This window comes from Cyanobium sp. Morenito 9A2, from assembly GCF_024345575.1.
In the GTDB taxonomy this organism is placed as follows: domain Bacteria; phylum Cyanobacteriota; class Cyanobacteriia; order PCC-6307; family Cyanobiaceae; genus ATX-6F1.
Window position 1 is genome coordinate 1 of the sequence record NZ_JAGQBJ010000011.1, and the last position, 53193, is coordinate 53193.

At 67.2% G+C, this 53193-nt stretch carries 63 protein-coding genes and 3 tRNA genes; 48 read left to right on the forward strand and 18 right to left on the reverse strand.

The window, feature by feature from the left end; translation table 11 throughout:
* Positions 1-232 precede the first annotated feature (232 nt).
* Genes KBY88_RS12400 through KBY88_RS12410 form a run of 3 tightly spaced genes read left to right on the forward strand, consistent with a single transcriptional unit; the run spans position 233 to position 2212 of the window.
* Positions 233-1063 (forward strand): HEAT repeat domain-containing protein, encoded by an 831-nt coding sequence (locus KBY88_RS12400; RefSeq protein WP_254940255.1) that lies wholly within the window; start codon positions 233-235, stop codon positions 1061-1063.
* Positions 1064-1076: 13 nt separating this feature from the next.
* Complete coding sequence (gene cpcF / locus KBY88_RS12405; RefSeq protein WP_254940256.1) at positions 1077-1709, forward strand: C-phycocyanin alpha-cysteine-84 phycocyanobilin lyase subunit CpcF; 633 nt, start codon at positions 1077-1079, stop codon at positions 1707-1709.
* A complete protein-coding gene (locus tag KBY88_RS12410) occupies positions 1706-2212 on the forward strand; it encodes a low molecular weight protein-tyrosine-phosphatase (RefSeq protein ID WP_254940257.1) in 507 nt (168 codons plus the stop codon). Before cpcF ends, KBY88_RS12410 begins: the two co-directional genes overlap by 4 nt.
* Positions 2213-2240: 28 nt before the next feature.
* Here the strand turns inward: KBY88_RS12410 and KBY88_RS12415 are convergent, their stop codons facing one another.
* Together KBY88_RS12415 and KBY88_RS12420 are read right to left on the reverse strand one after the other, a co-directional pair.
* Positions 2241-3803 carry a bifunctional pantoate--beta-alanine ligase/(d)CMP kinase gene (locus KBY88_RS12415; RefSeq protein ID WP_396103093.1) on the reverse strand — a complete coding sequence of 521 codons (1563 nt, stop codon included), beginning with the start codon at positions 3801-3803 and terminating at the stop codon, positions 2241-2243.
* 69 nt (positions 3804-3872) lie between these two features.
* Positions 3873-4430 (reverse strand): septal ring lytic transglycosylase RlpA family protein, encoded by a 558-nt coding sequence (locus KBY88_RS12420; protein WP_254940258.1) that lies wholly within the window; start codon positions 4428-4430, stop codon positions 3873-3875.
* Positions 4431-4814: 384 nt separating this feature from the next.
* On the opposite strand from KBY88_RS12420, the gene purM reads away from it, so the two are divergent.
* On the forward strand, positions 4815-5849 hold the full coding sequence (purM, locus tag KBY88_RS12425) for a phosphoribosylformylglycinamidine cyclo-ligase (RefSeq protein WP_254940344.1): 1035 nt from the start codon (positions 4815-4817) through the stop codon (positions 5847-5849).
* Positions 5850-6022: 173 nt separating this feature from the next.
* On the forward strand, positions 6023-6685 hold the full coding sequence (locus tag KBY88_RS12430; RefSeq protein ID WP_254940259.1) for a DUF8655 family protein: 663 nt from the start codon (positions 6023-6025) through the stop codon (positions 6683-6685).
* 23 nt (positions 6686-6708) lie between these two features.
* Here KBY88_RS12430 and KBY88_RS12435 read toward each other — a convergent pair whose 3' ends face one another.
* Entirely contained in the window at positions 6709-7710 is a 1002-nt protein-coding gene (locus KBY88_RS12435) for an aldo/keto reductase (RefSeq protein WP_254940260.1), read from the reverse strand.
* Here KBY88_RS12435 and KBY88_RS16415 point away from each other — a divergent pair.
* On the forward strand, positions 7658-7822 hold the full coding sequence (locus KBY88_RS16415) for a DUF8639 family protein (protein WP_514130641.1): 165 nt from the start codon (positions 7658-7660) through the stop codon (positions 7820-7822). The two genes, KBY88_RS12435 and KBY88_RS16415, sit on opposite strands and share 53 nt — an antisense overlap.
* A 7-nt stretch (positions 7823-7829) precedes the next feature.
* The gene (locus KBY88_RS12440) at positions 7830-8429 is read left to right on the forward strand and encodes a hypothetical protein (protein WP_254940261.1); all 600 of its coding nucleotides are present in this window, start codon (positions 7830-7832) and stop codon (positions 8427-8429) included.
* Between the two features lie 26 nt (positions 8430-8455).
* On the opposite strand, the gene KBY88_RS12445 is transcribed toward KBY88_RS12440, so the two are convergent.
* A tRNA-Cys gene (locus tag KBY88_RS12445) sits at positions 8456-8526 on the reverse strand.
* Between the two features lie 43 nt (positions 8527-8569).
* Here KBY88_RS12445 and KBY88_RS12450 point away from each other — a divergent pair.
* Both KBY88_RS12450 and KBY88_RS12455 read left to right on the forward strand, forming a co-directional pair.
* Positions 8570-9826 carry a lipid-A-disaccharide synthase-related protein gene (locus tag KBY88_RS12450; RefSeq protein ID WP_254940262.1) on the forward strand — a complete coding sequence of 419 codons (1257 nt, stop codon included), beginning with the start codon at positions 8570-8572 and terminating at the stop codon, positions 9824-9826.
* Positions 9827-9835: 9 nt separating this feature from the next.
* Positions 9836-10093 carry a DUF8658 family protein gene (locus tag KBY88_RS12455; RefSeq protein ID WP_254940263.1) on the forward strand — a complete coding sequence of 86 codons (258 nt, stop codon included), beginning with the start codon at positions 9836-9838 and terminating at the stop codon, positions 10091-10093.
* A gap of 18 nt (positions 10094-10111) precedes the next feature.
* Here KBY88_RS12455 and KBY88_RS12460 read toward each other — a convergent pair whose 3' ends face one another.
* Positions 10112-10750, reverse strand: a complete 639-nt coding sequence (locus KBY88_RS12460; RefSeq protein ID WP_254940264.1) for a ribonuclease D — start codon at positions 10748-10750, stop codon at positions 10112-10114.
* A gap of 120 nt (positions 10751-10870) precedes the next feature.
* On the opposite strand from KBY88_RS12460, the gene KBY88_RS12465 reads away from it, so the two are divergent.
* Both KBY88_RS12465 and KBY88_RS12470 read left to right on the forward strand, forming a co-directional pair.
* Positions 10871-11413 carry a cofactor assembly of complex C subunit B gene (locus tag KBY88_RS12465; RefSeq protein WP_254940345.1) on the forward strand — a complete coding sequence of 181 codons (543 nt, stop codon included), beginning with the start codon at positions 10871-10873 and terminating at the stop codon, positions 11411-11413.
* Between the two features lie 11 nt (positions 11414-11424).
* Positions 11425-12228 carry a dehydrogenase gene (locus KBY88_RS12470; protein WP_254940265.1) on the forward strand — a complete coding sequence of 268 codons (804 nt, stop codon included), beginning with the start codon at positions 11425-11427 and terminating at the stop codon, positions 12226-12228.
* Here KBY88_RS12470 and hemF read toward each other — a convergent pair.
* Positions 12155-13201, reverse strand: coding sequence for an oxygen-dependent coproporphyrinogen oxidase (gene hemF / locus KBY88_RS12475; protein WP_254940266.1), 1047 nt, complete (start codon positions 13199-13201; stop codon positions 12155-12157). The genes KBY88_RS12470 and hemF overlap by 74 nt on opposite strands.
* 184 nt (positions 13202-13385) lie before the next feature.
* Between hemF and KBY88_RS12480 the strand changes: the two genes are divergently transcribed.
* From KBY88_RS12480 to KBY88_RS12515, 8 genes are all read left to right on the forward strand, one after another.
* On the forward strand, positions 13386-14459 hold the full coding sequence (locus tag KBY88_RS12480; protein WP_254940267.1) for an Mrp/NBP35 family ATP-binding protein: 1074 nt from the start codon (positions 13386-13388) through the stop codon (positions 14457-14459).
* A complete protein-coding gene (gene rodA, locus KBY88_RS12485) occupies positions 14456-15736 on the forward strand; it encodes a rod shape-determining protein RodA (RefSeq protein WP_396103098.1) in 1281 nt (426 codons plus the stop codon). The genes KBY88_RS12480 and rodA overlap by 4 nt, the downstream gene beginning before the upstream one ends.
* On the forward strand, positions 15733-17109 hold the full coding sequence (locus KBY88_RS12490; protein ID WP_254940268.1) for a sensor histidine kinase: 1377 nt from the start codon (positions 15733-15735) through the stop codon (positions 17107-17109). Before rodA ends, KBY88_RS12490 begins: the two co-directional genes overlap by 4 nt.
* Before the next feature lie 112 nt (positions 17110-17221).
* Entirely contained in the window at positions 17222-17653 is a 432-nt protein-coding gene (locus KBY88_RS12495) for a photosystem I reaction center subunit II PsaD (RefSeq protein ID WP_254940269.1), read from the forward strand.
* 69 nt (positions 17654-17722) lie between these two features.
* The gene (locus KBY88_RS12500) at positions 17723-19288 is read left to right on the forward strand and encodes an anthranilate synthase component I family protein (RefSeq protein WP_254940270.1); all 1566 of its coding nucleotides are present in this window, start codon (positions 17723-17725) and stop codon (positions 19286-19288) included.
* Positions 19285-20442: a glutamate--cysteine ligase gene (gshA, locus tag KBY88_RS12505; RefSeq protein WP_254940271.1), complete on the forward strand. Its 1158-nt coding sequence runs from the start codon at positions 19285-19287 to the stop codon at positions 20440-20442. The genes KBY88_RS12500 and gshA overlap by 4 nt, the downstream gene beginning before the upstream one ends.
* Positions 20443-20473: 31 nt before the next feature.
* Positions 20474-23455 (forward strand): phosphoenolpyruvate carboxylase, encoded by a 2982-nt coding sequence (gene ppc / locus KBY88_RS12510; RefSeq protein ID WP_254940272.1) that lies wholly within the window; start codon positions 20474-20476, stop codon positions 23453-23455.
* Between the two features lie 6 nt (positions 23456-23461).
* Positions 23462-23938, forward strand: coding sequence for an N-acetyltransferase (locus tag KBY88_RS12515; RefSeq protein WP_254940273.1), 477 nt, complete (start codon positions 23462-23464; stop codon positions 23936-23938).
* Positions 23939-23943: 5 nt separating this feature from the next.
* On the opposite strand, the gene KBY88_RS12520 is transcribed toward KBY88_RS12515, so the two are convergent.
* Positions 23944-24017 (reverse strand) — tRNA-Arg (locus KBY88_RS12520).
* 84 nt (positions 24018-24101) lie between these two features.
* On the opposite strand from KBY88_RS12520, the gene recF reads away from it, so the two are divergent.
* Positions 24102-25220, forward strand: coding sequence for a DNA replication/repair protein RecF (gene recF / locus KBY88_RS12525; protein ID WP_254940274.1), 1119 nt, complete (start codon positions 24102-24104; stop codon positions 25218-25220).
* 99 nt (positions 25221-25319) lie between these two features.
* Entirely contained in the window at positions 25320-25796 is a 477-nt protein-coding gene (gene speD / locus KBY88_RS12530) for an adenosylmethionine decarboxylase (RefSeq protein WP_254940347.1), read from the forward strand.
* Positions 25797-25851: 55 nt separating this feature from the next.
* Here speD and larE read toward each other — a convergent pair whose 3' ends face one another.
* Positions 25852-26751, reverse strand: coding sequence for an ATP-dependent sacrificial sulfur transferase LarE (gene larE, locus KBY88_RS12535; RefSeq protein WP_396103103.1), 900 nt, complete (start codon positions 26749-26751; stop codon positions 25852-25854).
* A 46-nt stretch (positions 26752-26797) separates the two neighbouring features.
* Between larE and KBY88_RS12540 the strand changes: the two genes are divergently transcribed.
* The gene (locus tag KBY88_RS12540) at positions 26798-27964 is read left to right on the forward strand and encodes a cob(I)yrinic acid a,c-diamide adenosyltransferase (protein WP_254940275.1); all 1167 of its coding nucleotides are present in this window, start codon (positions 26798-26800) and stop codon (positions 27962-27964) included.
* 37 nt (positions 27965-28001) lie between these two features.
* On the opposite strand, the gene moeB is transcribed toward KBY88_RS12540, so the two are convergent.
* Positions 28002-29174 carry a molybdopterin-synthase adenylyltransferase MoeB gene (gene moeB / locus KBY88_RS12545; protein WP_254940276.1) on the reverse strand — a complete coding sequence of 391 codons (1173 nt, stop codon included), beginning with the start codon at positions 29172-29174 and terminating at the stop codon, positions 28002-28004.
* Between the two features lie 48 nt (positions 29175-29222).
* Positions 29223-29786 (reverse strand): M67 family metallopeptidase, encoded by a 564-nt coding sequence (locus tag KBY88_RS12550; protein ID WP_254940277.1) that lies wholly within the window; start codon positions 29784-29786, stop codon positions 29223-29225.
* A gap of 55 nt (positions 29787-29841) precedes the next feature.
* On the opposite strand from KBY88_RS12550, the gene KBY88_RS12555 reads away from it, so the two are divergent.
* Positions 29842-30222 (forward strand): CAAD domain-containing protein, encoded by a 381-nt coding sequence (locus tag KBY88_RS12555; protein ID WP_254940278.1) that lies wholly within the window; start codon positions 29842-29844, stop codon positions 30220-30222.
* Positions 30223-30231: 9 nt separating this feature from the next.
* Here the strand turns inward: KBY88_RS12555 and KBY88_RS12560 are convergent, their stop codons facing one another.
* Complete coding sequence (locus KBY88_RS12560; protein ID WP_254940279.1) at positions 30232-31137, reverse strand: fructosamine kinase family protein; 906 nt, start codon at positions 31135-31137, stop codon at positions 30232-30234.
* Between the two features lie 61 nt (positions 31138-31198).
* On the opposite strand from KBY88_RS12560, the gene crtD reads away from it, so the two are divergent.
* Entirely contained in the window at positions 31199-32737 is a 1539-nt protein-coding gene (gene crtD / locus KBY88_RS12565) for a C-3',4' desaturase CrtD (RefSeq protein WP_254940280.1), read from the forward strand.
* 22 nt (positions 32738-32759) lie between these two features.
* Here the strand turns inward: crtD and KBY88_RS12570 are convergent, their stop codons facing one another.
* Positions 32760-33686 carry a prephenate/arogenate dehydrogenase gene (locus KBY88_RS12570; RefSeq protein WP_396103107.1) on the reverse strand — a complete coding sequence of 309 codons (927 nt, stop codon included), beginning with the start codon at positions 33684-33686 and terminating at the stop codon, positions 32760-32762.
* Here KBY88_RS12570 and KBY88_RS12575 point away from each other — a divergent pair.
* From KBY88_RS12575 to KBY88_RS12585, 3 genes are all read left to right on the forward strand, one after another.
* Positions 33663-35123 (forward strand): ATP-dependent DNA helicase, encoded by a 1461-nt coding sequence (locus KBY88_RS12575; protein WP_254940282.1) that lies wholly within the window; start codon positions 33663-33665, stop codon positions 35121-35123. The genes KBY88_RS12570 and KBY88_RS12575 overlap by 24 nt on opposite strands.
* 186 nt (positions 35124-35309) lie before the next feature.
* The gene (locus tag KBY88_RS12580; protein ID WP_254940283.1) at positions 35310-35555 is read left to right on the forward strand and encodes a DUF2839 domain-containing protein; all 246 of its coding nucleotides are present in this window, start codon (positions 35310-35312) and stop codon (positions 35553-35555) included.
* Between the two features lie 123 nt (positions 35556-35678).
* The gene (locus KBY88_RS12585) at positions 35679-36053 is read left to right on the forward strand and encodes a DUF1815 family protein (protein ID WP_254940284.1); all 375 of its coding nucleotides are present in this window, start codon (positions 35679-35681) and stop codon (positions 36051-36053) included.
* Positions 36054-36201: 148 nt separating this feature from the next.
* On the opposite strand, the gene recA is transcribed toward KBY88_RS12585, so the two are convergent.
* The 6 genes from recA to ndhN form a co-directional block, all read right to left on the reverse strand.
* A complete protein-coding gene (gene recA / locus KBY88_RS12590) occupies positions 36202-37380 on the reverse strand; it encodes a recombinase RecA (RefSeq protein WP_254940285.1) in 1179 nt (392 codons plus the stop codon).
* Between the two features lie 150 nt (positions 37381-37530).
* A complete protein-coding gene (locus KBY88_RS12595; protein WP_396103138.1) occupies positions 37531-38226 on the reverse strand; it encodes an HAD family hydrolase in 696 nt (231 codons plus the stop codon).
* Between the two features lie 97 nt (positions 38227-38323).
* A tRNA-Gln gene (locus KBY88_RS12600) sits at positions 38324-38395 on the reverse strand.
* A gap of 116 nt (positions 38396-38511) precedes the next feature.
* The gene (locus tag KBY88_RS12605; protein WP_254940349.1) at positions 38512-40176 is read right to left on the reverse strand and encodes an AAA ATPase domain-containing protein; all 1665 of its coding nucleotides are present in this window, start codon (positions 40174-40176) and stop codon (positions 38512-38514) included.
* Between the two features lie 49 nt (positions 40177-40225).
* Positions 40226-41287, reverse strand: a complete 1062-nt coding sequence (locus KBY88_RS12610; protein WP_254940287.1) for a Light dependent period protein LdpA domain-containing protein — start codon at positions 41285-41287, stop codon at positions 40226-40228.
* On the reverse strand, positions 41277-41738 hold the full coding sequence (gene ndhN / locus KBY88_RS12615; protein ID WP_254940288.1) for an NAD(P)H-quinone oxidoreductase subunit N: 462 nt from the start codon (positions 41736-41738) through the stop codon (positions 41277-41279). The genes KBY88_RS12610 and ndhN overlap by 11 nt, the downstream gene beginning before the upstream one ends.
* Positions 41739-42209: 471 nt before the next feature.
* Here ndhN and rplC point away from each other — a divergent pair, with 471 nt between their 5' ends.
* The 21 genes from rplC to rpmJ all read left to right on the forward strand — a co-directional run bounded on the left by rplC (position 42210) and on the right by rpmJ (position 53110).
* A complete protein-coding gene (gene rplC, locus KBY88_RS12620) occupies positions 42210-42866 on the forward strand; it encodes a 50S ribosomal protein L3 (protein ID WP_254940289.1) in 657 nt (218 codons plus the stop codon).
* On the forward strand, positions 42866-43501 hold the full coding sequence (gene rplD / locus KBY88_RS12625) for a 50S ribosomal protein L4 (protein WP_254940290.1): 636 nt from the start codon (positions 42866-42868) through the stop codon (positions 43499-43501). The genes rplC and rplD overlap by 1 nt, the downstream gene beginning before the upstream one ends.
* On the forward strand, positions 43494-43796 hold the full coding sequence (locus KBY88_RS12630) for a 50S ribosomal protein L23 (protein WP_254940291.1): 303 nt from the start codon (positions 43494-43496) through the stop codon (positions 43794-43796). Before rplD ends, KBY88_RS12630 begins: the two co-directional genes overlap by 8 nt.
* Positions 43797-43811: 15 nt before the next feature.
* A complete protein-coding gene (gene rplB, locus KBY88_RS12635; RefSeq protein WP_254940292.1) occupies positions 43812-44675 on the forward strand; it encodes a 50S ribosomal protein L2 in 864 nt (287 codons plus the stop codon).
* Between the two features lie 35 nt (positions 44676-44710).
* Positions 44711-44986, forward strand: a complete 276-nt coding sequence (rpsS, locus tag KBY88_RS12640; RefSeq protein ID WP_254940293.1) for a 30S ribosomal protein S19 — start codon at positions 44711-44713, stop codon at positions 44984-44986.
* 13 nt (positions 44987-44999) lie between these two features.
* Positions 45000-45359 (forward strand): 50S ribosomal protein L22, encoded by a 360-nt coding sequence (gene rplV, locus KBY88_RS12645; protein WP_254940294.1) that lies wholly within the window; start codon positions 45000-45002, stop codon positions 45357-45359.
* Between the two features lie 19 nt (positions 45360-45378).
* A complete protein-coding gene (rpsC, locus tag KBY88_RS12650; RefSeq protein WP_254940295.1) occupies positions 45379-46107 on the forward strand; it encodes a 30S ribosomal protein S3 in 729 nt (242 codons plus the stop codon).
* Positions 46108-46123: 16 nt separating this feature from the next.
* A complete protein-coding gene (gene rplP, locus KBY88_RS12655) occupies positions 46124-46585 on the forward strand; it encodes a 50S ribosomal protein L16 (RefSeq protein WP_254940296.1) in 462 nt (153 codons plus the stop codon).
* A gap of 3 nt (positions 46586-46588) precedes the next feature.
* Positions 46589-46801: a 50S ribosomal protein L29 gene (gene rpmC / locus KBY88_RS12660; RefSeq protein ID WP_254940297.1), complete on the forward strand. Its 213-nt coding sequence runs from the start codon at positions 46589-46591 to the stop codon at positions 46799-46801.
* 17 nt (positions 46802-46818) lie between these two features.
* Positions 46819-47070: a 30S ribosomal protein S17 gene (gene rpsQ, locus KBY88_RS12665; protein ID WP_254940298.1), complete on the forward strand. Its 252-nt coding sequence runs from the start codon at positions 46819-46821 to the stop codon at positions 47068-47070.
* Positions 47071-47082: 12 nt separating this feature from the next.
* Entirely contained in the window at positions 47083-47448 is a 366-nt protein-coding gene (gene rplN / locus KBY88_RS12670; RefSeq protein WP_094514267.1) for a 50S ribosomal protein L14, read from the forward strand.
* A 1-nt stretch (position 47449) separates the two neighbouring features.
* Positions 47450-47806, forward strand: a complete 357-nt coding sequence (rplX, locus tag KBY88_RS12675; RefSeq protein ID WP_254940299.1) for a 50S ribosomal protein L24 — start codon at positions 47450-47452, stop codon at positions 47804-47806.
* 80 nt (positions 47807-47886) lie between these two features.
* Complete coding sequence (gene rplE / locus KBY88_RS12680; protein ID WP_254940300.1) at positions 47887-48426, forward strand: 50S ribosomal protein L5; 540 nt, start codon at positions 47887-47889, stop codon at positions 48424-48426.
* 19 nt (positions 48427-48445) lie between these two features.
* Positions 48446-48847: a 30S ribosomal protein S8 gene (rpsH, locus tag KBY88_RS12685; protein WP_254940301.1), complete on the forward strand. Its 402-nt coding sequence runs from the start codon at positions 48446-48448 to the stop codon at positions 48845-48847.
* 16 nt (positions 48848-48863) lie between these two features.
* The gene (gene rplF, locus KBY88_RS12690; RefSeq protein WP_254940302.1) at positions 48864-49403 is read left to right on the forward strand and encodes a 50S ribosomal protein L6; all 540 of its coding nucleotides are present in this window, start codon (positions 48864-48866) and stop codon (positions 49401-49403) included.
* A gap of 32 nt (positions 49404-49435) precedes the next feature.
* On the forward strand, positions 49436-49801 hold the full coding sequence (gene rplR / locus KBY88_RS12695) for a 50S ribosomal protein L18 (RefSeq protein ID WP_254940303.1): 366 nt from the start codon (positions 49436-49438) through the stop codon (positions 49799-49801).
* A gap of 14 nt (positions 49802-49815) precedes the next feature.
* Positions 49816-50478: a 30S ribosomal protein S5 gene (rpsE, locus tag KBY88_RS12700; protein ID WP_254940304.1), complete on the forward strand. Its 663-nt coding sequence runs from the start codon at positions 49816-49818 to the stop codon at positions 50476-50478.
* A gap of 8 nt (positions 50479-50486) precedes the next feature.
* Complete coding sequence (gene rplO / locus KBY88_RS12705; protein WP_254940305.1) at positions 50487-50942, forward strand: 50S ribosomal protein L15; 456 nt, start codon at positions 50487-50489, stop codon at positions 50940-50942.
* 143 nt (positions 50943-51085) lie between these two features.
* A complete protein-coding gene (secY, locus tag KBY88_RS12710) occupies positions 51086-52405 on the forward strand; it encodes a preprotein translocase subunit SecY (protein ID WP_254940306.1) in 1320 nt (439 codons plus the stop codon).
* Positions 52402-52950 carry an adenylate kinase gene (locus tag KBY88_RS12715; protein ID WP_254940307.1) on the forward strand — a complete coding sequence of 183 codons (549 nt, stop codon included), beginning with the start codon at positions 52402-52404 and terminating at the stop codon, positions 52948-52950. Before secY ends, KBY88_RS12715 begins: the two co-directional genes overlap by 4 nt.
* A 46-nt stretch (positions 52951-52996) precedes the next feature.
* The gene (gene rpmJ, locus KBY88_RS12720; protein WP_006173336.1) at positions 52997-53110 is read left to right on the forward strand and encodes a 50S ribosomal protein L36; all 114 of its coding nucleotides are present in this window, start codon (positions 52997-52999) and stop codon (positions 53108-53110) included.
* Positions 53111-53193 lie beyond the last annotated feature (83 nt).

The following is a 53193-nucleotide window of genomic DNA, read 5'->3' on the forward strand; positions in this document are numbered from 1 at the left end:
CGGCGACCCCGGTGTCATCGCCAACAACTACATCGACTACGCCATCAATGCTCTGATCTGAATCCCCCAAGGATCCTTCAGACCTGTTGCCGGGGCCCTCTTTGGGGGCCCTTTTTTATGATTCTCTCCACTGCCTTCTGAGAATTCCAAACAATTGGATCTCGCCAGGCGGGTGTTGCCCAGCCCCTTGAATGGCACAATCGATGCAGACAAGCCAGGGAACCTCTCGGCCATGACGGCCGCCGAATCCAGCCTCCCCAGCGGAGAACCGATCTGCGAAGAAGAAGCCCTGGCACGGCTGCGCCAGAGCGACGACCAATCGCTGCAGTACTACGCCGCTTGGTGGCTGGGCCGCACCCGTAGCCAGCACCCTGAAGCGGTACCTCTGCTGCGCCAGGCCCTGCGCCAGCGCCAGCCCCGCCAGGAGGGCCTGGGGGTGGAGCGCAATGCTGTGGCCCGCAACGCGGCCCGTGCCCTGGGCAAGTTGGGGCAAAGCGAGGCGGTCCCCGATCTACTCGACTGCCTCGACGACCCAGACCACGGCCTGCGGGAAGCAGCCACCAGGGCCCTGGGGGATCTTGGGGCCACCGCCGCCGTGCCGGCCCTCTGCGCTCTGTTGGCGAGCGGCCCGCTCGGGGCCGGAGCCCCCGTGGAGGGCAGCACCCGCCTGGAGGAACCCTGCGAAGCACTGCTGGAGGCCCTGGGCCAGATCGGTGAGGCCAGTCCGGCCGTGCTAAGCACCCTGGAGCTGTTCGTGAACCACGGGCGCCCCCTGGTGCACAGTGCCGCCTGCCGGGCCCTGCTGCAGCTCACGGAAGAAGAGCGGTGGGGCCAACCGTTGCTGGAGCTGTTGCAGCATCCTCAGTTGCAGATCCGTCGCTCGGCCCTGATGGACCTGGGGGCCGTGGGCTGGCGGCCTGCTCTCGATCCCATTTGCTCCACCTTGGCCGAAAACAGCCTCAAGCTGATCGCCCTGCGGGGGCTGGTGGAGAACAGTCGCCGTGACCTCCCCGGGCAGCCTGATACCGCTGCCGTGCTCGCCGCCATGGATGATCTGCTCTGAGCCGCCAACCGCCTTGATCGAAACCCTGATCCGCGAGGTGCGCGAAGCCGACAGCGCCCTGAGCCTGCTGCAGACAACCCGGCGCCTGGCGGCGGCCGCCCACCCGGAGGCGGTCCCATGCCTGGTGGAGGTGCTCGGGTTCAACAACCCTGGTGCTGCTGTGGCTGCCGTCGACGGTCTCATCGCCATCGGTGAGCCCGCCGTCGAGCCCCTGCTGGCCAACCTCGATGAGCACAACTACGGCGCCAGGGCCTGGGCCGTGCGCGCCCTGGCCACGATCGGCGACGTGCGCGGCCTGGGCCTGCTGGAGGAGGCCCTCGGCCAGGACATCGGACCCAGCGTCCGCCGGGCGGCTGCCAAGGGGCTGGGCCAACTCAAGCTCTCGGCCCTGCCAGGAGACGAAGCGGAAGCCCTTCGCCAGCGCTGCTTCTCCGCCCTGGAGGCCGCCGCCGACGACGGTGAATGGGTGGTGCGCTATGGGGTGATCGTGGGACTGGAGCAACTGGTGCTGCCCCTGGGCACCTCCGGGCCGTGGCGGCAGCGGGCGGGGCAAGTGCTCGAGCGGCTGGCCTCAGCAACCAGCGAGGACACGGAAGTGGTGCGCCTGCGAGCCAGAGTGGCCCTGGAACGCCTCAAGCAGCCATGAGTGAACCGCGGCGGGTGCTGTTCGTCTGCATGGGCAACATCTGTCGCTCGCCAGCCGCAGAAGGCGTGTTTCTCCAGCAGTTGACCCAGGCCGGCCTGAACGAACAGATCGAGGTGGATTCAGCCGGTACGGGCGGCTGGCATGCAGGAGAGCGCGCCGACCGGCGCATGCGCCAGGCGGCGGAGGCCCGGGGCGTCAGCCTGCTCAGCCGAGCCCGCCAGATCACCGCAGCCGACCTGAATGACTTCGATCACATCCTCACCATGGACGAGGACAACCTGCGCCAGGTGAAGATCCTGGCCGAAGGGCGGAGCCACCGGGCCCGGGTCGAACCACTCACGACCTACAGCCGCCGCCAGGGGCCCAGTGAGGTGCCTGATCCCTATTACGGCGGCAGCGATGGCTTCGAGCAAGTGCTCGATCTGCTGGAAGACGCCTGCGCCGGCCTGCTGGAGAGTCTGCAGGCGGATCTGGACCACAGCAAACAGCGCAAGGGGGCGTAGGCCCAAGGGGGCCAGGCCTGGGGCCGCCTCAGCTCGCCTCCGGCCAGGCCTCTTCGGGCACCCGCTCGCGGAACAGATCCACCAGGGCCTGGATCACTCCCTCGATCGCCAGCCCATCGGTGATGAGTTCGACAGCATCCGGCGCCTGCCGCAAGGGAGCCACCTCACGGCTGGCATCGGCGTGGTCGCGGCCGGCAATCTGCTGCTGGAGCTCTACCAGGGGCGGCACCGCAAAGCCGCGGCGCTCCAGATCCAAGGCCCGGCGCCGGGCCCGCTCAGCCACCGTGGCCGTCAGGAACACCTTCAGATCGGCATCGGGGAACACCGCCGTGCCGATGTCGCGGCCTTCGGCCACCAATCCGCCGCGCTCACCCATAGCCTGCTGCTGGCGCGTGAGCGCCGTCCGCACACAAGCGTGGGCGGCCACCAGGGACACCTGGCCGGTGACCTCAGGGCTGCGAATCGCCTCGGTGACGTCGTGGCCATTGAGGCTCACGCGCTGTTCACCCACCGTCGCGGTGGTCAGCTTCAGATCGAGGCCCTTCAGCAACGGTTCAATCGCCGTTCCATCCGCCGGATCCACCCCTTGCCGCCGCACCCACCAGGTGAGCGCCCGGTACATCGCCCCCGTGTCGAGGTAGACGAGGCCAAGGCGGGCCGCGAAGGCACGGGTCACCGTGCTTTTCCCCGCTCCGGCGGGGCCATCGATCGCAACGAGAGGCTGACGGGTCATCAAGATGGTGTGGTCGATCAGGCGGCAAGAGCCACAGCGCACCGCTGCGGCCAACAGTCCCAGGCCCGAGAGCCTGGTCAGCGGAGTCAGGCTATGGGGTTGCAGCAGCTCCACGTACTCCACCTCCAGCTCGGCCCGCTCCAGGGCGGTCCGCACCGTCGCCAGCAGCACGGGGGCTGAGCCATCCGCGGAGACCATCAGCGGCTCCCTGGCAGCCGCCAGAGCCTGAGGCAAGGCCCTCGCCCTCAAGCGTTCCAGGGCCGAGAGGTAGCGGTTGCGGGAACTGCAGGCCAGACCATCCCCCTCCCGCACGGTGGCGCAACCCTGCACGCGCAAGGGCAGGCCCAGGTCGGCCACCAGGCGCCTGAGAATCACCAACTGCTGCCAATCCTTCTCGCCCAGCAGCAGGCGCTCGGGGCGTACCAGGCCCAACAGGCGTGCCACCACCGTGGCCACCCCATCGAAGTGGCCGGGCCGATGGCGACCGCAGAGCACCTCCTGCAGCTCCCGGGGGGGACTGAGCCGCGTGAGTTGGCCCTCCCCCCCCGGGAACAGTTCCTCGACGCTGGGCCTGAACAGGGCATCGGCGCCGGCCTCGCTGGCCACCCGTTCGTCCGCCTCAAGGGGCCTGGGGTAGCAGCTGAAATCCTCCCCCGGCCCAAACTGCAAGGGGTTGACGAACACGCTCACCAGCACCCGGGGGGCGCTGCCGGCCACCGGCCGGCCAGCGACCTCCACCAGGCTGCTGTGCCCCCGGTGCAGAGCTCCCATGGTGGGGACGAAGTGCAGTGGCACCGTGCGCTGGGCCGGCGTTTCGCACCAGTGCAGCAGCTCGGCGCGGGTCTGGAGCAGTTGCACGCGCCATCAACAGAAAGGCCCACCCGCCAATGTGACGGATGGGCCTGGGGATCAGTCAAGGCTGGAGGCTCAGCGGAGCACTTCGAGCTTCACCTGGGCCACACCACTGGCCACGACGCCGAGCTGAGAGGCGGCTCCATGGGCCAAGTCGATCACACGACCACCGGTGAAAGGACCGCGGTCGTTGATGCGAACCACGGTGGATCGGCCGTTCCAGAGGTTGGTGACACGCACCTTGGTGCCGAAGGGCAGCGTGCGGTGGGCCGCGGTGAGCGTGCCCTGGCGGAGCACCTCACCGCTGGCCGTGCGGTTGCCGTAGAAACCTGGGCCATACCAGCTGGCCTGACCACTGCTGGTCGCCACCACCCGGGGGGCCACCGGCGCTGGAGCAATCGGCAGGGGCGGGGTGATCGGACGGATCAGCGGCTCGGCGGCGGGAGCAGGCTCCTGGACCTCACGGATCGCCAGCTTGGGGGTGGCGGCAGGAGCGGCCCACTCTTCGCTGTACTGGGCGGAGGCGATGGCCTCGCCGCTGATCGTGCGGCCCGATTGGGCCATGGCGGGGATCAGAACGCTGCTGCCGGAGAGCAGGAGGGCCAGGGCCCCGAGGGAGGTGGTACGACGCATAACGAACGGAACTCGCCAGGTAAAACAGCAGTTACTGGAAATTCAGTGGGCTGTTGACTGTGGTTGCTCCCTCACGAATAGGAGAGTTTGTGGAGCGAACCAGTCGGCGGAGTTCCTAACGGGAATTGACAACGGGGCAAAGTTAAACCCTGAATGCGGTCAAAAAAGTGTGCAGAGGTGCAACCATGATTGATCAGCATTCATGATCAATTGCTCGATCCCAGCCACCCACAGGCCTCGTCCGACCACCTGTGACAGTCATTGATCAGACAACCGAATTGGCCCCATAAGCGCCGCTGATCACCTTCTGGGCCAATCATGAAATCGTCCACTGACAAGCAGGGGACGGCGGCATCGGAGGATCACCCCACAGGCCGTTACCGCATGGATTACCGCACAGCAGGCGTGGATGTGGTGGCCGGTCGGGCCTTCGTTGACCGCATCCGCTCCAGCGTGGATTCCACCCGTCGGCCGGAAGTGCTCGGTGGGCTTGGCGGGTTCGGTGGGCTTTGCCGTCTGCCAGCGGGCCTGCGCAACCCTTTGCTGGTGGCCGGTACCGACGGGGTAGGCACCAAGCTCGAACTGGCCCAGGCCCATGGTCAGCACCACGCCGTGGGGCTTGACCTGGTGGCCATGTGCGTCAACGACGTGATCACCAGTGGCGCCGAGCCGCTGTTCTTCCTCGACTACATCGCCACCGGCAAGCTCAGCCCCGAAGCGATGGCGGCCGTGGTGGAGGGCATCGCCGATGGCTGCCGCCAGAGCGGCTGTGCCCTGCTGGGGGGTGAGACCGCGGAAATGCCGGGCTTCTACGCGCCGGGCCGCTACGACCTGGCCGGGTTCTGCGTGGCCGTGGTCGAAGAACAGGAGCTGATCGACGGCCGTCACATCCAGGCCGGGGACCGGATCGTTGCGGTCGCCAGCAGCGGGGTTCACAGCAATGGTTTCAGCCTGGTCCGGCGGATCCTTGAGCTTGCCGGTGCGGATGCTTCGACCACCTTGCCCCGCAGCGGCCAGAGCGTTCTGGAGGAGCTGCTCACCCCCACCCGCCTCTACGGCTCCCTCGTGAAAGCGCTCAAGGATGCGGCCGTGCCACTCCATGGCCTGGCCCACATCACCGGAGGCGGGCTGCCGGAAAACCTGCCCCGCTGCCTTCCCAGCGGCCTGCGCGCACGCATCGACCCGGGCAGCTGGGAGCGGCCCGAGGTGTTCCAGTGGCTGCAGCAGGAGGGCTCCGTTCCAGAAGACGATCTCTGGAACACGTTCAACCTGGGAGTTGGCTTCTGCCTGGTGGTGCCCCCAGGGATGGAGGAGGCCGCCCTCGCCACCGCCGCCACCGCGGGCCACAAGGCGTGGGTACTGGGCGCGGTGGAGGCCGATCCCGCGGGCGCGGCGAGGCTAGTGGGACTGTCCGGCTGAGGAGTGGCCCCTGGACCGGCCAGGCCTGCCGATTGATGTGCGCTCGCGACGGCACCAGCCTGGGCAGGAACCCGCCGCTCGGGATGATCCTCTGATTAAGGTGCGGCCCCATGGGTCTGCAACCCTTGGGACGCCGCCGTCACATCCGTTTTCATTTTTCATAGGTTTGAGTCGTGACTGTCAGCCGTTCCTCCATCCCCGGTCGGATCACCCGCCGCCGCAGTTCCGCCGGTCCGCTGGCGCCAAACCCGCCCCAGCGTCCCCGCGAAGCAAGCCCCAGCCCCAGTCGGGGCGTGTTTCGGCCCACCTTCCTCACCCTCCGGGACCACGGCAAGGTCTATGTGGCCGACCTGCCCCGTCTCTCCGATGGGCAGTTGACCAAGGTGGGCGAGGAGGCCCAGGAGGTGCTCGAAAGCCTCACCCGCAGACTTCTGGAGCTGGAGGCCCAGCTTTCCCTCTCCCCCGTCGATCGGGAGACCCGCATCCGCGCCTCCACCAAACGCGATGTCACCGAACGCTTCATCGCCGCGGTGGAAGACGAACTGGAGCGTCGGCGCAGCAACCCATCCGCCCGCTCGTCCGCCGGGGAATCGTTGGGACTCACCTTCCTTGAACTCGCCCGCATTCGGCTGCCTGGCGACACCTTCGATGCCTTGATGCAGGAGGCCCTCGCCGCCTGTGACAACCCTGGATCCAGGGAAAGTGAGGAGAACATCGGGGCGATCGAAACCAACGGCAACCACGGGCTCACTCCGCCCCGCCAACCGCCGGAGCCCCCGGTTCGGCGGGAGACCATGCCCGTGGTGCTCACCCCGGACCCCCCCGGCCAGGTGTAACGAGCCATGGGCCGGAGCCCCGTTCAGGTGCTGGTGAAAGGATTGGCCGGCATCGAGGCCCCCAGGGCGAAGGCCACTCCATCAAGTCGTTCCCGGTCTTCGGCGCTGAGCCGCCAACGACGCGCTGCGGCCACATCCTCCACCTGGGCCGGCGTGCGGAGCCCAGGTATCGGCATGGCGCCATGGCTGCGGCACCAATTGAGGGCCACCTGGGCGGCACTGGCTTGGTGGCGCCCAGCCAGGCGCTCGATCTCCTCCAGCAACGGCTGGATGCGGGGCCGCAGGCGGCGGAACAGCAGCCCGCGGGGCCCCTTCGGAAGGGCCCGCTCTGTCGCCGGCCCCTCGGTGAGGAGCCCGAGGGCAAAGGGGCTGTAGGCGATCAGCTGAATCCCCAACTCCCGGCAGACCTCCACCACACCCCCCGGCAGGATCGGCGCCGGCGCCAGCAAGGAGAGCTGCACCTGCAAGCTCAAGAGGCGCACCCCCTGGCGCTGAAGTCGTTCATGGGCCCAGCGCAATCGCTGCGGGCCGAAGTTGGACAGGCCAAGACTGCCGGCGCCGCCGCTGCTGACCAGTCGTGCGAGGCCGTCCAGCAGTGGGCCCTCCTGCCAGGGGGCGTAGCGGGCGGTGCTCCAGTGCAGCTGGACGCGATCGATCTGCCCCCCCAGCCGCTGCCGGGAGGCCGCCAACGGATGATCGAAACCGCCACGGCCGAGGCGCCAGGGGTAGGGAGCCAGCTTCGTGGCCAAGAGGAGCTCCTGGCGCTGCTGCTGCGGCAAAGCGGCTGCGAAGGCACCCAGAAGGCGTTCGCTGCGCCCCGCCAGCCGGCCGGTTCCGTAGGAATCGGCGGTGTCGAAGAAGCGCAGTCCGAGCGCCACCGCCCGCTCAAAAGTGGCACGAAGGGTGGGATCATGGGTTTCAGGTTCGTAGCCCCAGAGGAAACGGTTGCCCCAGGACCAGGTCCCCACCCCGATGCCGGGATCGCCAGGGTCCTTAGCAGTGTCCGAACCGGCCCCCAGGTCCATTCCCACGTCCGCAGCCTCCCCATCGGACCCCATCCTCTGCCGTCACTGCCTGCGCACGGCCAGCAATGGGCTTCGCTGTGAAGGGATCTGCGTCGCCGACAGTGGCTACTGAGATCAGCGTGGCGACCCACAATGGCTGTATCGACCCCCAGCGCGTGATGGAGACCCAGGGCAAGGCCAGCGGCACCAGGGCCCCCTGCGCCGGGCGGACGAGGCGAAGCGATCGGTACCTCGCGTCTCTGGCCGTTGCCCTGCTGCTGGCCTCTCTGGCGCCCATCGGGTCCGCGCTCGCCCGGGATGACTCCGGGAGCTTTGGGCGCTGGCAATGGTCGGTGGGTCGCTGCGAGCGCAACCTGGAGGGCCTTGCACCGTCAAGCTGCGGCCGGGTTCAGGTGGATCAGGCCACGGAGGGGATGCTCACGATCCGCTTCATCGCCAGTGGCCCGAAACGGGATGGCAACAACGTGCTGCTGTTTGTCGGGCTGCTGCCCAAGGGCGAAGCGCCGATGCGCTGCCGCCAGGGGAGCTGCGAGCCGGTGGGCCCCGTGCGCGCTGAGGTGAGCACCGTCAGCGAACACTCCTTCGACGGGCGCGGGGTTGCCGAAGGACTGCCCAAGGCCTGGCCCGCCGAGGGCAGTTGCCGGGTGGCCCTGGCCGAGGTCAGCTGCGAGGCCAAGGCCCTGAGTGGCGAGCGCTGGCGTGCCCAGGCCCATCTTTAGCGGCCGCAGCCGCAGCCCCAAGGAAGAGGCGGCACCCAGATTCGAACTGGGGGTAAAGGATTTGCAATCCTCTGCCTTACCACTTGGCCATGCCGCCGGTGGGGAGCAAACTCCCTGCAGCGGATCGTATCAGCCATGACATGCCCTCCCGTCTGCTGGTCCTGAGCAACGGCCACGGGGAGGACGCGATCGCCGTGCGGATCATCGCCGCCTTGCACCAGCGACGGCCCGATCTGGAGCTGGCGGTGTTGCCCCTGGTGGGGGAGGGGGAGGCCTTCGCGGCGCTCGAAGCCCAGGGGATCCTCAGCAGGATCGGTCCCCGCCAGCGCCTGCCCAGCGGTGGCTTCAGCAACCAAAGCCTGCGGGGCTTGGGCCGGGATCTGGCGGCGGGCCTGCCCTTGCTGAGCTGGCGCCAATGGCGACTGGTGAGGCACTGGGGGGCGAGCGGCCAACCACTGCTGGCGGTGGGCGATGTGCTCCCGCTGCTCCTGGCGGCGGCCAGCGGTGCCCCCTTCGGCTTCATCGGCACCCCCAAAAGCGATTTCACCTGGCGCAGTGGCCCCGGCCGAGCGCTGTGCGCCGACGCCTATCACCGGCTCAAGGGCAGCGAGTGGGACCCCTGGGAATGGGCGCTGATGGGCCTGGGGCGCTGCCGTCTGGTGGCCGTGCGCGACGCCCTCACCGCCCGGGGGCTCCGGCGCCACCGGGTGCACGCCCTGGCCCCGGGCAATCCCATGATGGATGGACTGGATCCAGCAGCGGAGTTCCTTCCCCCCAGCGGCGCATCCCGGCGGGTGCTGCTGTTGATGGGCTCCCGCACCCCTGAGGCGCTCGGCAACCTCCAGCGCCTGCTGGGGGCTCTGCTGCGTTGCCCGCAACCCATGGAGGTGCGGGCCGCCTGCGGAAGCCAGCCCCGGGAGGAAGCTATCGCCGGAATTCTGCAGCGACTGGGCCTAGAGCGCTGCCCGGTGCCAGCCGGCAGCAGTGCCGTAGCCGCCTGGCGGCACCAGCAACGTCCCCTGCGTTTTCTGCTGGGACGGGGGAACCTGGCTGAATGGGCCCGCTCCACAGAGCTGGCCGTGGCCACGGCTGGCACCGCCACCGAGCAAGTGGTGGGGCTGGGTTGCCCGGCCCTCTCGTTACCAGGACCTGGACCCCAGTTCAAAGCCGCCTTTGCCCGCCGCCAGAGCCGGCTGCTCGGAGGAGCCGTGCGCGTCTGTGCCGGGTCGGCCGAGCTGGCGGAGGGAGTGGAGCAGCTGCTGGCCGATGGGGCCCTGAGAGAGCGGCTGGGGCGCCTCGGTCGCCGGCGCATGGGCGCTCCGGGAGGCAGCGCCCGGATCGCCTCGGCGATCGATCGGGTCCTGTTAGGCCCACCGGGTCAAGATGGCATCACCTGATCCAACGGCATGGTCGCCCCCACCAACCCCACCTATGCCACCGCCTACGCGCGCCTGGCCAGCCTGCTCAACATCAGCCTCGCCTCAGCCCGGCGCAAGGTGGATCTGAGGGCAACCCAGGAGGGCCTGCGGGCGATGGAGGACAAGATCGCCCTGGCCGGCCGCATGGCCGAAGACGCCCATGCCGGCAGCGCCGCCAACGGCCAGCTCCTCGATTCATTGCTCACGGCAGTCCAGAGCGAGATGAACTTCATGGACGAAGACTGACCGGTTGTTTCTCAGGCTTCAGTGCTCGAACACTGTGCCGAACCGCGCCCGATCAAGAGCTGCAAATACCGGAATGCAGGCGAAGCAGCGGCGCGCCAGCTCCATCCTTTCCTCCCGCTCAAGCATGGCCACCAGCCGATCCCGGGCCGCCAGCAGGTAGCGAGCGTCGTTGGCCGCGTAAGCCAGCTGGGCCTCACTGAGCTCATCCACCCGGCCCCAATCGCTGCTCTGGGCCTGCTTGTCCAGCTCCACACCCACCAATTCACTGACCACATCCTTGAGCCCGTGGCGGGGGGCGTAGGTGCGGCCCAGGCGACTGGCCACCTTGGTGCAGAAGATCGGCTGCACGGCAATCCCGAGCCCCTCGGCCAGGGCGGCCACATCGAAACGGGCGAAGTGAAACACCTTCTCGATCCCCGGAGCCTCTAGGACGTCCTTGAGCAACGGCGCCTCGTTCTGGCCCCGGGCGATGCGCAGGCAACAGACGTTGTCGTGGTCGTCGGCGATCTGCACCAGGCAGAGCCGGTCGCGTCCATGGACCAGACCCATCGCCTCGGTGTCCACCGCCAGCGAGCCGGAGGCAGCGAACAGTGCATGCCAATCCGCATCAAGGTCACCATCGAAGACGGCAAAGCGGGCGGGAGCGGCGGTGGGCATGGGGGACAAGCGGATGAGGCCATGGTGGCAAAGCCAGAGCCCCCCTCGACCGCGGTCAAAGTGACAGAGAATGGGTTTCCATGGGCAGCCCGCTTGCCGCTCCTCACCTCCCCCACCTCCATGGCCTCCACCCTGCTGCTCACCCTGCTGATGGCGATCGGCCTGGTGTTCTTCCTGCGGGCCGCCAGCAAGGACCGCACCACCGTGGTCGAGGTGCACTCACCCAGGCCAGCCCTGGAGGTGCTCAGCGGCCTCAGCCAGTGGCTGCAGGAGCGGGGTTGGCAGGCAGAAGCAGGCAATCCCGAGCGCCGCCTGCTCAGCTTTACAGGCACGGTCGAGGCCAGCGGCGGCCTCGCCCTGTTGCTCTCGCTGCTCGGCGGGGTGGGAGCCGCCAGCCTGGGCCTGGTGCTGCGCCAGTTGCTGCCCGCCCTCGGCTGGTGGCCCCTGCTGCTCACGGCGCTGGGCCCGCTGGCCGGGCTGCTCTACCAGCGCCGGGCCCGCCGCCAGGAACGGGTGGAACTGCGCCTGCTGAGCGCCGATGACGCCCCCGGCAGCACCCTGCGCCTGCGCGCCCACCGCGACGAATTGATCGCCCTAGAGCTGGAGCTGGGCCCCCGCCTGGAACTCGCCAGCGACGGCGCCCTGATGCAATCACCCATCTGAGACCGATCGCCATGCCTCCCCTCTTCCGGCCCCTGCTCGCCCTCGCCCTGGTGGTCGGCGCAGCTGGAGGTGCTGCGGCCCAGGCCCCCTATCTCCCCAGCAGCGATCCGCTCACCGGACCACGCACGCGGCTGGCCAAGGACTGGGTGGGCCTGAGGTCCTTGCCCGTCGACACGCCGATTCTGCTAATGGCGGGCCATGCCGATTCCCAGGGCGTTGGCGGCGCCGGCACGCCAGGGGCCGCGGTGGCCCTCGCTCGCTGGGCGCCCATGGACCCCTCGATGACCGATGAGCTCTTCTGGAACCTGCAGACCGCCCAGGCGGTGGTGGCCCTGGGCCAGCGCCGGGGCCTGAACATCCGCTTCTATGACCCACCCCTGCGCAGCATTCCCCGGGGCGACGACCCCCGCACCACCTGGAGCGTGGGTCGTGATTTCGTGGCCGCCGGGGGCTACGCCATGGAAATCCACTTCGATGCCTACGGGCCCGATGGCTACGGCTCCGGCCTGATCCCGCCGCTCCGGGCCCAGCCCAGCCGCCTGGATGAAAGCCTGGCCCTGGCTTTCGGGGCGTACCCCTTCTATTTCCGGAACGGCCTTGGGGCGCCCAAACGCGGCATCGCGATCCTGGAGATCGGCAAGCTGGAGGGCACCCTCGAGGCCTCCCTGCGCAGCCCCGCCCATCGGGAGGCCGCCCTGGCCGCCATCGCCGAGCGGGTGGTAAGCGCCCTGGAGCAGGGCCTCAGCCAACCGCCTGGTGCGGCCGACAGAGCTCTTCGAGACTGGGGTCGTCCAGCCAGTTCTGGGGCCGAGTGAACAGATCGGTGAGCAGGGCTTCGCGGCTATCGGGCTCGGGCCTATACCCGTACTCCCAGCGCACCAGGGGCGGCAAGGACATCAGGATCGATTCGGTGCGGCCGTTGGTCTGAAGCCCGAAGATCGTGCCCCGGTCGAACACCAGGTTGAATTCCACGTAGCGTCCGCGGCGGTAGAGCTGGAACTGACGCTCCCGCTCCCCGTAGGCCAGGCCGGCCCGCCGCTCCACGATCGGCACGTAGCTGGGCAGGAAGGCATGGCCACAGGCTCCAGCAAGGGCGAAGAGTTGCTCCCAGTTACGAGGCCGCTCACCTTCGGCCGCTCCTGCCGCCGCCGCCAGACCTTCGGGGTCCTGGCCCTTGTAGAGGTGGCCGGCAGGGTCCTGGTAGTCGTAGAAGATGCCGCCTACCCCCCGGGTTTCGCTCCGGTGCTTGAGGAAGAAGTATTCGTCGCACCAGGGCTTGAACACCCGGTAGTAGGCCGGATCAATGCTGTCGCAGGCGCCCTTCAAGGTGCGGTGGAAGTGGCGCGCATCCTCAAGGAACGGGTAGTAGGGGGTCAGGTCGGCGCCGCCGCCGAACCACCACACCGGCCCCGCCTCGAAGTAGCGGTAGTTGAGGTGCACCGTGGGCAGATAGGGGTTGCGGGGGTGAAGCACCATCGAGGTGCCGGTGGCGAACCAGCGCTGCCCCTTGGCTTCCGGCCGGTGACTGAGGATGGAGGGGGGCAGGTTGTCGCCCTCCACCTCGGAGAAGTTCACGCCACCCTGCTCGAAAATCCTGCCCTCGCGCATCACCCGCGAGCGACCGCCTCCGCCCTCGGGGCGGATCCAGCTTTCCTCCTCGAAGCGCCCCTCGCCGTCGAGGGCCTCCAGACCGGCGCAGATGCTGTCCTGCAGACCCATCAGCAGGGCCTTGACCCGCTGGCGCGAGTCGGCGGGGGGCGCTTCAAGGGCCGGGGCCCCGGCGGTCACACCCTGCGCTGCCACTGCTGAATCCGCCACTGCAAGCCGCGCCCGTTGGGCGCTGAAAACGTGTTCACCTCTCCAGCCTCCCACCCCAGGGCGCCAGCCTTCGAGCGGGACCGTCCCCCGCGGGGGCGCGAGCACCCACAGCGCGGGGTGACTCCTAGGATCCAGGCCCTCACTGCCGCCCCAGATGGCCACCGCTGAACAGGCCCTTGGTGCCCTGGCGCCCCTGAAGGACGCGGGCAGCGGCCGCAGCCTGCTGGAGCTGGCCTGGATCGATCAGGTGCGGGCGGAGGGCGGGCGGGTGGTGTTTCGCCTCGCCCTCCCTGGCTACGCCAACGCCCAGCGGGAACGCATCGCGAGCGAAGCCCGCACGGCCCTGCTGGCCCTCGAGGGCGTCGACGATGTGCAGATCGAACTGGCCCAGGCCCAGGCGGCCCCCATCGGCCAGGCGGGCCACGGCCAGGGGGGCGGCGAGCGGCAGGCGATTCCGGGCGTCAAGCAGGTGATCGCCGTCAGCAGCGGCAAGGGTGGTGTGGGCAAGAGCACTGTCGCCGTCAACCTTGCCTGCGCCCTGGCCGCCTCGGGCCTGCGGGTGGGCCTGCTCGATGCCGATATATACGGCCCCAATGCACCGACCATGCTCGGCGTGGCTGACCGCACCCCCGAGGTGCGCGGCAGCGGTGAGCAGCAAGTGCTCACTCCGGTCGACACCTGCGGCCTCGCCATGGTCTCGATGGGGCTCTTGATTCAGGAGAACCAGCCGGTGATCTGGCGGGGCCCGATGCTCAACGGAATCATTCGCCAGTTCCTCTATCAAGTGGATTGGGGCGAACGCGATGTGCTGGTGGTGGACCTCCCCCCCGGCACCGGGGATGCCCAGCTCTCCCTCGCCCAGGCCGTGCCGATGGCGGGAGTGCTGATCGTGACCACCCCTCAGAAGGTCTCCCTGCAGGATGCCCGTCGCGGGCTGGCGATGTTCCTGCAACTGGGGGTACCCGTGCTGGGGGTCGTCGAGAACATGACCGCCTTCATCCCCCCCGACCGACCGGAGCTGAGCTATGCCCTCTTCGGCTCCGGTGGCGGAGCCCTGCTGGCCGACGAGGCCGGTGTCCCCCTGCTGGCCCAGATCCCCATGGAGTTGGCGGTGGTGGATGGCGGCGATGGCGGCCGGCCCGTGGTGCTGGCCCAGCCCCACTCAGCCAGCGCCAGGGTCTTCCGAGAGCTGGCCCTGCGACTGCCGATCCCGACGCCGGCGGGATGACCATCCCGGGAATCCGTCGTCGGCGCCGCATGTTTTCGGGCCGGGCACCCGCACGCCGCAATCCTTTGGAAGGAGTGGATCTGGTGTTCTGGGGCGTGCCGCTGGCCCTGACCTTCATCGCCGGCATCCTGATCGCCAGCACCCAGAGACAGGCCGACTACGCCGATTGGTACCAGCATTGGATCACCGCCGCGATCGGGCTCACCCTCGCTCTGTTGATCAGACGCCTACCCCTCAACAAGCTGGAAGGCTGGCTCCGGCCCATCTATGGGCTGACCGTGGCGAGCCTGGTGGCGGTTCACTTCATCGGCACCACAGCCCTGGGGGCCCAGCGCTGGATCAACATCGCGGGCTTCCACGTGCAGCCATCGGAGTTTGCGAAGCTCGGGGCCATTCTCCTGCTGGCCGGGGTCCTGGCCCGCTACTCGGTGGAGCGACCGATCGACCTGATCCGTCCGGCCGCGGTGATCTTTCTTCCCTGGCTACTTGTGTTCGTGGAGCCCAATCTGGGCACGTCCCTGGTGTTCGGCACCGTGCTGCTGGTCATGTTGTTCTGGGCCGGCATGCCCCTGGCCTGGGTGGTGTTGCTGCTCTCCCCCCTCGTGACGGCGATCTTGGCCGGTGTTCTGCCCCTTGCCTTGGTGGCCTGGGTGCCGCTCATGGGGGTACTGGCCTGGCGCTTCCTGCCCTGGAAGCAGCTCGGCGTGACCATCGTGCTGCTTGTGCAGGGCCTCTTCGCCGTGCTCACGCCTTACCTCTGGATGCATGGCCTCAAGGATTATCAGCGGGATCGGTTGGTGTTGTTCCTTGATCCATCCAAGGACCCCCTCGGTGGGGGTTACCACCTGCTCCAGAGCAAGATCGGCATCGGCTCGGGGGCCCTGTTCGGCACGGGCCTGATGCAGGGCCACCTCACCAAGCTCCGCTTCATCCCCGAACAGCACACCGACTTCATTTTCAGCGCCCTAGGCGAGGAGACGGGATTCCTCGGATCAATGCTCGTGGTGATTGGCTTCGCCTTGCTCTGCTGGAAGCTCCTGCAGATCGCCGGACGCGCCCGGACCGACTTCGAATCCCTGGTGGTCATCGGCATCGGCGCCATGGTGATCTTCCAGGTGATCGTCAACATCTTCATGAATATCGGCCTGGGGCCCGTCACAGGCGTCCCCCTCCCCTGGATGAGTTACGGGCGCTCCTCGCTGCTCGTCAACTTCATCGCCCTGGGGCTCTGTGCCTCGGTGGCGCGGCGCAGTCAGGCCGCCCAAGGGCGCTGGTGAGCGACACCAGCCTGGAGGCCCTGCGGCGGAACCTGGCCAAGGGGGTGCCACCGGGGCATTGCGATGAGGACGCCGTGCGGCGTCAGTGGTGGGCGGCCTTGGCCACGCTCCAGGACGACCTGCTGCAGCCCCGCTCAGCCCTCCGGGGGGTCTGGCTGGCCTCCCCTTTGCCGGCGCTCTACGAACCTGAGCTGCTGCGCCATCTCCGCGGCTGGGTCTGGGCCCCGGAAGACCTCGGCAATCTGCTGGGCCAGGGGGCGCCCATGCTGCCTGGATCCTCCCCTGAGCCAGGGTCCACGGCGACGGCCGGCGAAGGCTTCGAGCGACTGGCCCTCGAGAACAACGACGGGACCGATCCGTTGCTGCTGGTGATCACACCGCGGGTGCAAGTGGCCCTGGCTCTCCATGGCCCCCCCGAGCGCCGCCAGCTACTGGTGCGTTTCGATCCAGTCACCCTGTCGGCCACGCTCACCCTTCTTGACCAGCGGCTGCGGCGCAGCAACCCGGAAGCGGGGCAGCGACTCCGCAGCGCCATCGGAGCCCTGGGGCCCTTGCACGGAGACGACGCCACGGCGCCAAGCTTCTGGCCCAGGCTGGCAGAGCGCCTGGCGACCATGGCCCCGAGTGTCACCCTGCAGCCTTTGGTGCATGGGGGCGGCGGCGAAACGAAAGCCGCCAGCAGCGAGCTGGCCCTGCTGGAGGCGCTCACCCATGAGGTGCGCACGCCCCTGGCGACGATCCGCACCCTGATTCGCTCCCTGCTGCGTCGCGCCGATCTACCTGCCCTGGTGCGTCAGCGCTTGCACGCCATCGACGGGGAATGCAGCGAACAAATCGACCGCTTTGGATTGATCTTCCATGCGGCCGAACTGCAGCGGATGCCCCGCAACGAGCAGCCCCTGGCCCGCACCGACCTGGCCCAGCTGCTGATGCGCCTCGAGCAGATCTGGCAGCAGCAACTGCAGCGCCGCGACCTGGGCCTCATCCTGGACATCGCCCCGGACCTACCGCCGGTGCTCAGCGATCCAAGCCGCCTGGAAACCATGCTGGGTGGCCTGATCGACCGTTTCAGCCGCCGGCTGCCGAGCGGCTCGACGGTGCAGATCAGCCTCCAGCCGGCGGGCTCCCGCCTCAAGCTGCGGCTCCATGGGGTGGGGCGATCGGAGTGCTTGCCGGCGGGGCACGGCGCCGATGGACCCAGCGCCGAAGTGGTCGGACCCGTGTTGAGCTGGAGCCCGGAAACCGGGAGCCTCCAGCTCAGCCGCCAGGCCACCCAGCGGCTGTTCCACAGCCTTGGCGGCAGGCTCACCGAACGGGGCGACCGGGGGCTGACGGTGTTCTTTCCCTTGGCTGGAAGCGGCCCGGCCCGTTGAGGTTTGTTGACGGGTGTGACGACAGCCCGGCTCCAAGCCGACAGCGCGAAAACTCAGTGCTAGCTTCCAGCCCGAAACGGCCTGCCGACTCCCCCCACCACAGGAACAGCCCATGACAGCAACGGCGCTGAGCGGTCAACTTCCGAAGTACATCGGCAGCACTGGCGGCCTCCTCAATTCGGCTGAAACCGAAGAGAAGTACGCCATCACCTGGACCAGCACGAAAGCCCAGGGATTTGAGATGCCCACCGGCGGCGGCGCCGAGATGAACGAAGGCGAGAACATCCTCTACTTCGCCCGCAAGGAGCAATGCCTTGCCCTCGGCACCCAGTTGCGCACAAAATTCAAGCCCCGCATCGAGGATTACAAGATCTACCGGATCTTCCCCGGCGGCGACCTTGAATTCCTCCACCCGAAAGATGGCGTTTTCCCTGAGAAGGTGAACGAAGGCCGCGCCATCGTGGGTCACAACCCCCGGCGCATCGGCGACAATCCCAACCCGGCCAACCTCAAGTTCTCCGGCCGCAACACCTTCGACGCCTGATCATTCGGGCCACCACCTAGAAAGGCGGGGTGCGTGGCGCCCCGTTTTTTATGCCCGCCCAACACCGAAATGCCCTTCCCCGATCGCACGGCCTTTCAGGAGCAGGCGGCGGCAGGGCTCACTTTTCTGCCGGTCTGGAGTTGCTGGCCCGCTGATCTGGAAACTCCCCTCACCACTTGGCTCAAGGTGGGTGCCAGCGCCAGCCATGGGGTGCTCCTTGAGTCCGTGGAGGGGGGCGAGCACCTAGGCCGCTGGAGCTACGTGGTCAGTGATCCGCTCTGGACTCTGACGGTGCGGGGTGAAGGCGCCGAGCAGCGCTGGCGCGATGGACGGCTGATCGAGCACAGCGGCAACCCCTTCAACCTGCTGCGCCAGTGCCTGGCGCCCTACGCCAGCGCACCCGTGCAGGGGATGCCGCCCTTTGGTCAGTTGTTCGGCTTCTGGGGCTACGAACTGATCCGCTGGATCGAACCCAGCGTCCCTGTTCACCCCAGTGATCCCAGCGGACCGCCCGACGGCTGCTGGATGCTGGCCGACAGCCTGTTGGTGTTCGATCAGGTCAAGCGTCAGATCACGGCCGTGGTCTACGCCGACCTCAGCGAAGGCGTCGACCCGGCGACGGCCCATGGAGTAGCGGTGGCCCGGCTGGAGACCCTGGAGCAACGGATGCATCAGCCCCTGCCACCTGGGATCGCCCCGTTGGCCTGGAACCCAAGGCCAGCCTTCGATCTGCCCAACCTCAGCAACCGCACGCCGGAGGATTTCAAAGCGGCCGTGGCCAGCGCCCGGGAGCACATCGCCGCCGGGGATGTCTTCCAGTTGGTGCTCAGCCAACGGCTCGAGACCCACATCGATCGGGATCCCTTCGATCTGTACCGCAGCCTGCGCATGGTGAACCCCTCGCCCTACATGGCCTTCTTCAATTTCGGGGGCTGGTATCTGATCGGCTCCAGCCCCGAGGTGATGGTCAAGGCCGAACCGGGTGAGGGGGGGGTCAAGGCCTCCCTGCGCCCCATTGCCGGCACCCGCCCCCGAGGTGGCAGCGACGCCGACGATCTGGCCTACGAGCAAGACCTGCTGGCCGATCCCAAAGAACGGGCCGAGCACGTGATGCTCGTGGACCTGGGACGCAACGACCTGGGCCGGGTCTGCAAAGCCGGCAGCGTCAAGGTGGCCGAGCTGATGGTGATCGAGCGCTACTCCCATGTGATGCACATCGTGAGCGCCGTCGAAGGCGTGATGCAAAACGGACGCGACATCTGGGATCTGCTCATGGCCGCCTTCCCCGCCGGCACCGTGAGCGGGGCCCCCAAGATCCGGGCCATGCAACTCATCCACGAACTGGAACCCGATGCCCGTGGGCCCTACTCCGGCGTCTACGGCGCCGTCGACCTGGGCGGGGCTCTCAACACCGCGATCACCATTCGCACGATGATCGTGCAGCCCTCTCCCGGGGGGGGCTGGAGCGTGAAGGTGCAGGCCGGCGCTGGCATCGTGGCCGACTCCCAGCCGGAAGCCGAATACCAGGAAACGCTCAACAAAGCCCGAGGCCTGCTCAAAGCCCTGGCCTGCCTCGAGTCAGAGCCTGCGCCGATCGCTGCAACGGCTCCAACCCTCGCGGAGTCGGGGCGATGAGCACAGCCCCACTGCTCAAGGGCTTCGAAGTGGAGCTCTACACCGGCCGCCCCGACGGCACGGTGGTGGGGGTGGCCTCAGAGGCCGCCGCCAGCCTGGAGGGGTTCGTGACCGAACCGGACCACCGCAACCTCGAATACACCACCTCCCCCGATGCCGACTACGGCCACCAGCTCGCCCTGCTGCTGGCCCCGCGCCGCGCCCTGCGGGCCTGGCTAGCCGGCCGCGGCCTCACCCTGCTGCCGGGCAGCACCCTCAGCCTGGGGGACAGCCGCCGCTTCGAGCGCTCCGACCCGGGCAACGACTACCACGGCTACATCGAGAGCACCTATGGCACCCGGGTGGTGACCGCCAGCGTCCATATCAATTTCGGGCTCACCGCCATGGAGGAGCTGTTCGCCGCCTGCCGGTTGATCCGTTGCGAGGCCGCCCTGCTGCTGGCCCTGAGCGCCAGTTCCCCTTTCCTCGATGGGCAGGCCACCGGAGCCCATTCCCAGCGCTGGCTGCAGTTCCCACTCACCCCGCCCCAGGTGCCCCTTTTCCATTCCCACCAGCACTACATCGACTGGATGCTCGACGAGCTAGCGGCGGGATCGATGCAGAACGTGCGCCACCTCTGGACCTCCGTGCGCCCCAACGGCGATGACCGGCCCTATGGCCTGAACCGCCTGGAGCTGCGCATCTGCGACCTGATCAGCGACCCCGCACAGCTGCTCGCCATCACCGCCTTCGCCGAACTGCGCCTCCATCAGCTGCTGGCGGACCCCGCCGCCCATGACCCGCTGCGGGCCAGCCGCCTTGATCCGGCGGCCCTGGCCGCCCTGGCCGACAGCAACGACAGGGCCGCGGCCCGCGCCAGTCTGGAGGCTGAGCTGTTGGATTGGCGCACGGGGGAGCCGGTGATGGCCCGTTCATGGATCCAGCGGGAACTGGATGCGCTCGCGCCCTTGGCCCGGGAGAGGGGCCTCACCGCGGTGCTCGCACCGGTGGCTGAGATCCTCAACCATGGCAACCAGGCCATGCGCTGGCTGGAGCGACACCGCCAGGGCGAGAGCATCACCACCATCCTCAGCAGTGCCATCGTTGCCATGGTCGACGAGGAAAGTGCCCTTGACGCTCGCTTGGCGACAGTCTCCGCAGGTCCTTTGGGATGATCATGGTTCCTTCCCCACCGTGCCCGCTCCCATGCGGCAGCCCGTGACCCTCTCTGAAGCGAGCACCGCCGCCCTGGCTCAGCCCCCTGCCCCCCAGGTCACCCGGCTGTTGGGCGAGCGGCTTGAGTTGGTGGAAGACCTCTGGCAGACCGTGCTACGCAGTGAGTGTCCACCGACCCACTCCGAGCGACTGCTGCGCCTCAAGCGCTTATCCGACACCAGCAATCACGAACTGGAAGGGGAAGCAGCGGCGGCGATCGTCGCTCTGATCAGCGACATGGACCTCACCGAAGCGATCTCGGCAGCCCGGGCCTTTTCCCTTTACTTCCAGCTGGTCAACATCCTCGAGCAGCACATTGAGGAAGACAGCTACCTGGCCAGTCTCAAATCCAGCAACCACGAAGCCGACAGCGACCCCTTCATACCGCCCCTGGCCAACCAGACCGATCCAGCCACCTTCCGGGAGCTCTTCAGTCGACTGCGGGGGCTCAACCTGCCCCCTGCCACGCTGGAATTCCTGCTGAGGGAGCTGGACATCCGCCTGGTGTTCACCGCCCATCCCACCGAAATCGTGCGCCACACCGTGCGCCACAAGCAGCGGCGGGTGGCGGGGTTGATCCAGCGCCTGCAGCACAGCCACCTCCACGCGCTCGACGATCAGGGCAGCCTGCGCCTCCAGCTTGAGGAGGAGATCCGCCTGTGGTGGCGCACCGACGAGCTGCACCAGTTCAAGCCTTCGGTGCTCGATGAGGTCGACTACGCCCTCCACTACTTCCAGCAGGTGCTGTTCCACGCCCTGCCCCAGCTCCGCCAGCGGCTCCACAGTGCCCTGCAGCAGAGCTACCCAGATGTGATCCCCCCCCGGGACGCCTTCTGCACCTTCGGCTCCTGGGTGGGGGCTGACCGCGATGGCAACCCTTCGGTCACGCCTGAGATCACTTGGCGCACGGCCAGTTACCAGCGGAGGCTGATGCTGGATCGCTACGTCCACGCCGTCAACAACCTGCGCGACCAGCTCAGCATCTCGATGCAATGGAGCCAGGTGAGCACCCCGCTGCTGGAGTCCCTGGAGATGGACCGGCTGCGCTTCCCTGAGATCTATGAGGAACGTGCCGCCCGCTACCGGCTCGAGCCCTACCGCCTCAAGCTCAGCTACATCCTCGAGCGCCTGCGGCTCACCCAGGAGCGCAACCAACTGCTGGCGGAGGCCGGCTGGGAATCCCCATGCGACGCGGCACCGACGACGGCCGGGGGGGGCCTCGGTGCCCAGGCCCCCCAGGACCTTCACTACGGCGGCGTCGATGAATTCCGCACCGACCTTGAGCTGATCCGCGACAGCCTCGAGGCGACCGGCTTGAGCTGCGAACCGATCCTGACCCTGCTCAGCCAGGTGCACATCTTTGGCTTCACCCTCGCCAGCCTGGACATCCGCCAGGAGAGCACCCGCCACAGCGAGGCCCTCGACGAACTCACCCGTTACCTGTTGCTACCCAAGCCCTACGGGGAGATGGACGAGGAGGAGCGCATCGGCTGGCTGCTGCAGGAGCTGCAGACCCGCCGGCCCCTGGCACCGGCCGCTGCCCACTGGTCAGCCGCCTGCGCCGAGACCTTTGCGGTCTTCCGCATGCTCAAGCGTCTGCAACAGGAGTTCGGCCCCCGTATCTGCGGCACCTATGTGATCTCCATGAATCACACGGTGTCCGACATCCTGGAGGTGCTGCTGCTGGCCAAGGAAGCCGGGCTGGTGGACCCAAAGCTGGGTTCTTCCGAGTTGCTGGTGGTGCCCCTGTTCGAAACCGTGGAGGATCTGCAGCGGGCGCCAGCAGTGATGGCGCGGCTCTTTGCCGAGCCCTTCTATCGCCAGTTGCTGGCCAGCAGCAGCCCCGCCGAGCTGCCCCTGCAGGAGGTGATGCTCGGTTATTCCGACAGCAACAAGGACTCCGGTTTCCTCTCCAGCAACTGGGAGATCCACCGGGCCCAGATCGCCCTGCAGAGCCTGTCCACCGACCAGGGGGTCGCCCTGCGCATCTTCCATGGTCGCGGGGGCTCGGTTGGCCGCGGCGGCGGCCCCGCCTATCAGGCGATCCTGGCCCAACCCAGCGGCACCCTCAGCGGTCGCATCAAGATCACCGAGCAGGGGGAAGTGCTGGCCTCCAAGTACTCCCTGCCGGAGTTGGCCCTCTACAACCTCGAGACGGTCACCACGGCGGTGCTGCAGAACAGCCTGGTGAGCACCCACCTTGATGAAACCCCCAGCTGGAATGAGCTGATGGGCCGGCTGGCGGCCCGCTCCCGCACCCACTACCGCTACCTGGTGCACGACAACCCCAACCTGGTGGAGTTCTTCCAGCAGGTCACCCCGATCGAGGAAATCAGCAAACTGCAGATTTCCAGCCGGCCGGCCCGGCGCAAGAGCGGCGCCAAGGATCTTTCCAGCCTGCGGGCGATCCCCTGGGTGTTTGGCTGGACCCAGAGCCGCTTTCTGCTGCCCAGCTGGTACGGCGTCGGGGCGGCCCTGCAGGAGGAGTTGGAGCGGGACGCCGAGCAAGGGGAGTTACTGCGCCTGCTGTACCAGCGGTGGCCCTTCTTCCGCATGTTGATTTCCAAGGTGGAGATGACCCTCTCCAAGGTGGATCTCGACCTGGCCCACCACTACGTTCGCGCCCTCGGCCGCCCCAGCCACCGGGAGCCGTTTGAAGAGATCTTTGAGGCGATCGCGGCGGAATACGTGCTCACCCGTGATCTGGTGCTGATGATCACCGGTCACCGGCGTCTCCTGGATGGCGATCCCGCCCTGCAGCTCTCGGTGGACCTGCGCAACCGGACGATCATCCCCCTGGGCTTCCTTCAGGTGGCCCTGCTGCGGCGGCTGCGGGACCAGAACCGTCAGCCACCGATGAGCGAAGGAGCCAACCCCTCCGGCGATGGCCGCACCTACAGCCGCAGCGAACTGCTGCGGGGTGCCCTGCTGACCATCAACGGCATCGCCGCCGGCATGCGCAACACCGGTTGAGAAGCTTTGATTCCCTTCCGCAGTAGCCCCAGCCAACCGCGCCTGCCGGAGGGCTACCGACTCGAGACCAGCCCCGCCCCCAGACCCCACGAGCTCGATGCGCTGCTTGTGAGCTGCGGCGATCGCTCCCGCACGCCCGAGCTGATTGAGCGCGTGCTCGCTCGCAGCATCTGGCACCTGCTGGTGCGCAATCCCGAAGGCCAGCTGGTGGGGTTCGTGCGCGCCACCAGTGATCTGGCCCTCAACGCCAACCTCTGGGATCTCTCGGCGGCCCCGAGCGAGCCTGCGAGAGCCAGCGTGCTGGAGGCGCTGGTGCACGGAGCCCTGCAACGACTGCGCCGAGAGATGGCCGGCTGCAGCATCTCTCTCTCGGCGCCACCGGAGGCCCTGGAGGCCTTGAGACGCCATGGATTCATCGTGGATCCCGGCGGAATCCGGGCCATGGGTCTGACGCTCGCCCGTCCGGTGGAGAGCGTGGACTGAACACACGAGCATGGAGGGACTCGAACCCCCGACATTCAGAACCGGAATCTGACGCTCTATCCAACTGAGCTACATGCCCTCGCCATGGCCCAAAGCCATGGCCACCGACCGAAAGCAGGCTCCCGGTGGATGGGGTTACCTTAGCCGCACGCCCCCCGGACCCATGCGGCTGCATCGCCTGGAGCTGCTGCAGTTCCGCAACTACGCCGCCTTGAGCCTCGAGCTCAGCTCACCGAGGCTCCTGGTGATCGGCGACAACGGCGAGGGCAAATCGAACCTGCTGGAGGCGGTTGAACTGCTCGGGAGCCTTCGCTCCCACCGCACAAGCCGCGACCAGGATCTGATTGGCCAGGGCGAATCCCTGAGCCGCCTGGGCGGCTGGAGCCCCGACGGTGATCACCTGGAGCTGGAATTGCGCCGGGTAGGGGGTCGCCAGGTCAGGCGCAACGGCAAGACCCTGGAACGCCACCTGGATCTGCTCGGCCCCCTGCGCTGCGTGGGCTTCAGCGCCCTCGACCTGGAGCTGGTACGCGGTGAGCCCTCCCTGCGGCGCCAATGGCTGGATCGGGTGGTGCTGCAGCTCGAGCCGATTTACAGCGAACTGCTCTCCCGCTACGGCCGGCTGCTGCGCCAGCGCAGCCAGCTGCTGCGCCGGGGGCTGGGCCGGGCCCATCTCGCTGACTTGCTGGGGGCCTTCGATCAACAAATGTCCCTGGTGGGCACACGGCTGCACCGCCGCCGCCGTCGGGCCCTCGTGCGGCTGCAACCGCTGGCGGCCGCCTGGCAGGAACGGCTCAGTGGCGGTCGCGAACAACTTGAACTTCGCTACCAGCCCGGCAGCGTGCTGGAGGGGGAGGAGGCCGAGGCCCCCTGGCGCGAGGCCATCGAGGCCCAATTGCTCGCCCAGCGGCAAGAGGAACTGCGCTCAGGGCACTGCGGCGTCGGGCCCCATCGCGATGAGGTGGAGCTGCGGCTGGCGGACCAGCCGGCGCGGAGATACGGCTCGGCCGGGCAACAGCGCACCCTTGTGCTCGCCCTAAAGCTCGCTGAGCTCGAACTGGTGCAGCAGCTCTGGGGCGCGCCACCCCTGCTGCTGCTCGATGACGTACTGGCAGAGCTGGATCTCGGACGCCAGCACCTCCTGCTGGAGGCGGTGGGAGAAGGCCACCAATGCCTCGTCAGCGCGACCCATCTGGGGGCGTTCAGCGGGGGCTGGCGCAGCCGTTCTCAACTTGTGCGGGTGAGCGGCGGAGCGATCAAAGTGGAACTGGCGCCCCCTTGATCTGTGGCCGGGGACACCCATTGCTAGCCGCAGAGACAGCAGGGCACAAGACGTGCCGTCTCTGCGGCGTTATGGTGATGAGCTGTTTCCATGGATCTGATGACCCAGACCCTGCCCACCCTCCACCCCAACCCGGGATGGAATGGAGCCCAAAGCCCCCTCTCCTCGCCCCTCCCCATCCCCAGTGCCACCGACACGGTGGGCAAACACTGCATCCTCGAGCTCTACAACTGCAACAGCGAGAAGCTCGACGACGAAGCCTTTCTCAGGACCGCCATCACGACAGCAGCCAAGCGTGCGGGCGCCACACTCCTGAATCTGATCACCCATCGGTTTGAACCTCAGGGGGTGACGGGGCTGGCCCTTCTGGCGGAATCCCACATCTCCATTCACACCTGGCCCGAATCGGGTTACGCCGCCGTGGATGTCTTCACCTGTGGTGATCACACCATGCCTGAGCGCGCCTGCCAGGTTCTCAGCGAAGAATTGGGAGCCGCCCACCACAAGCTCACCAGCTTCCGGAGGGAGACCCCAGAGGCCCTGGCCGAAGTTGAGCGAACCCCCCTCGCCGCCTGAGCGCAACGCCCGCCGCGCCTCAGCATCTGGCGCGGCACACCATCCCAGCCAGACGTCAGGCGGCCAAGCGGTCGCGGTTGAGCTTGCCACTCACCAATCCCTCCAGGTCGAGGCTCACCGCGGAAAAGCCCAGATCCGCAAAGACTTCGACGAGCTCCTGGCGCCAGAGCCCCCCATCCCCAAGCCGCCCCAGAAGCCCATCCAACTGCTGAGAGGGCACCTCAATGCGCGCCGTTTCACCCTGGCTGCGCACGCGCAATTCGGCGATGCCCTGGCCCCGCAACCAATCCTCTGCGGCAGCAACCCGGCGCAACCGCGAGGCATTGATCGGCTCGCCATAGGGAAAGCGGGAGGCGAGACAGGGCTGGGCTGGCTTGTCCCACCAGGGAAATCCCAGGGCCCGGGATATCTGGCGCACCCCCTGCTTGTCTATGCCACGTTCCGCCAGGGGGGAGCGCACCCCACGCTCGCGGGCGGCGCGAAGTCCCGGTCGGTGATCGCGCAGATCGTCGAGGTTCACCCCATCCACCACCAGGGCCACCGCCGCCCCGCTCTGCTCCGCCAACACGTCCGCCAGGGGGGCCAACAGGCTGTGGAGCTCCCGCTTGCAGGCGAAACAGCGATCGTCGGGGTTAGCGGTGTAGGCCGGATCGTCAAGTTCGCTGGTGGGAATCTCCCGATGGCGGATCCCCATCCAACGGGCCTGGAGTTTGGCCTCCTCCTGCAGGTGGGGCGCCAGGGCCGGCGAGACGCCCGTCACCGCTAGGGCCCGATCCCCCAATTGCTCGGCGGCCAGGGCCGCCACCAGGGCGCTGTCCACCCCGCCGGAGTAGGCCACCACCAGTTGGCGTTGCGCCGCCAGCCACTGGCGAAGATCCTGCAGCGCCAGGTCCAGGCACTCAGGCAGGGTCTCGCCGAGGCGATGGGGGAGAAAACCGGTCTGAAGCGGGCCCAAGTGGCTGGGGAGAGGTCGTTAGGATCCAACGGTAAGAGGCCCGGCGATGGCACCGCCCAGCAGCTCTGAGCGAACCGCAGGCACCGGTCGGGGCATCGGCATTCGCACCGCCTCCGGCAGCAGCGAGCGCAGCAGCGGTCAGCTTCACGTCTATGACGGTGACGGCAAGGGCAAAAGCCAGGCGGCCCTGGGGGTCGTGCTGCGCACCATCGGCCTGGGGATCTGCGAGCAGAAACGCACCCGGGTGCTGTTGCTGCGCTTCCTCAAGGGGCCCGGCCGCGCCTACGACGAAGACGGAGCGATCGAAGCCCTGCAGCAGGGTTTCCCGCACCTGATCGACCAGGTGCGCACCGGCCGGGGCGACTTCTTCACGGCCGCCGAGGCGACCCGTTTCGATCGCCAGGAGGCACAACGGGGCTGGGACATCGCCAAGGGCGCCATCGCCAGCGACCTCTATTCAGTCGTGGTGCTCGACGAACTCTCCCCCGTGCTCGATCTGGGGCTGCTCGACGTCGACGAGGTGGTCCGCATCTTGGCCACCAAACCCGGCGAGATGGAAGTGATCGTCACGGGCCGCGGCGCCCCCCAGAAACTGGTGCAACTGGCCGACCTGCACTCCGAGATGCGCGCCCACCGCCGCGCCGACGGCGATGCCATCGGCTTGGAGGGGATCGAGATCTACACCGGAGAAGGCAAGGGCAAGTCCACCAGCGCCCTGGGCAAGGCCCTTCAGGCCATCGGCCGCGGCATCAGCCAGGACAAGAGTCACCGGGTGCTGATCCTGCAATGGCTCAAGGGCGGCAGCGGCTATACCGAAGATGCAGCGATCGCCGCCCTGCGCGAGAGCTACCCGCATCTGGTCGATCACCTGCGCTCCGGGCGCGACGCCATTGTCTGGCGGGGCCAGCAGCAACCGATCGACTACGTGGAGGCGGAGCGGGCCTGGGAGATCGCCCGTGCCGCCATCTCCAGCGGTCTGTACAAAACCGTGATCCTCGATGAGATCAATCCCACGGTGGACCTGGAGTTACTGCCCGTGGAGCCGATCGTGCAGACCCTGCTGCGCAAACCCGCCGAAACCGAGGTGATCCTCACCGGCCGCTGCAAGAACCCCCCCGCCTATTTCGACCTGGCCAGCGTGCACTCGGAAATGGTCTGCCACAAGCACTACGCCGAACGTGGTGTCGACCTCAAGCGCGGCGTCGACTACTGAGCCCGGCCTAGCAAGGGGGGCTCCGTAGCAAGAACGCTCAGTAACGGGAGACTGTGGAATCCACCTCCTGGCTCCAGGCGTCGATCCCGCCGCTCACGTTCACACCTCTGATGCCATGGCGCCCGAGGGCAATCAGGGCCTTGGCTGAGCGGCCTCCCATCTTGCAGTGCACGTAGAGCGTCTTGCCAGCGGAGAGTTCCCGCACCTGCTCGATGGCTTGCCCTCCCTCGATCTGGTCGAGGGGAATCAGCACGGCACCCTCGATCGCGGCGATCGCCACCTCCGGGGGGTTGCGCACATCCAGCAGCACAAGTTCACTGCGGTCGCCATCCAGCAACCGCTTGAGCTCGCTGACGCTGATCGCGTCCAGGGATCCAGCCTCCTCCTGGCCCGGCGCCGTGCCGCCGACGCCACAGAACTCCTGATAGTCGATCAGCTTGTCAATCACCGGACGCTCGGGGCTGGGCCGCAGCTTGAGCTCGCGGAACTTCATCCGCAGGGCATCGAAGAGCAGCAACCTGCCGCTGAGGGTGGTGCCGATGCCGGTGAGGATCTTGATCGCTTCGGTGGCCTGGATCAGGCCGATGATCCCGGGCAGCACACCCACCACACCACCCTCGGCGCAGGAGGGCACCAGGCCCGGCGGCGGCGGCTCGGGGAAGAGGTCGCGGTAATTGGGGCTTTCGGCATCGAGGTTGAAGACCGTGGCCTGGCCTTCGAAACGGAAGATCGAGCCGTAGACGTTGGGTTTCCCCAGCAACACGCAGGCGTCGTTGACCAGATAACGGGTGGGGAAGTTGTCGGTGCCGTCGCAGACGATGTCGTAGGGGCGGATGATCTCAAGGGCGTTCTCGCTGGTGAGCGCCGTTTCGTAGAGATCCACCTGGCAGTGGGGGTTGATCTCGTGGATGCGGTGCTTGGCCGATTCGATCTTGGGCTTGCCCACCCAGCTGGTGCCGTGGATCACCTGACGTTGCAGGTTGCTGGTGTCGACCACGTCGAAATCGACGATGCCAAGGCGGCCCACGCCAGCGGCGGCCAGATAGAGCAGCAGCGGCGACCCGAGACCTCCGGTGCCCACACAAAGCACCGAGGCAGCCTTGAGCCGCCTCTGGCCCGCCATGCCCACTTCAGGAAGGATCAGGTGGCGGGAAAACCGCGCCACCTCGTCGGGACTGAGTTCAATTCCGGTGGTGTCGGGGGGAAGCATGGGCAGGGGCGGCCGGGAAGAGGCCGAGATCAAGGCATGGCCCCAGTCTCACAAATCCCCGTCCCCGCCCGACGCGCCCCGGCCAGCGGCTGGGCCACCTTCGCCATTCCCGATCAAGGCAAGCCGGTGCGGGTCGCCGGGCGACGAGGGGAACCACCAGGCCCCCAGTCCGCCGTTGTCAGGCCCTGGAGTGCAAATCAACATCAGGGTTGGTGCCAGCACCCAGGCGCGATCGATCGCCGAGGGAACCGCTTCGCCCTCGGGGTGACTGTGGGCGCTGCCCAAGACCTGGAGCCCCTGGCGACGGGCCCATTTCTCGGCCAGCAACTGCTCCCTGGGGTCGATCGCAAAGCGGTTGCGGCGGCTGGCCGACGGGGCCATCCCTTGGTCCCGTTCCAGCCGAGGACCGGGCATGGCAGCCAGGTCAAATCCGAAGGTCTCTGGCCAGCCCGCCCCCCAGACATTCAGGCAAGGCCAGACCACCTCAAGCGTCAACAGGGAGCCATGGGAGCGTCCCAGCAACAGGGCGCAGCCTTCCTCAGGCGCTGCGGCCAGGAGCCCCTCCACGAGCACCGCGGACCAGTATCTGTCCAGCCACAAGCGCTCTGGCATGGGAGGCCCTACACCGATACGTTAGGGCGTTAGAACCTGTAGCCCAATCAGATTCATGAGCGACGAGACAACTGACGTGAAGGAGCCTTCCCTGTTTTCCGCCGTCTCTCCCAGCACAGAAGAAGTCGGCGCGGGCTTCTCTGAGCGCTACAGCGAAATCCTCGGCAAGGTGAACACCGCCCTCGACCAGGTGGATTGGAGCCAGATGGGTCGCGTCGGCAAAGCGGCCGGCATCCTGCTGGCGGTAATCGTGGCTCAGGTGCTGATCAAAGGGGTGCTGGACACCATCAACCTTCTCCCCGTGGTGCCGGGCCTGCTGGAACTGCTGGGCCTGGTGGTGGTGGGCCAATGGAGTTGGCAGAACCTCACCACCAGTGACAAGCGCAGCGCCGTGGTGAGCCGCCTTCAGGGGCTGCGAAGCGAATACCTGGGCTGATCCAGCTCCTCAAGCCTCCACTGGTGGGTTCCGCAGCAGCGCCAGGATCCGTCGCTGGGCCTGGGTGCCATAGCCCCCGCCGAACAGGTTGGCGTGGTTGAGCAGGTGATAGAGGTTGTAGAGATCCACCCGAACCCGGTGAGCCGTGGGCAGGGGCCATTCCGCTTCATAACCAGCGAAGAAGCTGCTGGGGAAGCCCCCGAATAATCTGGCCATGGCGAGATCCACCTCCCGATCGGCCCTGTAGACGGCGGGATCGAACAGGGCACCGCCGCCGCCGGTAAGCACACCGGCGTTGCCGCTCCAGAGATCGCCATGCACCAGGCAGGGCTCGGCAGCATGATGCGCGAGCCATTGCGGCACCTGCTCCAGCAGCACCTCGGACCCCTCGAAGCTCTGGCCTTGGCGCTTGGCCCAAGCCAGCTGCTCCCCCAGACGTCGCTCAGCGAAAAATCGACCCCAATCGGCCATCCAGCCGTTGCATTGGGGTCCTGAGCCGATGAAGTTGTCCCTGGCCCAGCCGAAATCCCCTGGGCCGCTCTCCAGGCTGCGGCGGTGCAACCGGGCCAGGCCCGCTCCCAGGGAGCTCCAGGCACCGGTCTCTCCAGCCCCGTTCAGGGGGAGCCAGGTCATCACCAGCAGGGCCAGGTCCTCCCACTGGCCGCAGAACAAGGGCCTGGGGACCTCCAGATCGGCCCCAGCGGCGGCCGCCAGGGCCCCCAGCCCCTCGCACTCAGCCTCCAGCAGCGGCAGCTGAGGGGCCCTGTTGGTCTTGGCAAACAACCGGCGGCCATCGGTGAGCTGCAGGCTCCAGGCGCTGTGGATGCAGCCGCCACCCACCGGCTGCGCCGCCGTCACCGCCTCCCCCAGCAGGAGGGCGATCGCCGCCACGGGGGGGGCATCGGCTGGAGGCATCGAGGCGATCCGCGTTGGCGCTCCAAGGCTGCCAGCATTCCCGGGCCCCGGGCCACGACCCATGCCCCCTGCCGACCGTCTGGCCGCTGAGGTGTGCGACGTGGTGGTGGTGGGAGGGGGCATCGGCGGTCTGACGGCGGCCGCCCTGCTCGCCAAGGCTGGACTGCAGGTGGAACTGCTGGAGGCCCACCACCAAAGCGGCGGCTGCGCCGGCACCTTTCGCCGCGGCCCCTACACCTTCGATGTGGGCGCCACCCAGGTGGCGGGCCTCGAAAGCGGAGGAATCCACGCCCGCCTGTTCGCCCACCTGGGGGTGGACCCCCCCGCCGCCAGTCCCCTGGATCCAGGCTGCAGCGTGCTGCTGGCGGGGGAGACCACTCCGATCCAGCTCTGGCGCGACCCCCAGCGCTGGGCCCTGGAACGGCAACGGCACTTCCCCGGCAGCGAGCGTTTCTGGCAGTTCTGCGGCAGTTTGCATGCGGCGAACTGGGCCTTCAATCGGCGCGATCCGATCCTGCCGCCCCGCAATGCCTGGGACCTGGCCACCATGCTGGGTGCCCTGGGTCCAGCCCCACTGGCCAGCGGTCTGCTGGTGGGCGCCACCGTGCTCGACCTGCTGCGGCTCGCGGGCTGCGCCGGCGACCAGCGCCTGCGGCGCTTTCTCGATCTGCAGCTGCGGCTCTACTCCCAGCAACCAGCGGATCACACGGCGGCGCTCTACGGCGCCACGGTGCTGGCGATGGCCCAGGAGCCCCTTGGTCTCTGGCACCTCCATGGTTCGATGCAGACACTCAGCGCCGCCCTTGAGCAGGGCCTGGCCCGGGCGGGCGGCCGGCTGAGGCTCCGCCATCGGGTCGAGCGGTTGGTGCCCCCGGGCCAGCACCCGACCCAGGGGACCTGGCGGGTGGAAGGCCAATGCCACGGCACCACCCCGTTCCAGATCGCCGCCCGTGACGTGATCTGCACGGCGCCGGTTCAAGCCCTTCCAGCCCTGCTTGGAGAGTCCCTGCCTCTGGGCTACCGGCGGCGCCTGGCCGGCTTCGATGACCCCTCCGGCGCCCTGGTCTTTTACGGGGCGATTGATCGCGATCGACTGCCCGCCGAGCACCCGTTGCACCTCCAGCTCGAGTGGGGGGATCCCGGCCCCCTGTTCGTTTCGATCAGCGCCGAGGAGGACGGCCATGCCCCAGCGGGCCAGGCGACGGTGATCGCCAGCGTGTTCACGCCTGCCCGCCCCTGGTTCGAGCACGGGGAAGACACCTATCAAGAACGCAAACGAGCCGCCCAGGCGGGCATCGAGGCCGGCCTGGTCCAGTTGCTGGATCTGGCCCCCAAGTCCTTCAGGCACAGCGAGCTGTCCACGCCCAGGGGATTCCTGCGCTGGACGGGCCGGCCCTTCGGCTTCGTGGGCGGCCTCGGCCAGACCCCTGGCCGGTTCGGTCCCTTCGGGCTGGCCAGCCGCAGCCCCCTGACGGGCCTCTGGCTCTGCGGCGATTCGATCTTCCCCGGCGAGGGCACCGCCGGGGTGAGCCAATCGGCCCACATGGCCTGTCGCCAACTGCTGGCACGAAGAGGCTTCTCCCTCAGCCTGGCCGGCTAGTCAACGGCACAGCGGCAACCACTCAGAGGAACGGTGGACGCAGCTCCTGGGCCAGGCGTAAGGAGGCCTCGAGCTGATCAAAACGCCCCTGCTGCACCAGAGCCTGAAGGGCCCCCAGCTGCTGGCCGTAGGCCAGCAGCGCTTCGCCGAGGGCGGCTTGGTTGTGGGTGGCCATCAAGGTGCCCAGCTCAGGATTTCCTCCCCCTACCCTGGTGGTGTCGGCAAAACCACTGGAGGCCAGGGCCCGAACCAGGCCGGCGAGCTCCGGATCGGGAGCGGCGTGATCAGCCGCGAGCAGCAGTGCGGCACTCACGAGCACAGGCAGGTGTGAAATCAGCGCAACGGCCCGGTCATGGGCAGCGGCGGCACAGGTGATCCAGCGGGCCCCCACCACTTCCGCCAGGGCTTTCACCTGCTCAAGGGCTTCGGGATCGGTTTCCGCAGCTGGGGTCGCCACCCATGGGCGCCCCTTAAACAGCTCCCGCTGACCCGCCTCCACCCCGGCAAGGGCCGTGCCCGCCATGGGATGACCGGCGACAAAGCGCGGCCAGAGGGGCTGCCAACGGTCCAGCACCGGCGCTTTGACCGAACCCACATCGGTCAGCACGGCTCCGGCCGGCAGGGCCTCCAGCAACGCGGGGGCGGGATTGAGCAAGCGGTCCAGTGGCAGGGCCAACACCACAAGGTCGCAGTCCACCAGGACCTGAGAATCGGTGGCAATGCGATCGGCCAGGCCCCGTTCGATCGCCCGCTGGGCCGTGGTCTGCCGGTGCACCAGCGCATGGACGCGGGCACCATGCGCTCGAAGATCCAGGGCCAGGGAGCCTCCGATCAACCCCAGGCCAACGATTCCCACCGGCCGCTCCCGCCACAACTCTGTCATTGCCGGTACGGCCTGCTCGGGCCAGCTTCCTACGCTTCCGCCATGTTGGAAGCCCGCGCTCACCACCAGCTCAAAGCTCTGCTGCGTCAGGAGGGTGCCGCGCGCTGGCCCCATCACCTGACCCTCAGCCGGCTGGTGGCCAGAAGCCTGAGGCGCGGCGATCAGACCTTCGTGCGCTTAAGCGCGGGCCGTGATCCCAGCTGGCTGGTGGGACTGCTGGTCCCCTTGGCCCTCAGCGAGGCCCCGGTGGCCCTGGTGCTCAGTGCCGCGCTGCGTCAGCGCCTGCTCCACCAGGAACTGCCCCGGCTCAAGGCAGTGGGGTTGAACCTGCCCTGCTGGGAAGGAGAAGCCGCGCCAGCGGCGGCACGATTGTGGCTGCTGAGTCCTGCTGAACTGGTGACCGCCTGGCGGCGGGACGAGCTGGGAGAGCGTCAACTGGTCCTGCCAGAGGCGGAAGGACTGGAACGGGCCCTGCGCCAGGCCCTGGGAGTCGTGCTCGAAACCAGCCACTGGGAGATGTTGCGGCGCAGCCTGCCGGCCGCCGAAGCCAGCCTGCTGGCCCTGCATGAGCGCCTGAGCCGGCGCATCTTCAGCCATCCCTCCAACCCCGCTCTGCAGGTGGCCCTCAGGCCGGAGGAGGAGGCCCCCCTCGCCCAACTGCTGCAACTGCTCGATCCCTTGCCAGATCCGTGGCCCCGCTGGCTGGAGAGCCAAAGCCCCGACTGGACCGGCTGGGCGACGGTGGATCCCCAGCTGCTGCAATGGACACTCCACCGCCAACCCCTGGAGCCGCTGGAGGTGATGGCAGGCCTGCTGCGGGGCCGCGGAACCGTCCTGATCGGTTCGGAACTGGGGGTTCCGGGCGGCAGCCCCTGGTCGGCAATGGCCAAGAAGGCCCTGGGATTCGATCCCCAGGTGACGGTGCGGCTCAGCGATCCGCCCCTCCAGGACCCACTTCCCATCCACGCTCCCCAGCGCCAGGCTCTGCCCAACAGCCCTGATTTTGGACAGCACCTGTTGGAGCACAGCCGCCGGCTGGTGCTGGGGCAGGAGGGCCTGACCGTCGTGTTGATCGACGACGGGCCCCTGCGGCTGGATCTCATCAGTGCCCTGGCCGCCGAGTTCGGCAGCCGCGTGGATCACCAGACCACGGCCCCCGAGAGCAACGGGGTGCTCTGCTGCAGCTGGGACTGGTGGCTGGCGCATCAGGAACGCCTGCCCCTTCCAGGCCAGATCGTGGTGGCGCTCCTGCCGATCGCCAGCCTGGAGGATCCCCTCACCGCAGCCCGAGTGTGGGCCCTGCGCCAACGGGGCCGCGACTGGTTCCGGGAGCTGCTGTTGCCCGAAGCTCTCAGCCGGATGCAACGGGCCGTGGCAGGACTGCGCCGCAGTGGCGGAAGGCTGGCCCTGCTGGACGGGCGGGTGCGACGGCGCAGCTGGGGCCGTCAGGTACTGGAGGCCCTTGAGCCCTGGGTCGACTTGCCACGGCTGATGCCCCGCTGATCGCTTTTCCGCTCGTCCGCTGCTGCAAAAGGGATCGGCTGATGCCCTCTCGCTCGGCCATGGGGCCTTAACCCCTGCCTGGACCTCTTCAGCCTTGAGCCTGCCCCGCAGCGCTGGTGGCGGCGGTGGCACGGGCTCACCAATGACGACCGATAACCTGAGCGCGATCCAAGCAGGCATGGAGCCATGGGAGAGGCCAAGCGCAGGGCGGAGCAGGGACTGCCCCCCCGCAAACGCAAACAGGAATCCGGCCCCAAGGACACTTCACCGCGGCTGGTGAGCTGGTTGCCGTTGAGCCAACGTCAGGCGAGCCGTTTCGTGGAGGTCTCCACCCAGGGGGCCTGGTACGGCATCGGAGCCCTTGCCCTGTTCTGGGTGACCGTGCGCTTCATCGGCCCGGCGGCCGGCTGGTGGACCCTGGCCGACGGCTGAGGGGAGCTCGGCCTGGGCTGAATCAGGCCCCAGGCCCAAAACCGCATCCCCTGACACTGAGTATTTATACACGCACAAATCGAAAGAAATCCTTAGGATGGGGAGACTGTTCAACAGCGCACCATGTTTCCTCGACTCGCCGAGCACTACCGCTCCGTCGTCCAGGATCTGGTGATGAGCCTGCAGTCCCTGGCCATCAGCCTTCAGGCCCAGGGCCTCTCGGCCACCTGCTACGTCTGCGGTGACGGCCATGACGGACAAGGCGCCTCCTTTGTGGCCGCCCTGGGTGAGGCCCACATGGTGCGCTTTCTGGTCTCGGACTTCGGCATCAGCTGGGTGGAATCCCACAACGGCCATGAGCTGGTGAAACTGGAAGGTGCCGATGCCATCCAGGAATTGGAGCGCTTGGCAACCTTCCTCCAACGCGGATCCTCCGGGGACTCCAACCCTGAGGCAACGCTTCCCACCGCCAGCAGCTCGGCCAAATCCAGCGACTGATCAACGTCACCCCAAGCTCACAGCCTTCCCTGATGAGCCAATGGCGATGGGCCTGAATGCCCAACCCCGGCATCAATCCAATGGCACCTGGAACGCGCCCTACAGCAAGGGTGCGCAGGGGGGTCACAACAGACGCCCCCAGGCGCGGTCAATCCACCTGGGGCAAAGCCTGTTCCTCCTCTTCCACCGTCACCGGAACAGGGGTGGAGGCCAGCTTGGCAGCGGCAGCGGCCAAGGGCTTCATCGAATTGGCGGTGACGTCGGCTCCCTCAGTGAGTTTGCGACGCACCAACGCTTCGATCACTTCCTTCTGCTCAGGGTTCTGCTCCAACCAGACGATGGTGTTGTCACGACCTTGGCCAATGTTGTCTCCCTCGTAGCTATACCAAGCTCCTTTACGCACCACCACACCGGTTTCCTCGGCCATGTCGAGCAGACAGCCCAGGATGCTGATGCCGCGTCCGAAGAGGATGTCGAACTCAGCGATACGGAACGGGGGGGCCACTTTGTTCTTGGCCACCTTCACCTTGGCGCGGATGCCGTATTCCTCGGTGCCACGCTTGAGCGTCTGAATGCGGCGGATGTCGAGGCGCACCGAGGCGTAGAACTTCAGGGCGTTGCCGCCGGTGGTGGTTTCAGGGTTGCCATAGGTGACGCCGATCTTCTGGCGCAGCTGGTTGAGGAAGATCACGGTGCAACCGGATTTGCCGATATTGCCGGTGATCTTGCGCATCGCCTGGCTCATGAGCCTGGCCTGGCTGCCCACCGACAGATCACCCATCTCCCCTTCAATCTCCGCCCGGGGGGTGAGCGCCGCCACCGAGTCGACCACAACGATGTCGACGGCGGCGGAGCGCACCAGCTGGTCGACGATCTCAAGGGCCATCTCACCTGTGTCCGGCTGGGACACCAGCAGGTTCTCAATGTCGACACCCAGAGCGGCGGCATAGACCGGATCCAGGGCGTGCTCCGCATCCACGAAGGCCGCCACGCCGCCGCGTTTCTGCACCTCGGCGATGGCGTGGAGGGTGAGCGTGGTCTTGCCGGAGCTCTCCGGGCCGTAGACCTCCACCACCCGCCCCTTGGGGTAGCCGCCACCCAGGGCCAGATCAAGGGTGAGCGCACCGGTGGAGAAGGTTTCCACCCGCATGCGGGAGGCATCCCCCAGGCGCATGATCGAACCCTTGCCGAAGTTGCGCTCGATCTGGTTCAGCACCAGGCCCAAGGCCTTGTCGCGCTCACTGGCGCGGGCCTCGGCGGCCTTGGCCTCGGAGCCCTTGGCGTCGCCGGAGCGGGCAGCGGTGGTCTTGGGGAAATCAGCAGGCATGGTCGACGTGGTCAGCGATGGAAGGGGCAACGTGGTGGGCCCCACCTGGGGCCAGCTGACAGGCCCCAGGTGGGGCGATGGCGGCTTCACGGAAGCCAGTGCCACCGCTCCCACCCGGCGTATCGCCTAGTACAGACGTACCCTAGCGGATCAGAGCCACCCCGCCAAGGGGGCCGCCAGGCGCTCCGACTCCAGCAGCCCAATCCCTGCGGGCAAGCCCTCACGATCCCCCGGTCCCAGGTACCCCCACGACACCAGAAAGCAGCGCACCCGCTCGAGTCCGGCGGTGGCACGCACCGCCTCCAGCGTTGCGCGGCGGTCTTCGATGAACCAGAGGGGCCGCCCCGTGGCCGCCAGGCGCAGCAGCACCTCTGGCTTGCTGCCCTGCTCATGGCCGAACACTTCGAGCGGCTGAAGGCCAAAACCCGCCAGCAACTCCCGGGCGAAGTCCGCCCCCTTGGTGGTGAGCACGAGCCAGTCGGCGCCTTCCTCCGCCAGGGCGTGCAACCGCTCCGCTACCCCAGGGAACAGATGGTGCAGCGCCAACCAGGCGCCGCGATCGGTGGCGATCGCCAGGCGCCGCACCTGCTCCAGAGCCGCCTGCAGGCGGGCGGGATCCCAGCCCCGACGCCCGATCGCTGCACTCAAAAACAGCTCGTAGGCCCCCAGGACCGCTTGTGGATCAAAACCAGGCCGGCCCAGCTCAGCAGCCACCAGCACCATCTCCCAACCATGATGAATCAGGGGCCGCAACTGGGCGAAGGCCGGCGGCGCCTGGTCGCCCAAGCTCAATTCCGGATCGAGCTCCAGAGCCGCCCGACGGGCGCTCCACCAGTACTCGGCCATGCCATCCACCAGCACGCCATCGAAATCGAAGACCAGCAGGGGGCCGCTGCGGGGGGAGGCTGGGGTCACCGGAGGACCACGCGCGGAGGCTGAAAAACTGGGCCGCTAGGATTCGAACCTAGGAATGGCGGGACCAAAACCCGCTGCCTTACCACTTGGCGACGGCCCAACGCACCAGCGCATTGCTGAGCGCCTAGCTAGTTACCCACAGCAGGTCGCCCTCCGTCAATCTCCGCCGGGGGGTCCGTTGGCGACGGGCAAAGACCAGAGCAAACGCCAACAGACTCAGGCCGGAAACACCCGCAGGCGCCGGCTGGCGCCAGTGCCGAACTCGGCCCAGCGCAGGCGGTAATGGCCCACCAGCTCGGCCTGGAGATTGCGCACGCGATCGCTGCGGGGCAGCAACTCCACCGGTCGCCCCTGGGGGAGGACCACCCGCTCCACCGCCTCCCGGCATTCCTCCATCGCCGCCACGCTGTCATCAAGCCGGTCCGTCGGGACGGTTTCGCTCCCCCACGCTGGGCGATGGCGCAGCAGCCGCTCGAAGGCCCGCTGGATCTGATGGAGGCTGTCGGACTTGATCACAAGGATCGGCACCCCGACGACCTGGGCGAAGCGACGCAGCTCGGGATCTCGCCCCAACTGCTGGCGAACACTGAGAATCGCATCCGCCTGCTCCACCGCCTCCGCCCGTACCACCGCCATGGAGCGGGCGCGGAGGGCCTGGTCCACCAGGTGCTCGCTGAGGCCCAGACACAACACCCGCAAAGGTGCCGCCCTCTTCGGCCCACTCTCGGCAGCGCCGGGGCTGCGCTCGCAGGGATCGGGCATGGGCACAGGCACCAGTGAAGGTCGATCCCGAAGCGACCGCAGGCGGGGAGTGGGGGGGGGGATCGAGCCCATCAGGGGAGCCAACCGCCGTGGTGGCTCAAGGCCGGTCCATCCGCCGAGATCCGCCAGCCGCAATCGCCCATCGGGGGCCAGTTCGCGCACCTGGGGCCGAGGGGGCTCGCCCCGCAGCAGCAGATCCACGGTGCGGGCCACCTCCCGGTGAACCAGCCACTGACTGCGGGCCTGCATCTCCACCGCCAGAGGGAAGGTGGGCTCCGCGCAGCGCTCCAGCACGGATTTCTGCGAACCCCGACGACGGGCCTCCTCATCCCCGAGGGTGACCGATTGGATGCCGCCCACCAGATCGCTCAAGGTGGGGTTCTTGATCAAATTGGCCAGCTCGTTGCCGTGGGCCGTGGCCACCAGCATCACCCCACGTTCGGCAATCGTGCGGGCAGCCAGCGCTTCGAGCTCCGTGCCGATCTCATCGATCACGATGACCTCGGGCATGTGGTTCTCCACCGCCTCAATCATCACCTGGTGCTGCAGCTCGGGCCGGGCCACCTGCATGCGCCGGGCCCTGCCGATCGCAGGATGCGGGATGTCCCCATCACCCGCGATCTCGTTGCTGGTGTCGATCACCACCACCCGTCGCTCCAGGTCGTCGGCCAGCACCCTGGCGATCTCCCGCAGGGCCGTGGTCTTTCCCACCCCGGGGCGCCCCATCAAAAGCAAGGATTGACCCGTGTCCAGCAGATCCCTGACCATGGCCACGGTGCCGAACACGGCGCGGCCCACACGGCAGGTGAGCCCCACCACCTCACCAGAGCGGTTTCGGATGGCGCTGATGCGGTGCAGGGTGCGCTCAATGCCGGCGCGGTTGTCACCGCCGAAACGGCCAAGCCGCTCCACCAGCGCCTTCAGGTCAGCGCGCTCGATCGGTCGCTCCCCAAGGGTCAGGGCCCGGCCGGGGTATCGGGCCTCGGGCACCCGGCCCAGGTCAAGCACCACCTCAAGCAACTCCTCCCGGGCCTCCGGCGCCGCCAGGGACTCCTGAACGGCCTCAGGCAGAAGCTCCAACAAACGATCGAGGTCGTCGGTGATCCGCTGAGGCGCCATCGAAGCGGTGGGGTCCGGGGTAGGGGCTTGCATGGCGGCCGCCACCGACTCAGAGGTGACCCCCATCCTCGGTCCGCCAGGGGGTCACCAGGGCGCGGGCATCCTTGAGTGCTACCTCCACAAGCTCCCGGTCATCGAGCAAGCGCGTTTGGCGCCGCTGGGCCTTGAGCAGATGGGGCTGCAAGCGGCGACGGGCCACACCCCCGAAGGCCACCCCGGCCGCACCGCCCCTGGGCCGGCCGGAGCGCTTGGCCAGTCCCTGACAGAGGGCCAGGGTGAGGCCATTGGTGCCCCCGGCCAACTGAATCGGGCCCGGCGGAGCCATGGCCAGAATCCTCTCCAGCAGGAGTACGGCCGCCCGGGCGGTGCCGGCCCCCACATCCCCACTCATCGGCCGGCCATCAAGTTGCCAGAGAGGCTTGAAGCCATTCCTGCGCAGCAGGGCGAAGCGCTGCCAAAGTTCCTCCGCCAGCCGTTCCGGCCGGATTGGGCCGAGCCCTGGATCATGCTCCGCCGTCGCCGGCTCCAGGCCGCAACTCACCGCCAGCCGCTCAAGGGCAAGGCCGGAGGCTTTCACCTGCGCCAACCGCTCGGCAAAAGCCGTCGCCCGGCCGGGGCGGGTGTGGATCTCCACCGCCTGGGGCTGCAACGCCCTCAGCAAGGGCGCCACAGCGGGTGGAGCCAGCTGATGGTCTCGTTCCTCGATCAGCCCCCAAGGGCAGACCGGCAGGCAACGCCCGCAGCCGTAGCACCGCTCCTCAAACACACCGGCGCTCGTACCGATGGCCAGGGCCGGACAGACCCGCTGGCAAGGGCGAGGACAGCCAGGCGGACAACGCTCTGGGTCGAACCAGGCCTTGCGGAAATGGGGATCGGCCCCGTCGCTGAGGCTCAGCATCAGCCAAGGGGGCGGGGCGCCGCGCTCGAGTGCCCAGGCCATCCCCCGGCGGGCGGCCGCCACCACGGCGCCGTCGGCGGCCAGATCAATGCAATCAACACCCGCAAGGGTGTAGATGCCGCAGAGATCCTCAATCGCCGCCAGATCCTGGTTGCTGGCGCCGCAGATCAACTTGACCCAGCGGCCAGCGGCCAGCGCTTGCTCAGGCAGCAACGAGGCTTTCAAGCGACTGCCAGCGCAGGCTGCGCGCGCCTCCCATTTCCACTACCACGTGAAGGCGGGGCACGCTGCGACTGAGCTGGATCAAGGCGCTGAGTTCAGCGTTGGACAGCACCTGCCCCTCCAACAGCCAGAGCACGATCGGGGCTTGCTCCTCCAGCAGGGCACCCAGCTGGGGCATCACCTGCTGCACCTCGCCCACCGCTGCCCCCTTGCCGACGCTGTGGTGACCCAGGTGGGGCGGTCGGATGCCGTGGAGCTCAAGCAAGTAAGCCTGGAGATCCCCCAACCCCCGGGCCGAGGTGATCTGGGCCTTGTAGCCTCCAGCCCGCAATCGGCGCAGCAGCCGCGTCTCACTGCCACCTTCCAGGGGCGCAAAGACTGCCACGGCCCCGAAGCGCTCAAGTTCCTGGCGAAATCCTCGTCCGGAGAGCAACAGAGGCATCGGAGCAACCCTTGAGATCGGCACAGTTTGGCAGTTTCTCAGGAAACCTTGGCGCAAGGCCCCGGAGTCGTTGTCACCCACCAATCAGTTGGTGAAGGACCATGGGGTATGTTGTCTGCTTGTGCAACCGTTCTGTGCCCGTCCGCTAGCCGGGCCTCCAGCACGCTGCACCAGGTCGTCATTGGTGACGGCCTTCCCTGGCCAGTGCGGCCTTCTCCTTGGATCCGTCCATCAGGAAGCCGTCGGGAAACTGTCGAAACGCCCTTGGGCCACCCCGATCCTGCATCGGTACCGCTCCAGGTTCCTGTTCCACAAGTCCCAGCCTGCTGCTTCGCCTCCCGCTAGCCCACCTGGATCATCCCGAAAGGGACCGGCTCCAGTGCCGTTTGCGTCCGATCGAATCAGCCCTGGCCCATCGCCAAGCCCTCGGGCCGTGCGACGGGTAGTTCTGCTGGCGTTTATCAACCTCCTATGTCCATCGGCATCCTCGGGAAGAAATTGGGCATGTCCCAATTCTTCGACGATGCGGGCAGATCCATCCCGGTCACTGTGATCGAGGCGGGTCCCTGCCGCATCACCCAACTCAAAAGCACCGGCACCGACGGCTATGTCGCCGTGCAGGTCGGTTTTGGCGACATCCGCGACAAGCTGGTGAACCAGCCCGCCAAGGGGCACCTGGCCAAATCCGGCAGCGAGCCCCTGCGCCACCTACGTGAATACCGCGTCGACAGCGTGGAAGGCCTCGAACTGGGTTCCCAGATCACGGTCGCCGCTTTCGAAGCCGGTCAGAAGATCGATGTCAGCGGCGACACCGTCGGCCGTGGGTTCACCGGTCTGCAGAAGCGCCACGGTTTCAGCCGCGGTCCCATGAGCCATGGTTCGAAGAACCACCGTGAGCCCGGCTCAATCGGGGCCGGCACCACCCCCGGCCGGGTCTACCCCGGCAAGCGGATGGCGGGCCGCTACGGCGGCAAGCAGATCACCACCCGCGGTCTGACGATCCTCAAGGTGGACACCGAGCGCAACCTCTTGGTGGTCAAAGGATCCGTTCCCGGCAAACCCGGCAGCCTGCTGAATATTGCCCCCGCCAAGCGGGTGGGCACCAAACCTGCTGACGGAGGGGCGTGATGGCTGACCTTTTGATCCGCGACTGGCAAGGCAAGGACGCCGGCAAGACCAGCCTCGAGCTCCGCGTTGCCAAGGAGTCCAGCGCCAACGACCTGGTTCATCGCGCCGTTGTTCGGCAGCTGGCCCACGCCCGCCAAGGCACGGCCAGCACCCTCACCCGCGCCGAGGTGCGTGGCGGTGGCCGCAAGCCCTACAAGCAGAAAGGCACCGGCCGGGCCCGCCAGGGTTCGATCCGCACCCCCCTGCGCCCCGGCGGTGGCGTGACTTTCGGGCCCAAGCCCCGCACCTACACCAAGGCGATGAACCGCAAGGAGCGTCGCCTTGCCCTGCGCACCGCCCTGGTGAGCCGCCTCGACAACCTCGTGGTTGTCAAGGGCTTCGCCGCAGACCTCGAGACCCCCAAGACCAAGGAGATCACCGCTGCCCTGCAGCGCCTCGGCATCGCCGAGGGCTCCAAGGTGCTGCTGGTGCTTGATGGCGCCAGCGAGGCTGTGCGCCGTTCGGTGCGCAACCTTGAAACCGTCAAGTTGATCGCCGCCGATCAGCTCAACGTGTTCGATCTTCTCCACGCCAACACCCTGGTGGTGAGCGAAGAAGCTCTCGCAAAAATCCAGGAGGTCTACGGCGATGACTGAGCGTTTCGCAGGTCGGCTCGCGGATGTGATCCGTCGACCGCTGATCACCGAGAAGGCCACCCGCGCCCTCGAGCAGAACCAGTACACCTTTGAGGTGGACCATCGGGCCGCCAAGCCCGACATCAAGGCCGCCGTCGAACAGCTGTTCGATGTGCGTGTCATCGGCATCAGCACCATGAATCCCCCCCGGCGTTCCCGACGGGTGGGCCGTTTCGCCGGCAAGCGCGCCCAGGTGAAAAAGGCGGTGGTGCGCCTGGCCGAAGGCAATGCGATCCAGCTTTTCCCTGAGTCCTGAGGGGTCTGAACCGTTATGGCAATCCGTAAGTACCGCCCCTATACCCCTGGCACCCGCACCCGGGTGGCCAGCGACTTCAGCGAAGTCACCGAGCGCAAGCCCGAACGCAGCCTTGTTGAGGCCAAGCACCGACGCAAGGGACGCAACAACCGTGGCGTCATCACCTGCCGCCACCGTGGCGGTGGCCACAAGCGCCTCTACCGCCTGGTCGACTTCCGCCGTGACAAGCACGGTGTGGCTGCCAAGGTGGCCGCGATCCACTACGACCCGCACCGCAACGCCCGCTTGGCGCTGCTCTTCTACGTCGACGGCGAGAAGCGCTACATCCTGGCCCCGGCCGGAGTCGAGCTGGGTCAACAGGTGATCTCCGGCCCCGAGTCGCCGATCGAAGTCGGCAACGCCCTGCCCTTGTCGGCCATCCCCTTGGGCTCCAGCGTCCACAACGTCGAGCTCTATGCCGGCCGGGGTGGTCAGATGGTGCGCACCGCCGGCGCCAGCGCACAGGTGGTCGCCAAGGAAGGGGATTACGTCGCCCTCAAGTTGCCCTCCACCGAGGTGCGGCTGGTCCGCCGTGAGTGCTACGCCACCCTCGGCGAAGTCGGCAACGCCGAAGTACGCAACACGAGCCTCGGCAAGGCTGGCCGCAAGCGCTGGCTGGGCCGTCGCCCCCAGGTGCGCGGCAGTGTGATGAACCCCTGCGATCACCCCCACGGTGGTGGCGAGGGTCGGGCACCGATCGGACGCTCCGGTCCGGTCACCCCCTGGGGCAAACCTGCCCTGGGCCTCAAGACCCGCAAGCGCAACAAACCCAGCAACCGGTTCGTGCTCCGGAAGCGTCGCCGCATCTCCAAGCGGAGCCGTGGCGGACGGGACTCCTGATGCTCATCACCGTTTTGTTGTCTGCTTAAACCGCCATGGGACGTTCACTCAAAAAAGGCCCGTTTGTGGCCGACAGCCTGCTCCGCAAGATCGAGGCTCAAAACAGTGCTGGGGACAAGGGCGTGATCAAAACCTGGTCACGCGCTTCAACCATCCTGCCGACGATGATCGGCCACACCATTGCCGTTCACAACGGCAAAGCCCATGTTCCCGTCTACGTGACGGAGCAGATGGTGGGTCACAAGCTGGGGGAATTCGCCCCCACGCGCACCTTCCGGGGCCACATCAAGGACAAGAAAGGTGCCCGTTAAGGAACGACTCGTTATGGCCCAATCCACCCCCACCACCCAAGCCCTTGCCCACGGCCGCTTCATCCGCGGATCCGCGTCCAAGGTGCGCCGTGTGCTCGATCAGATCCGCGGCCGGTCCTACCGGGAAGCGCTGATCCTCCTCGAGTTCATGCCCTACCGCTCCACCGGACCCATCACCAAGGTGTTGCGCTCCGCCGTGGCGAATGCTGAGCACAACCTGGGTCTCGACCCAGCCACCCTGGTCATCAGCCAGGCCACGGCGGACATGGGCCCCTCCCTGAAGCGGTTCCGGCCGCGCGCCCAGGGCCGTGCCTACGCCATCAAAAAACAGACCTGCCACATCAGCATTGCTGTGGCCGCCACCACCGCCTGACCCCCGAGGACACCGACCGATGGGACACAAGATCCATCCAACCGGACTGCGCCTGGGGATCACCCAGGACCACCGCTCCCGTTGGTACGCCCCCAGCAAGACCTATCCACTCCTCCTCCAAGAGGATGATCGGATTCGCACCTTCATCCACAAGAAGTACGCCAGTGCCGGCATCAGCGATGTGCTGATCGCCCGTAAGGCCGACCAACTTGAGGTTGAACTCAAGACGGCACGCCCCGGCGTCCTGGTGGGCCGCCAGGGCAGCGGCATCGAAGACCTGCGCACCGGCATCCAGAAAACCATCGGTGATGCCCAGCGTCAGGTGCGCATCAACGTGGTGGAGGTCGAGCGGGTCGACGCCGACGCCTACCTGCTGGCCGAGTACATCGCCCAGCAGCTCGAGAAGCGCGTGGCCTTCCGCCGCGTGCTCCGCATGACCGTCCAGCGCGCCCAGCGGGCTGGGGTCCTGGGTCTGAAGATTCAGGTCAGCGGTCGTCTCAATGGCGCCGAAATCGCCCGTACCGAATGGACGCGTGAAGGCCGTGTGCCCCTGCACACCCTGCGCGCCGACATCGACTACGCCACCAAGGTGGCCACCACCACCTACGGGGTGTTGGGCATCAAGGTCTGGGTCTTCAAAGGTGAAGTCCTCCCCGGGCAGCAGGAACAACTGCCCGTGGGTGCCGGCCCCAAGCGCAGGGCCAACCGGCGGCCCCAACAGTTCGAAGACCGCTCCAACGAGGAGTGATCAGGAGACCTGAACCATGCTGAGTCCAAAACGCGTCAAATTCCGCAAACAACAGCGGGGCCGCATGAGCGGCGTCGCCACCCGGGGCAACACCGTTGCCTTCGGTCAGTTTGCGCTTCAAGCCCAGGAGTGCGGGTGGATCACCTCCCGCCAGATCGAGGCCAGCCGTCGGGCCATGTCCCGTCACGTCAAACGGGGCGGGCAAATCTGGATCCGGATCTTCCCGGACAAACCCGTGACCATGCGCCCCGCCGAAACCCGCATGGGCTCCGGTAAGGGCAATCCGGAGTTCTGGGTGGCCGTGATCAAACCGGGTCGGATTCTCTTCGAGATGGGTGGTCCTGAGATCACCGAAACCATCGCGCGGGAAGCCATGCGCCTGGCGCAGTACAAACTGCCGATCAAAACCAAGTTTCTGACCCTGGCTGACCAGGAAGCGGAAACCACCCCGGACACCGCTCAACCCGTGGAGGCCTGACCCATGGCACGCCCCGACATTGCCGAGCTGCGCAAACTCAGCGACGGCGAACTCAACGAACAGCTCAATGGCCTCCGCCGCGAACTGTTCGACCTGCGCTTCCAGCAGGCCACCCGCCGGCTGGAGCAACCCCACCGTTTCAAGCTGGCCCGCATCAAGCTGGCGCAGCTGCAGACGGTGCAGTCGGAGCGTCAGCGCTCCACCGTCTCCTCCTGATCCACCACGCACTCGCCATGGCACTCAAGGAAAGGGTCGGCACCGTCGTCAGCGACAAGATGGACAAAACGGTGGTGGTGGCGGTGGAGAACCGCTTCCCCCATCCCATCTACCAAAAGACCGTCAGCCGCACCACCCGCTACAAAGCCCACGATGAAGCCAACGCCTGCAGCGTCGGCGATCGGGTTCGGATCACCGAAACCCGCCCGCTCAGCCGCACCAAGCGTTGGACCGTGGCCGAAGTTCTCACCCCCAACGGCGCCAGCTGAGGAGTTCTCACCATGATTCAGCAGGAAACCTTCCTCAACGTCGCTGACAACAGTGGCGCCAAGCGCATCCAGTGCATCCGGGTGCTCGGTACCAACCGTCGCTACGCCCACGTGGGCGATGTGATCGTTGCTGCCGTCAAAGACGCCATGCCCAACATGGGCGTCAAGAAATCGGATGTGGTCAAAGCCGTGGTGGTGCGCACCCGGGCCACCCTCCGCCGGGACACGGGCAACTCGATCCGCTTCGACGACAACGCCGCGGTGATCCTCGGCAACGACAACAACCCCAAGGGCACGCGTGTCTTCGGTCCCGTCGCCCGCGAACTGCGGGAGCGGAACTTCACCAAGATCGTGTCCCTCGCTCCGGAGGTGATCTGAGATGGCGACCGCCACCGCTAAAGCCAAGCCCACCCAGCGCATCAAGCTGCGCATCCGCAAGGGCGACACCGTTCAGGTGATCGCGGGCAAGGACAAGGGCAAGACCGGCGAGGTTCTGCGCACCCTGCCCAACGAAAACCGCGTAATCGTGCAAGGCATCAACTTGCGCACCCGTCACGTGAAGCCCACCCAAGAAGGCGAAACCGGCCGCATCGTCACCGAGGAAGCCTCCGTGCATGCCTCAAACGTGCAGCTCTATTCCACCGAGAAAAAGGTTTCAAGCCGAGTGGAGCTCGTCGTCGACAAAGACGGCACCAAGAAACGCCGCCTCAAGAAGACCGGCGAACTCCTGGACTGAACGCCAACCTCCTTCTCACCCCGTCCCGCGTCCCTGTCCGCCTTCTGACAACGCCCAGAAGCGCACCCCTCCCTTCCGTCATGTCACTGAAACAGCGCTACCGGGAGACGATCCAGCCCAAGCTGCTCAAGGATCTCAACCTCTCCAACATTCACGAAGTCCCCAAGGTGGTGAAAGTCACCCTGAACCGGGGCCTCGGTGAAGCCGCCCAGAACGCCAAGGCCCTCGAAGCCTCCATCACCGAACTGGCCACCATCACCGGCCAGAAAGTGGTGGTGACCCGGGCGAAGAAAGCGATCGCCGCCTTCAAGATCCGCCAGGGCATGCCGATCGGTGTGGCCGTCACCCTCCGGGGCGAGCGGATGTACGCCTTCCTGGAGCGCCTGATTCACCTGGCACTGCCGCGCATCCGCGACTTCCGTGGCGTCAGCCCAAAAAGTTTCGACGGCCGGGGAAACTACACCCTGGGGGTTCGGGAGCAGATCATCTTCCCCGAAATCTCCTACGACAAGATCGACGCCATCCGGGGCATGGACATCACCATCGTGACCAGCGCCCGTAACGACGAAGAGGGCCGGGCCCTCCTCCGTGAGATGGGAATGCCGTTCCGCAGCAACTGAGCCCTCTTCGGACCCGACCATGGCCAACCACGACCCGATTTCAGACCTGCTCACCCGCATCCGCAATGCGAGTGAGAAAAAGCACGAGAACACCAAGGTTCCTGCTTCGCGCATGGCTCGCAGCATCGTCAGGGTGCTGCAGCAGGAAGGCTTCATCGCCGAGATCAGCGAAGAGGGAGAAGGGGTGCAGAGCCTCCTCGTCCTCCAGCTGAAGTACAGCGGCAAGCACCGTCAGCCCACCATCCGCCGCGTGCAGCGGGTCAGCAAGCCCGGCCTGCGCATCTACAAAAACACCCGTCAGCTCCCCAAAGTGCTGGGGGGCCTCGGAGTGGCGATCATCTCCACCTCAAAAGGTGTGATGAGCGACCGCGACGCCCGCAAGCAGGGTGTCGGCGGCGAAGTGCTCTGCTACGTCTATTGATCTGGGAGATTGATCCATGTCACGTATTGGTAAAGCACCGATCACCGTCCCCGCCAAGGTGACCGTCAGCCTCAATGGCCTGGCGGTGACCGTCAAAGGGCCCAAGGGTGAGTTGTCCCGCACCCTCCCCGATGGGGTGCTGATCAGCCAGGAGGACTCAACCCTCCTGGTGACACCCGTTAACAGCAGCCGCCGCTCCCGAGAACGCCACGGCCTCAGCCGTACCCTTGTCGCCAACATGGTGGAGGGGGTGAGCCAGGGCTTCACGCGCAAGCTTGAGATCATTGGCGTGGGCTACCGGGCTCAGATCAAGGGCCGCAATCTGGTGGTGCTCGCGGGCTACAGCCACCCTGTGGAGATGGTCCCCCCTGAAGGGATTACCTTCACTGTGGAGAACAACACCTCCGTGTTCATCTCCGGCGCTGACAAGGAGCTGGTGGGCAACGAAGCCGCCAAAGTGCGCGCCATTCGTCCTCCCGAGCCCTACAAGGGCAAGGGCATCAAGTACGAGGGCGAGCGGATCCTCCGCAAAGCCGGCAAGACCGGTAAGAAATGAGGTCGATCTGACCGCCCCCACCCCGTACCGCCATGTCCTCCAACTCCCGCAAACAGCAGACCCAGAAACGGCACCGCCGTCTCCGTCGCCATTTATCCGGCACCGCCCTGCGTCCGCGCTTGGCCGTGTTCCGCTCGAACAACCACATCTACGCCCAGGTCATCGACGACGACACCCAGAGCACCCTGGTGGCCGCCTCCACCCTTGACAAAGACCTGCGCACCGCCCTCGCCACCAGCAACACCACCGATGCCTCCGTGGCAGTGGGTGAGCTGGTCGCCCAGCGTGCCCTGGCCCAGGGAATCCAGCAGGTGGTCTTCGATCGCGGTGGCAACCTGTACCACGGCCGGGTGAAGGCCCTGGCTGACGCTGCCCGGGAAGCGGGCCTTCAGTTCTGATCCCTGCTCTCACCATGACCGAAACCAACAACCAGATTCAGTCCAACGACATCCCGGCGGCGGCCGACGTTCCTGCGGCGGCCGAAGGCCAGCAGGAACAGCGGCGCGGTGGCGGCGGTGGCCGCAACGAGGGCAGAGGCGGTGACCGTAAGGGCGCTGGCCGCGGCCGCGACAACCGTCGCGGTCAAGAGCGTGACTCCGAATGGCAGGAGCGCGTGGTGCAGATCCGTCGTGTCTCCAAGACCGTGAAAGGCGGCAAAAAGATGAGCTTCCGGGCCATCGTCGTTGTCGGCAACGAACGCGGTCAGGTGGGTGTCGGCGTCGGTAAAGCCGGCGACGTCATCGGTGCCGTGCGCAAGGGCGTCGCCGACGGCAAGAAGCATCTGGTCAAGGTGCCTCTCACCCGTCACAGCTCGATCCCCACCCTCAGCCGCGGTGGTGACGGTGCCGCCAGTGTGCTGATTCGCCCCGCAGCCCCCGGCACCGGGGTGATCGCCGGCGGCTCGATCCGCACAGTTTTGGAACTGGCCGGGATCAAGAACATCCTGGCCAAGCGTCTGGGCAGCAAAACCCCCCTCAACAACGCCCGCGCCGCCATCGACGCCCTTGAGGCGCTTCGTACCCACAAGGAGACCGCCAAGGAGCGTGGCATCTCCCTCGAGCAGATCTACTCCTGAGCACCACCATGACCTCCCTCCGCCTCGATACCCTCAAGCCCCAGGCCGGATCCCGGCGCCGCAAACTGCGCAAGGGTCGCGGCATTGCCGCAGGCCAGGGTGCCAGCTGTGGTTTCGGGATGCGCGGTCAGAAATCCCGCTCCGGCCGTCCCACTCGCCCGGGTTTCGAGGGTGGCCAGATGCCCCTCTACCGGCGCATCCCCAAGCTCAAGCACTTTGAGCTCGTGAACACCAAGGAGTTCACCGTGCTCAACGTCGCCAAGCTCGCTGAGCTCAAGTCGGGCACCACGGTGACCCGCGATCTGCTGGTGAAAGAGGGCTTGCTCACCAACCCCAAGCATCCCCTCAAGATCCTCGGCACTGGCGAGCTCAACGTGAAGCTCACCGTCCAGGCCGCCGCCTTCACCGCCAGCGCCCGCGAGAAGATCGAAGCAGCCGGCGGCAGCTGGGAGATCGTCGACTGATCGCCCCTTTGCGCACTGCGGTGCCCCCTGCCGCTTCGCGCCCCTAGGGTCCAGGCCGTCCGTCCTCGCCATCCGCTCATCCGGATGCTGTGGGCGGACGGCTTTTCCCTTTCCAGCCCCAACCCCTTCGCCGCCATCAAGCCATGCTCATCAGCCGGGGAAGAAACCCCAGTGCCGGGGAAATCCTCACCCAACTGGTTCAGGCCAAGGGCCTGCGCGATCGGGTGTTGATCACCCTCGGGTTGCTGTTGATGGTCCGCTTGGGCATTTATGTGCCCATGCCCGGCATCGACCGGCTGGCCTTCCAGGAGTTCATCTCCAAGGGGGGGCAGTTGATCGGCTTTCTCGACATCTTCACCGGGGGCGGCCTCTCCACCCTGGGGGTCTTTGCCCTGGGAATCCTGCCGTTCATCAACGCCTCGATCATCATCCAGCTGCTCACGGCCGCCATCCCCAGCCTTGAGGAGCTGCAAAAAAACGAAGGAGAGGCAGGTCGGCGCAAACTTGCCCAGATCACGCGCTACGTCGCTCTCGGTTGGGGCATCCTGCAGAGCACGGTGTTCGCTCTGATCCTCAAGCAATATGCCCTTCCCGGGCTGAGTGAGCCGGTGTTCGTGATTCAGACCACCCTTGCCTTGGTCACCGGTTCGATGGTGGTGATGTGGGTGAGCGAAGTGATCACCGAGCGGGGCATCGGCCAGGGAGCCTCCCTGGTGATCTTCGTGAACATCGTCGCCACCCTTCCCAAGGCCCTGGGGTCCACCGTCGAATTGGCCCAGAGCGGCGACCGGAGCACCGTGGGGGGGATTGTGATGCTTGTGCTCGTCTTCCTGGTCACGATCGTGGGGATCATCTTCGTGCAGGAGGGCAACCGCCGCATCCCCATCGTGAGCGCCAAGCGCCAGGTGGGCCAGAGCAGCACCCTGGCGGCCCGTCAGAGCTACCTGCCCCTGAAGCTGAACGCCGGTGGTGTGATGCCGATCATTTTCGCTTCGGCCGTGATCTTCCTCCCCCTGACGATCGCCAACGTCACGCGTTCTCCCTGGCTGATCCAAGCCGCCAGCTACCTGAACCCCAACAGCAGCACCCCCTGGCTCTATGCCCTGGTGTTCTTTTCCTTGATCTGCGGATTCTCCTTTTTCTACGCCACGCTCACCGTCAATCCCGTCGACATTGCGACCAACCTCAAGCGCAGCGGTGTGGCCGTGCCCGGGGTCCGTCCAGGATCAGCCACAGCCCTCTACCTCTCCGGCGTGCAGAACCGGCTGACCCTCCTTGGGGCGCTGTTCCTGGGGGCGGTGGCCATCATTCCCTCGGCGGTGGAGGGGGCCACCCAGGTCCGAACCTTCCAGGGGCTCGGCGCCACGTCGCTGCTTATCTTGGTCGGGGTGGCGATCGACACGGCCAAGCAGGTTCAGACCTACGTCATTTCCCAGCGCTACGAAGGCATGGTGCGCCAATGAGTCAACGCATTCTTTTTCTCGGCCCTCCCGGAGCCGGCAAGGGCACCCAGGCTCAGCTCCTGTGCGACTCCAGCGGGCTGTTGCACCTCTCCACCGGCGACCTGCTGCGGGCTGAAGTCAAGGCCGGCACGGACCTAGGGCTGGAGGCCGAGGCGGTGATGGGGCGCGGTGAGCTGGTCAGCGATGACCTGGTGCTGGCGATTGTGCGCAGCCGCCTGAGCAGCCACGCCGGCGGCTGGCTGTTGGATGGCTTCCCGCGCAACCTGGCCCAGGCCGAGGCACTGGAAACGTTGCTGGCCGAACTTGGCCAACCGCTCGAACAGGTGGTCCTGCTCGAGCTCGACGACAGCCCGCTGGTGGAACGCCTGCTGGGGCGCGGCCGCGCCGACGACAACGAAACGGTGATCCGTCACCGCCTGTCGGTCTACGCCGAGCAGACGGCGCCCCTGATCGAGCATTACCGCCAACAAGGTCTTCTGGTGAACGTGGAGGCCTCTGGCACGGTGGAGGCCATCGCCTCGCGCATCAGCACGGCACTGGATTGACCCGTGTGGTAGGGTCGCTGTTTGCAAACTCGGAGAGTCCACCACCATGAAGGTGCGTGCCTCAGTCAAGAAAATGTGCGACAAGTGCCGGGTGATTCGCCGCCACGGCCGGGTGATGGTGATCTGCACCAACCCCAAGCACAAGCAGCGTCAGGGCTGACCTGACCTCTCCCGCCTCCCCCCACCCTCGGGCGGCGGTCTCAGCACCCTCGGGTGCCCTTCAAGGCCTGATTCCAGGCCACC

Coding starts and splice junctions, on each gene's coding strand:
- KBY88_RS12400 (WP_254940255.1), top strand. CDS start 233: ATGACGGCCGCCGAATCCAGCCTCCCCAGCGGAGAACCGATCTGCGAA.
- KBY88_RS12410 (WP_254940257.1), top strand. CDS start 1,706: ATGAGTGAACCGCGGCGGGTGCTGTTCGTCTGCATGGGCAACATCTGT.
- KBY88_RS12420 (WP_254940258.1), bottom strand. CDS start 4,430: ATGCGTCGTACCACCTCCCTCGGGGCCCTGGCCCTCCTGCTCTCCGGC.
- purM (WP_254940344.1), top strand. CDS start 4,815: ATGGATTACCGCACAGCAGGCGTGGATGTGGTGGCCGGTCGGGCCTTC.
- KBY88_RS16415 (WP_514130641.1), top strand. CDS start 7,658: ATGCCGGGATCGCCAGGGTCCTTAGCAGTGTCCGAACCGGCCCCCAGG.
- KBY88_RS12435 (WP_254940260.1), bottom strand. CDS start 7,710: ATGGACCTGGGGGCCGGTTCGGACACTGCTAAGGACCCTGGCGATCCC.
- KBY88_RS12450 (WP_254940262.1), top strand. CDS start 8,570: ATGCCCTCCCGTCTGCTGGTCCTGAGCAACGGCCACGGGGAGGACGCG.
- KBY88_RS12455 (WP_254940263.1), top strand. CDS start 9,836: ATGGTCGCCCCCACCAACCCCACCTATGCCACCGCCTACGCGCGCCTG.
- KBY88_RS12460 (WP_254940264.1), bottom strand. CDS start 10,750: ATGCCCACCGCCGCTCCCGCCCGCTTTGCCGTCTTCGATGGTGACCTT.
- KBY88_RS12465 (WP_254940345.1), top strand. CDS start 10,871: ATGGCCTCCACCCTGCTGCTCACCCTGCTGATGGCGATCGGCCTGGTG.
- KBY88_RS12470 (WP_254940265.1), top strand. CDS start 11,425: ATGCCTCCCCTCTTCCGGCCCCTGCTCGCCCTCGCCCTGGTGGTCGGC.
- KBY88_RS12480 (WP_254940267.1), top strand. CDS start 13,386: ATGGCCACCGCTGAACAGGCCCTTGGTGCCCTGGCGCCCCTGAAGGAC.
- rodA (WP_396103098.1), top strand. CDS start 14,456: ATGACCATCCCGGGAATCCGTCGTCGGCGCCGCATGTTTTCGGGCCGG.
- KBY88_RS12495 (WP_254940269.1), top strand. CDS start 17,222: ATGACAGCAACGGCGCTGAGCGGTCAACTTCCGAAGTACATCGGCAGC.
- KBY88_RS12500 (WP_254940270.1), top strand. CDS start 17,723: ATGCCCTTCCCCGATCGCACGGCCTTTCAGGAGCAGGCGGCGGCAGGG.
- gshA (WP_254940271.1), top strand. CDS start 19,285: ATGAGCACAGCCCCACTGCTCAAGGGCTTCGAAGTGGAGCTCTACACC.
- ppc (WP_254940272.1), top strand. CDS start 20,474: ATGCGGCAGCCCGTGACCCTCTCTGAAGCGAGCACCGCCGCCCTGGCT.
- recF (WP_254940274.1), top strand. CDS start 24,102: ATGCGGCTGCATCGCCTGGAGCTGCTGCAGTTCCGCAACTACGCCGCC.
- speD (WP_254940347.1), top strand. CDS start 25,320: ATGACCCAGACCCTGCCCACCCTCCACCCCAACCCGGGATGGAATGGA.
- KBY88_RS12540 (WP_254940275.1), top strand. CDS start 26,798: ATGGCACCGCCCAGCAGCTCTGAGCGAACCGCAGGCACCGGTCGGGGC.
- moeB (WP_254940276.1), bottom strand. CDS start 29,174: ATGCTTCCCCCCGACACCACCGGAATTGAACTCAGTCCCGACGAGGTG.
- KBY88_RS12550 (WP_254940277.1), bottom strand. CDS start 29,786: ATGCCAGAGCGCTTGTGGCTGGACAGATACTGGTCCGCGGTGCTCGTG.
- KBY88_RS12555 (WP_254940278.1), top strand. CDS start 29,842: ATGAGCGACGAGACAACTGACGTGAAGGAGCCTTCCCTGTTTTCCGCC.
- KBY88_RS12560 (WP_254940279.1), bottom strand. CDS start 31,137: ATGCCTCCAGCCGATGCCCCCCCCGTGGCGGCGATCGCCCTCCTGCTG.
- crtD (WP_254940280.1), top strand. CDS start 31,199: ATGCCCCCTGCCGACCGTCTGGCCGCTGAGGTGTGCGACGTGGTGGTG.
- KBY88_RS12575 (WP_254940282.1), top strand. CDS start 33,663: ATGTTGGAAGCCCGCGCTCACCACCAGCTCAAAGCTCTGCTGCGTCAG.
- KBY88_RS12580 (WP_254940283.1), top strand. CDS start 35,310: ATGGGAGAGGCCAAGCGCAGGGCGGAGCAGGGACTGCCCCCCCGCAAA.
- KBY88_RS12585 (WP_254940284.1), top strand. CDS start 35,679: ATGTTTCCTCGACTCGCCGAGCACTACCGCTCCGTCGTCCAGGATCTG.
- recA (WP_254940285.1), bottom strand. CDS start 37,380: ATGCCTGCTGATTTCCCCAAGACCACCGCTGCCCGCTCCGGCGACGCC.
- KBY88_RS12595 (WP_396103138.1), bottom strand. CDS start 38,226: ATGGCCGAGTACTGGTGGAGCGCCCGTCGGGCGGCTCTGGAGCTCGAT.
- KBY88_RS12605 (WP_254940349.1), bottom strand. CDS start 40,176: ATGGCGCCTCAGCGGATCACCGACGACCTCGATCGTTTGTTGGAGCTT.
- ndhN (WP_254940288.1), bottom strand. CDS start 41,738: ATGCCTCTGTTGCTCTCCGGACGAGGATTTCGCCAGGAACTTGAGCGC.
- rplC (WP_254940289.1), top strand. CDS start 42,210: ATGTCCATCGGCATCCTCGGGAAGAAATTGGGCATGTCCCAATTCTTC.
- rplD (WP_254940290.1), top strand. CDS start 42,866: ATGGCTGACCTTTTGATCCGCGACTGGCAAGGCAAGGACGCCGGCAAG.
- KBY88_RS12630 (WP_254940291.1), top strand. CDS start 43,494: ATGACTGAGCGTTTCGCAGGTCGGCTCGCGGATGTGATCCGTCGACCG.
- rplB (WP_254940292.1), top strand. CDS start 43,812: ATGGCAATCCGTAAGTACCGCCCCTATACCCCTGGCACCCGCACCCGG.
- rpsS (WP_254940293.1), top strand. CDS start 44,711: ATGGGACGTTCACTCAAAAAAGGCCCGTTTGTGGCCGACAGCCTGCTC.
- rplV (WP_254940294.1), top strand. CDS start 45,000: ATGGCCCAATCCACCCCCACCACCCAAGCCCTTGCCCACGGCCGCTTC.
- rpsC (WP_254940295.1), top strand. CDS start 45,379: ATGGGACACAAGATCCATCCAACCGGACTGCGCCTGGGGATCACCCAG.
- rplP (WP_254940296.1), top strand. CDS start 46,124: ATGCTGAGTCCAAAACGCGTCAAATTCCGCAAACAACAGCGGGGCCGC.
- rpmC (WP_254940297.1), top strand. CDS start 46,589: ATGGCACGCCCCGACATTGCCGAGCTGCGCAAACTCAGCGACGGCGAA.
- rpsQ (WP_254940298.1), top strand. CDS start 46,819: ATGGCACTCAAGGAAAGGGTCGGCACCGTCGTCAGCGACAAGATGGAC.
- rplN (WP_094514267.1), top strand. CDS start 47,083: ATGATTCAGCAGGAAACCTTCCTCAACGTCGCTGACAACAGTGGCGCC.
- rplX (WP_254940299.1), top strand. CDS start 47,450: ATGGCGACCGCCACCGCTAAAGCCAAGCCCACCCAGCGCATCAAGCTG.
- rplE (WP_254940300.1), top strand. CDS start 47,887: ATGTCACTGAAACAGCGCTACCGGGAGACGATCCAGCCCAAGCTGCTC.
- rpsH (WP_254940301.1), top strand. CDS start 48,446: ATGGCCAACCACGACCCGATTTCAGACCTGCTCACCCGCATCCGCAAT.
- rplF (WP_254940302.1), top strand. CDS start 48,864: ATGTCACGTATTGGTAAAGCACCGATCACCGTCCCCGCCAAGGTGACC.
- rplR (WP_254940303.1), top strand. CDS start 49,436: ATGTCCTCCAACTCCCGCAAACAGCAGACCCAGAAACGGCACCGCCGT.
- rpsE (WP_254940304.1), top strand. CDS start 49,816: ATGACCGAAACCAACAACCAGATTCAGTCCAACGACATCCCGGCGGCG.
- rplO (WP_254940305.1), top strand. CDS start 50,487: ATGACCTCCCTCCGCCTCGATACCCTCAAGCCCCAGGCCGGATCCCGG.
- secY (WP_254940306.1), top strand. CDS start 51,086: ATGCTCATCAGCCGGGGAAGAAACCCCAGTGCCGGGGAAATCCTCACC.
- KBY88_RS12715 (WP_254940307.1), top strand. CDS start 52,402: ATGAGTCAACGCATTCTTTTTCTCGGCCCTCCCGGAGCCGGCAAGGGC.
- rpmJ (WP_006173336.1), top strand. CDS start 52,997: ATGAAGGTGCGTGCCTCAGTCAAGAAAATGTGCGACAAGTGCCGGGTG.